Raw genomic sequence first — 57,671 nt, 5'->3', positions numbered from 1 at the left:
TGCCTTCCAGACGGTTCCGAGTGGCGGTGGTAACGCTGGTGTTATAAATAATCAGTTCTGACATGGCCGCACTGGCACCGGGATAATAACCAATCTCATTATGCCCCAGAACAGCCACTCCCTGTGGGGTAATATCCGTATCGGTATCCGGTGTGGAAGCATCCACCAGGCCATTGACAAACAAGGTATATTCGACCCCTCGGACTCGTTGCCAGGAAACCAGTTGACCCGTACCATCACTGGGAATGGTATAAGAACCTGTCCGCACAGTTTGATTGGTTCCATCATTCCGGCGTGTCACAATCCCAAATTTCCCGGAAGCCTTCATTAACCCCACAATTGGATTACTGTTGCCGGCGGGGTTACGATCCAGGAAGTTCGCAGTATCAACGCTGCCATAGTCGGCCAGTATAGTGGAATACCACCACCCACCGGTTCCCGCCATGAGATTTGCACCCGCCCCCAGCAAAATCCGGCTTCCTATGTTACGCATGGCAGGTCGCCCATTAATGGTATCCAAAACCCCGGCATTCACAATGCGAGGCTGGTTGGCCGCGGTGGGCTGGGTCAGGTGCCGGTTGTTCCCGCTTTGATCGTACCAGATGGAGACAAAACAACTGCCAGCCCCGCAAAACTTGTACAAGTTTGCAAGATCCAGATTTCCTTTGGGGTCAAAACCAATAATCTGGGTGGTGTTATCACTGCTACGACGCACCTGAATGGCTTTATCATCATCAGTCGTTCCGGTATTGTCAGTAATTAATCTACGCAAGCCGTAAGCGGCGGTGGCACTGGGTACGGTTACCAGCGGTGGGGTATACCCCGGATCAGCCAGAGTCAGGTCATAATATCGGGCTTCATCGTTCTCCAGCATTTGCCGGTTGGCGGTGGTTAAACTAGTAGGGTATTGAATCCATTCCCCCACAGCTCCTTTAAAATAGCCGTAGGGCGCATGAACTGGCGGCGGGCCGCCGACATGGACAGGAAGCGCTAAATCGGCCCGGGGAGAGGTGAACCCCACATCCACCAGTTTACTATTGATAAAGAGAAAAGGCTGCTTGTTGATGTAGTTGTACGATACGACTAGGCCATCGTTGCTATTGGGGCTTATGACCGAATTTGCAAGACAGGGCATGTAACTATTGCCATGCTCATAGACACCCGCCCCATTTTCCCCCAGCGAGATTCCTGTCCCCGCGTTGACGGCCCCCGCATTGGGAGGGCTCAGCAAATACTTTTGACCACCAGTCCCAGACGTACCGCTAGTGGCTTTGCTTTGTAAAGTGATGCTGGCCCCGGCGTCCACCTGAGCCACCACCAGATTAAAAGAACTGTTGGCTGTATTGTTGGTGGCTCCAAGCATGGTATCATCCACGCCATCAAATCGAAGGGCCACCCGGCCATTGATCATCTCCAGCGCGCCCGCATTCACAATGCGGGGTTGGGCGGCCAGGGTGGTCTGGGTGGCGTGACGGCCATTGCCGCTCTGGTCATACCAGGCGGTTACAAAGCAACTATCCGTCTTGCAAAAGCTCAGCAGGGCGGGCGCATCCAAATCGCCATTGGGCAAAAAGCCTATGTTGGTGGTGGCATCATCGCTACTGCGCCTGACGATAATGGCGTTGCCCGTGTAGGCAGTGTTGATTTTCCTTAAACTATAAGCCCGAACTGCGCCAGTCACCCGATCCAGCGGTTTGGGGTAAGTGGTCAGACCATCATTCAGGAAAGTCATCAAGGCGGGTATGTCCAAATCGCCGTTGGGTAAAAAGCCAATGTCCGTTTCGGCATTGTCTCTGCCCCGTCGTACCCGAATGGCCCGGGTAATAGCGGCGCTGCTGGTTAATCGACGCAAGCCGTAAGCGGCGGTGGCACCTGTAATGTTGTTGAACGCCATTGGGTAAGCGTCCCGCGTCAGGGTCAATAACTGGCTGACGCTGGACTGGCTGCTCCCCACTGTGGCCGTTACCATAACCAGCAGGGTATTGCCATTCACATAACTAACCCGGCTGGTGTAAGAACCAACAGAGCGGGTCGCTCCAGCCGGACTGTCGGGACTCTGGGGCATGAGAACGTAAGCCGGGGCGCTGGTAGAGTTGAAAGAAAGGCCAGCGGAAATGGTTTGCCCGCCATTGTAGTAAGCCTGAAGCTGGCCGGTCACCGCCCTCAATCCACTTTTGGCCAGTTCTTCCGCCGCCAGACGGTTCTGGCTGGCGCTGCCCATGACAATGGCTGATAAAGGGCCACTCATTAATTGCAAAGAGGCGCCAATGGCCATGGTGGTGCCCAAAAACACCATGAGCATGGCCAGCCCGTATCCCTTACCCCTCACGGGAAAGCGACCGGCAACTTTCAACAATTGCGTCCACTGAAATCCGGCTTTACCAGCTTTGCCTGTTTTAGACCCTATTGTAGACATAGGATTGGCACCAATCGGCTTTTCGAGTTACTTCGAGTTACATTATTCAACATTCAACCAACGCGTTTTACCTGTAACGGATATAACTATTTTAAACACTCTTTCATGGATCATCGTTCTGTTTGCCAAAAACTTTAACCCGATTTTCATCATTTCCTAAAATCCGATTTTATCCGCAGACCCTGCTCTCCGGGCGGTGATTTCAGCCCCCACAAAGAAAATCAGCGCCGAATAATAAAGCCATGTCACCAGAATGATCAGGGCTCCCAGCGCTCCGTAAACCGGGTTAAACTGGTGCAAGTGGTTGATGTACAGACTGAACAGCTCTGACACGCTGACCCAGGCTATCAGAAAAAAAACAGCGCCCGGCAGGCTGACCCGCCAGCGAAACCCGCCCGTTTTGGGGCGCAGAATCAGGGCGTACGTCAGAGTGGTGATGGCGGTAATGCCGCAGCCCAACACCAGCCAGCGACTGATACGCAACAGGGTCACGGCGCTGAAGGGCAAGTGGAAGCGGCCATGCAGCCAGGAAATCAGGGCATCGCCAAACATAATGAGATAAATCGCCACCACCAGCATCAGGCCCAGGAGTAACACCAGCACAATGGATACCATCGGCGTGTACCAGAAGGGAAAGCCTTTTTCCGGAATCCCGTAGGCACGTCTCAGACCCTTGACAATGACACCGCCACTCCCGGATGCCGACCACAACGTAATCATCATCCCCGCCAGCGTCAGTCCAGTGGTGCTACCCCGAATGGTGGCGTCAAGCAGATGAAGCAACAGACTGCCGGTGTGCGCCGGGGCCAGTTCATCGATAAAGTCCACGCTCAGAGCGTAAAAAACACTGGTCTGCCCCAACAGACCGAACAGGGATATCAGGAAAAACGTGGCCGGGATAAGGGATTGAATCATGTTAAAGGCCACCTCGGCGGCAAGCCCCTGACAATCATCCGCACTGACTTTCTGAAACAAGCCCCTGAGCCAGGCCCAAAACGGATATTTCCGTGCCTGTTCTTCAGTCATAGCCGAACTTCCCGATGAACCAGCGCTTGACCACCTGGATCAGGACAAAATAGGCGGCCAGAATACCCACCAGCCAGGCAAAATAATGAGCGGGTAGCGTTACGAACCCGAAAAACGGGGCCAGCGGAGAATGCGGCAAGTAAATGCCAACGGCAATGATGAGACCAGTCATCACCAGCAATTGTGGAGCGGCCCAGCTTTGCAGGAATGGAATGCTGGCGGTGCGGATGAAATGCACGATCAGCACTTGCGACAGCAATCCTTCAATGAACCAGCCGGTATGGAACAGTGCCTGCCGAGGTTCCGTATTGGCCTGAAAGACAAACCACATCACGGCAAAAAGAACGTAATCAAAAATAGAACTCACCGGACCGAAGGTCAGCATGAATCGCTCCACATTGGGGACTTCCCAGCGATGGGGCCGGGCCAGAAACGCTTCATCCACCCGATCAAAGGGGATGGCCGTCTGCGAAATATCGTACAACAGGTTCTGGGCCAGGATCTGGATGGGCATCATGGGCAAAAACGGCAACAGAAAACTGGCCCCCACCATGCTGAACACATTGCCGAAATTGGAGCTGGTGGTCATGCGAATGTACTTGATAATGTTGCCAAACACCTTGCGCCCCTCAATCACCCCGTCTTTCAGAACCAGCAGGCTTTGCTCCAGCAGAATCATATCGGCTGATTCCCGGGCGATATCCACCGCGTTTGCCACGGAAACACCCACATCGGCCCGGTGCAAGGCGGGAGAGTCGTTGATACCGTCGCCCAGAAAACCCACCACATGGCCTTTTTGCTGAATCGCCTGAATCACCCGCTCTTTATGTTCAGGGGTCAGCTTGGCAAAAATGGTGGTGTGTTCCGCTTGCTCGGCCAGTTGCTCAGGACTCAGCGATTCAATATCCCGCCCCAGCAGGATGCCCTGAATGGGCAAGCCCACCACGGTGCAGATTTTGCGGGTGACCCACTCGTTGTCGCCGGTCAGTATTTTAAGGGTGACTCCCAGCTGACTTAACGCCGAAATGGCCTGCGCTGTGCTTTCCTTGGGCGGATCCAGAAACGCGATGTATCCCAGCAAGGTCAACGCCTGCTCATCTTCAACCGTGTACGCTTTTTGTGGCACATCCATATTTTTGCAAGCCACGGCAATCGTCCGAAAACCCTCCTCACCCAGCTTTTGGATGTCCTTGTGGATTTGCGCCCGAATTGCCGGGGTAATGGGATATTCTCGATCCTTATCGTGAATGCGCACGCAGACACTCAGCATTTCCTCAATGGCCCCCTTGCAGATCAGCGTATGCTTGCCCTCCCGGGCAATGACCACGGAAAGGCGGCGACGCTCAAAGTCAAAGGGAATCTCATCCACCTTCACGTAATCACTTTCAATGTTGAGGGCGTCATCTTGCTCGGCATGGGCCATGATGGCGTCATCCAAAAGATTCTTCAGGCCTGATTCAAAATAGCTGTTGAGATACGCCGCTTTCAGAACCTCGATACTTTCCTGGCCGTGCAGGTCCAGATGCCGATAAAGAATGACCTTGTTCTGCGTCAGGGTACCGGTCTTGTCAGTGCATAGCACGTCAATAGCGCCCAAATTCTGGATGGAGGCCAGCCGTTTGACGATCACTTTTTGCCTCGACAAAGCGATGGCCCCTCGCGACAGGTTGGTGATGAGGATCATGGGAAGCATCTCCGGTGTCAGCCCCACGCCAACCGCCAGGGCGAAGAGCAAGGCGGTTAGCCAGTCGTGCTTGGTCAGCCCGTTAATCAGAAAAATCACCAGCACCATGGCGGTAATAAAGCGAATCAGCAGCCAGCTCAGCTTGTTGATCCCCTGATCAAAGCTCGTGGGCGGTTCATCTTCCACAATTTTCGCTGCCAGATTGCCAAAGTAGGTCTGATCGCCGGTTGCCAGCGCCACGGCCACAGCCATGCCGCTGACCACACTGGTGCCCATAAAGCAGAGATTGCCCAGATCAATCAGGCTACCGGCTGTATGGCCATCCGGTTCCGCTTTCTTCTCCACCGGAAAGGCTTCCCCACTGAGCGCGGACTGGTTAATATGCAAATCCCGGGCTTCAATCAACCGTACATCGGCAGGAATGAGATCCCCCGGGCCCAGGGTAATAATATCGCCCGGAACCAGATTGTTCAGGGGGATTTCCTGCGAAGCGCCCTGCGTATCCTCCCCGGAATGACGCCTGCGCACATTAACCCGACTGGTAACAAGCGCTTGCAGTTCTTCCGCCGCCCGATTGGATCGGGATTCCTGAATAAAGCGCAAGAGGACGCTCAGCAATACCATAATGGCAATCATAATGGCGGACGATCGATTACCGCTAACGTAGGAGAGAAGGCCAAGCACCATTAACAGGTAATTAAAGGGGCTATTGAACAGCATCATCAAGCGAATCAGCCAGGGATGACGCTGTTCTCGAGTGATCTCGTTCAGTCCGTATTCAGACAGTCGCGCCTGAGCTTCGGCGTCCGTCAAGCCAATGGTCTCGGTTTTCAGCTTCTTCAGAACCGCGGCGACTGACATGCAGGCCAATGCCCGGAAATAGGCCAGACGATGCTCGGGATTGTTCGTTGCTGTCTGCTTTTCGGATTTCTGGCTGTTCATTGGCAGCGGACTCCTTTGGTCAGCATCCCCACCAGAATACGCCGAATCATACCATCCGCATCGGATTAAAGGACAAGGTTGACATTAACCCTGAGCCAGACTATGCACACCATAGGAAGATTGAGTACAAACCGGCCGTGGGTCTCAGTCACCACATACAAAAAGCCCTTCGACATATTGGTCGAAGGTGCTAAATGTAAAAATAATTACCCCCAGGGGAATTCGAATCCCCGTCGCCTCCGTGAAAGGGAGGTGTCCTAGGCCTCTAGACGATGGGGGCGTGTAGAAGCGAGTTCATATAAGATACTGAAATGGTATCCCAGAGTCAAGCGATTTTGCTCTGTATTTTTCAGAATCTATCGCCCAATTCAAAGTGTTTTTAACTTCTTTTAACGACCCTCTGGGCGAACGATCTTCCTTGCAAGTCTTCTCAAGCTCCCAATCCCCCAAAAGCCACTAACATTAGTTCTAGTCGCCTGTAACCCATCCTGATGCCACCCAATCTTGGATCATCGCCCCAAGCCAAGCAACCCAAAATCGCTCCCCGAACAGGATCCCCCGACAGATCTACCTCTCTTGCGAATGAACCACCGATTTAATCGGCCAACGTATCGCTGATTGACAAGCTGACCTTACCAGCCTCCCGGCTCACCAACTCCAGCGTCAAGTCATACCTCCCTGCCACCAGTTGAGTGTCCTGAATGACACAGGTAATAACCTGATTCAGGAAAAAAGTGGCCGGATTGTCCTCATGAATGGTGGTGGCGGCCACCGATTCCCCATTGATAACCAGTACCAGATGCTCGGCGGCATAAACCTGATCATTCAGCTTGATGGACTGCACCAGCGAGATTTGTCCCGGCCCCAGGTTATTGATGATGTCAAAGCCGACACCCTCCGGCACCCGACGCAAACTCCCGGCCTTGTACATGCGCTTTAAAATAAAGTTGGGGATTACAGTCATACTTCTAGTTTAGTAGTCAATCGGCTCGGTGTAAAGCCTTCTGCAAGGTGGCATACGGATACAAGGCCACCTGATGGGGCTGTAGCGACAAGCGGGTCTTATCGATGGGCGGATCGAAATTGATCAAAACCAATGCCAGCAAATTCTGCTCATCAGCGCCTTGCTTTAAAACACCAGTGGGCAAATAAAACACTTCTTGCCGACGACAATCCCGCCAGTACCGGCCGATTAGCACATTGTTCAGATAAATATTGATGCGCTCAAAGTCCACATCCTGCAATTTGAGTCCCCATGCGGTCTCACAGCCCTGATCATCCGGTAGCATAAAGTGGGTTTGCATCAAGACGATCGGGCTGACCTCAAACCCTTCCAGCGTGGCCAAAGCGTTCTCGGTCGATGATGAGGCACTCCGACTAAAGGTCTCTTGCCGAATATGGCAGAACGGCTGCTGTGATACCCCATCCACCGATAGGCTGAGCAAGCCCTGCGGCAATTGGGCGTCATCATGAAACCCCTTGGGATGCCCCAACCCATTGACGAAGATCAAAAGTTCGTTGTCCTGATTGGGCCGCCAGAGAGACTCTGGCACGGGAATTTCCACAGGTTCGGCATGGGCCATACCGTGAATGACCACCAGCTGATGCCCATGCCCGATACGCTGCCCATTGAAATAAACGGCCCAAATATGACGGGCGTCGAGGGTCAGGGTTTCGGGTCGTTGACGGCCCAGTGGCACCCAATACCAGGCGGAGCCTTCATAAATGCCGTTGCTGTCAAAGTCCAGCCCGTGAGGACTGACGGGCACAAAGCCCGGCTTGAGTGTCTCGAATTCAGTCAGCTCCGGGGCTTCATTGAAAATGTGCCAGTCCCGCAAGGCAGGTACGGGCAACGGAGGAGCCGCCTCAAGCACATGGGCCTGTAGAGCCCGGGCGGTTGGATCGGTACTCCAGAACCGGGTTTTCCCCAGTAGCAAGCCATATTGGCGATCCGGCAGTCGGGCCTCCGGGCCAAACACCAGATGACCCTCCGGTTCCACCCAGAAGGTATCCACCAGATCCTTACTCAGGAAAATCAGGGTCAATGCGCCAATCTGGACTTGGCAAGCCTCCTGATCCCGCATTTCCCGGCAGTACAGGGTCACGGCTTCTGGCTCCTGACTCAGGATCTCCACCCCGTTTGGCAAAGAGTCGCCCTCCACGGTCAAGGGCTGCGAGTGACCGTTCTGGCTGAGTGTGACCGTGGCCGCCCGATCGCCCTTGAGGATCAGCAGCGATTCGTTCTGGTGAAGGGCTTCCACCGTACTGAAAGCCAGTCGGTATCCGCAGCGCAAGGGAACCTGATGGGGCAGAATTTGCGCCTCAAAGGCATTGACCGTAACCGGGTATGCTTCTGCCACGGTCAGGGTGGCGGGCTCGTAGGTCAGGTTGCGTAAAAACAGCCAGCGGGCCTGTGTGTCTCCCACCACGGAGCGACAGGCGTAGAAGCACTCCCGGTGGGACAGGGGCAGCGGAAAATCCACCTCCCGCTCGGTGGCGCTCAGATCAAAACTCTCCAGAAAGTAGTTGAGGGCCTTGCTCTCGAACAAGCGCTCAGTGTTCAGGCCCGTCTCCGAAATGGGGGCCCCGAAATCGTAAGAGGTGTAAGTCTCGATGCTGCCGGTATAATCCCAGTTGGTACCCCCAATGGCCTTGTAATGGTTAAAAATGGTGAGCCCCTGCCCCAACAGGCTTTTGGTGGACAGGGCAATATGCTCCCGACCCAGGGTTTCCGTGATTTCCTGATACTTGTAGCCTCTCCAGGTGCCAAACCAGCCCGCCTGAAGCTCGGCGGCCATCAGCGGGCGATTCTGGCAAAAGGGGCGTAAATTATCTTCCACGTGATCCAGCACCTGAAACACCTCGGGCATCTCCCGCCAGTCGGTTTCAAACTGGGTTACGGAGTAATTGTCGAAGGCATAAATATCCACAATGTCTTCGTACAGGCCCGCCACGTACAAGTCATTATGAAACAGGGGCACGGTCACACCCAGTTGGCGGCTGAGATCGTACAAGGCCCGCATGTAATCCGGCTCCACTTCCAGCGTGGCGTACTCGTTCTCAATTTGCATCAGTATGACGTTGGGGGCCGCGTTGATAAACGGTATGATCTGCCGCCACCATTCGGTGACGTAGGCCATATATTCCTCCGACCACTCAAAGGCCCCTTCCCGTCGATTTCTCAGGGGCAAGTGCCGCTTGGCCAGCAGCCAGCCGGGGAAGCCCCCGCCAGAGTATTCCGCGTTAATGTACGGGCCCGGCCGGGCAATGACGAATAATCCCAATTCCTGCGTGATTTTGAGTAGTTCCTGCACATCCCGAATGCCGGTGAAATCGTACACCCCTTGGGCCGGGCTGTGGTAATTCCAGCAGAAATACAAATCCACGGCGTTATAGCCTGCCGCCTTCAGCTTGAAGAGCCGATCCTGCCAAAGCGCCTGACTGGGCAGGCGAAAGTAATGCATGGCCCCGCTGCGTATAAAGGTACGCTGGCCGTCAATGATCAGCGAATACTTGTCATAGCGAATCTGTAATCCCAATTGTCGCCTCCCGAATGGTTTGCCCTGAAAACGTGTGGAAGGGTTCCGGTGTCAAGGGCTTCGCTGCAATGGACGGTGTCTGTCAAACGATAGAGCGATTTGATGTAAAACCGGCGTGGTAATAATGCCTGCGTGAAACACACAGCGTCATAGAACCGCCTCTCATCATCATAAGGTATGATAGGGGTACAAGCACAGACCCCAATTGGTTGACTTTTCAATCCGGTATATTTGAGAGGCTTGCAGTGACTCCTTTCGGCCATAAGCGGTATCGATTCGGGCGATTTCTGGTCGCCCTCCTGCTGCTGGTGACCGTGGCTGGCTGCGGGGGAACTGCCCAGCAGTCCAGACACCCGGGGGCTTCCATTTTTCGTATGAATCTGGGTACCGAACCGCCCGATTTAGACCCGGCCAAGACCGATGATCTGACCTCCTTTACCGTCCTGCTGCCCCTGATGAAGGGCCTCACCCAACTGGATGCCCACATGAAGCCACAGCCCGCCATGGCCCAGTCCTGGGAGGTCAGCCCGGATGGCTTGCGCTACACCTTCCACCTGCGGCAAAACGCCCGCTGGAGTGACGGCAAACCCGTGACCGCCGATGATTTTCTGTTCGCCTGGCAGCGGGCCCTGACCCCGGCCACCGGGGCCCCCTACGTGTTTTTTCTGTATGAGCTGAAAAACGGCAAGGCTTACTACGAGGGTAAAATCAAGGATTTTGCCCAGGTGGGGGTGCATGCCCGGGATGCCCATACCCTGATTGTGGATCTGGAGCGCCCCACCCCGTTTTTTCTGGATTTGGCGGCGGCCCCGGTCATGTTGCCCCTGCGGCGGGACGTGGTCACTCGTTACGGGGAACGCTTTACCGAGGCCCGACACTTTTTAAGCAACGGGGCCTACCGCATGGCCGACTGGACGCACGAGGAAAAGATCCGGTTGGTGCCCAACCCGCATTTTTATGAGTCGGCGCCAGCCAAACGCCCCCAAGTGGCGGGCATTGACATGTACATGATTAACGACGCCAACACCAGCGTGGTGATGTACGAGAACAACGAACTGGATTTTATCGAGACCACCACCAGTATTCCCTCCTTCGATGTGCGCCGTTTGCGCAAGAGTCCCGACTGCGAAAGCACGGTGCTGCACCGCATCAATTACTTTGGCTTCAATGTTCAAAAGCCGCCGTTCAACAACCCCAAAGTTCGGCAGGCCTTTGCCTACGCCTTGGATCGCAGTTATTACCCCCGCCTGATGCAAAGCGGGCAGCGTCCCATGACCTCCTGGATCACGCCGGGGCTGGTGGGCTATAACCCCCACATGGGCTTGAGTTACAACCCGCAAAAAGCCAGACAATTGCTGGCCGAGGCGGGCTATCCCGATGGCAAGGGCTTTCCCACGGTGCATTTAAGTTTTCAGACCCTCTATGACATCCAGAAAGAAGCGGAAATCGCCCAGTATTTGTGGAAAAAAAACCTGAACGTGGATGTGCGGCTGGATAACATGGAGTGGAAAGTGTTGCTGAGCAAGCTGGATGAAGATCCGCCGCAACTCTTCCGGCTGGGCTGGTTTGTGGATTACCCGGACGCCGACAGCTTTATGAACGTGTTTTTGTCTGATAGCGGTAACAACCACACCCGCTGGAAAAACAGCCGTTACGATGCCCTGGTGCAGCAGGCCGTGACCACCTTAAACCCTCAGCAGCGGCAACGATTGTATGATCAGGCCCAGCGCTTGTTACTGGAGCTGGATACGGCCATTATTCCGGTTTACGCCACCGAAAAAACCTATCTGGTCAAGCCACGCTTTCAGGGGCTTACCATTAATTCGCTGAACTTGCCGGATTTTGACCAGTTGCGCCTGAAGCCTTGACCGCCTGAACCCGCTTTAACTGAGGCAAGGCTGCCTTAGTTAAAAATCAGTTAAAAATTTCTGTCCACAGAGTCACGCTTTCGAGATTGCCGCTTGGTCCTATGGCACCTGGGCCAGTCGGCCCCATCAGAATCGGGCCAATACCACCGTTACAGGCGCTGGGGCCGTAGCACACCGTCACTGATATAATATCGTCCCCAAAGGTGTTGGGGCCAGCCGGGCCGTTCCAGTCAATGCCCACCGACTCTGCACTGGGCAGTGGAGGGCCGTTTATACTGGTAAGCACCGCTCCATTCGGCAACACAAAGGCGGAAGCATTCCCGGGATCCGAATAGGGTGCGCCAACTTCCAGACACCCTTCCAAACCGGGATTGGTGGCACATTCCTTCACGTAATTCAGGTTGTTTCTAAAAAACTGTCTCTGTAAAGCTGGCGTGGCCACGTTAGCGCTGAGATCCATCCTGGCCTTTGTATTGAGCTCATACAATGTGGCGATGCATTCCTTGAAAATGGCTTTTTTGCGGGCATCCTGCTGGGTGCTGAGGATTTTGGGGATGGAAAAGGTGGCGATTTCCGCCAGAATGAGCAAACTGATCAACAATTCCGCCAGGGTAAAACCTGTCGGGGCGGCCTGGTTTTGGGCCACTGGCCAAAGGTATCTCAGCAGGCGCATGTTCCGAAACTTTCTCTCTGTAATGACCCAATAACGGGCGTTTGGACGGACGATTCAGGAATGAGATCTGGATGGATAATTCTATCGCCTCAAATTCGCCAGTCTCTGCCAAGGGTTTACCTATAGGATATCATCGGCAGAGTTTCAAGAAACTCAATGCAATGCTTTATATTTCTTTACGTTTCGCTCGGCAGGAGTTTTCGGGCACGTGCATGGGTGCTTTGGCCGGACAAGTCGGGAATAGACCGATTAGGCCCAACAGGCCCATGGCCAAAGAAGCGGCCCAATTGCTCAGACCGCTTCTTTTGGAGGCTAATAGATACAGTGCTAGATTAGTAATAGCCGTAGGTCTGCTGACCGGTAGCATTAGCGCCCGAGCTGCCCGACTGGCTGTACAGGTAAGCGCCGCCCAGTGCGGCAGCCCCCACGGCCAGCGTGGTTTTTGGGTTTCTTAAAATTGCATTCCCAATACCGCCTAGTTTTTGAGCGCCTGCCTTACCCGCGACTTCACCGTATCCGGGTTTAAACCGTAACTCACCCGTTTTCTTGCTTTTAATAACGCCATCTTTACCTTTTTTGAAAACGTCTTTGAGCATTTTTAAACCCTTGGAAGCATTCCCAACCATCATTGGCATATCGTATTCCCCCTTATTATTGTTAACCCACTGTCCCCTACTGTCGCCGTGATTCCAAAGCCTCCGGCCCAAGCCGGTCGCTGAATGCGTGTGGCGAATGGTGTGTCATCCCTTATGCTTGTATAAAAACATTTAAACCAAATTTGAATTGAAATCATTACAATTTATTTACAAAATCCCTCCCCAGCCAAAGCCGGAGAGGGATTCGCGTGACGGGTGAGGGGTCAGGCTTCTTCCAGATATTCGTAAACATCGCCTTTGTAGTTCCGCAGCACGGTTTTGCCGGGCTCTCGGGACACAATATAATCCGGCGACACGGGGATCTTGCCACCACCGCCGGGGGCGTCCACCACGTAGGTGGGAATGGCGTACCCGGTGGTATGCCCCCGCAGGTGTTCCATAATTTCCAGCCCCTTGGCAATGCTGGTACGGAAGTGCGCGGTCCCCTGCACCGGATCGCATTGGTAAATATAATAGGGGCGTACCCGCAGCTTCAGCAGTTTTTGCATCAGGGTTTTCATCACGGCCGGATCATCGTTCACCCCTTTCAGCAAGACGGTCTGGCTGAAGGTGGGAATGCCCGCGTCGGCCAGCTTGTTGCAGGCCGCTTCCACTTCCGGGGTGATTTCATCGGGGTGTAAAAAATGGATGCTCATAAAAAAGGGATGGTACTTTTTCAGGCGATCGACCAGTTCATCGGTGATTCGTTGGGGCAACACCACCGGAATTTTGGTGCCAAGCCGCACAATTTCAATACTGGGAATGGCCCGCAAATTCTGAATGATGCCTTCCAGCTTGTCATCACTCATCACCAGCGGATCGCCACCGGAAATAAGCACATCCCGCACTTCGGGGTGCTTACGCAAGTATTCGTAAGCGGCGGAAAAATCCACTTCGTGCTTACCACTGCCCACCAGCCGACTGCGGGTACAGTAGCGACAGTATACGGAGCAGGTCTCGTTGACCAGAAAAAGCACCCGATCCGGGTAACGATGCACCAGACCCGGGGCCACCATGCTGCCGTCCTCTCCGCAGGGGTCCACCATTTCGGCGGCAGTGGTTGTAAACTCGGCCATGCGGGGAATCACGGTCTTGCGAATCGCATCTTGCGGATCGTGGGGATTGATTAAATCAAGATAGTAAGGGGTGATGGCAAAGGGCAAATTTTTACCGGCGGCCTGAAAGGCTTTTTCTTCTTCAGTCGTTACCGGAATGAATTGCTTCAGCGCTTCGAGGCTGGTCACGCGGTTGCGGAACTGCCATTTCCAATCGTGCCACTCCGGTTGTAATTTTTCCACGGCAAAGTTTTTCAAAAGGGGCAGACTCAGGTTGAACGCCGGTGGATCCAGGTGATTGGTCAGCATTTGGGCCATGATGATTTTTCCCTTCAATTAATGAGCAAGCATTTCAAATTGGAGTGATTCAAACTTTTCTTACGTCGTTTCCGGGCACTTTCGGATGGAGGGAGAGTTGGCGGGCTTGCCGCAAAGCAGTGTCATGATAGCCAAAGCCTTGGGTTGAGCAAACCCGCCAATGTCTTCCAATGTCTCACGGGCAGCAGGGCACTTGCCGGATTCCTGAAGCCGTTTTTAAAGCCGCTTTTCTTCAAAATCGTAAACGTCAAACCAGTGATATACCACTTTGCCCGGGGGCACCACTTCGGCAATGTAATCTTCCATAAACAGTTGCAGGTTATCGGGCAACTCTTTAATGGTGCTGTAGCGATGCTGATTGTTCCACTTCACCACGTCCAAACGCTCCTTCTGCCTGGCGTGCTGCTTTATCCATTCGCCCACGGCGGCATCGGAAGCGCCGGTGGCCACAAAGGCTTTGAACTCATCGGCGTCAATGCCCGCAAAGTCGAAAAACATTCTATCCAGCGGGCAATTGAAGTGGTATTCGCCGTTGGTGCCATTCAGCACGGCCCGGCACTTGTCCAGCATTCTTCCAGCAATCACGTATCCGCCCAAAGTCTCCCGGGGACTACGCGGGTAGTCCTTGCGCAAATCCTTGGCCAATGTTTTGAGTTGCTCAGAAACAGTCGTCGTACTCATGAGGTGGGTGTCCTTTCAAGTCTGACTGATGGATCACTGGGTTTTGGTCGATCTCTTTTCAAATCTCATTACTTAGAGTAATCTGGTTACTATAAGTAACTGCATTGCAGTATAAACCCACAAGTTCCTTTAGAAAAGTAGGCACTTCAAAGTAACTGGTTTTACTTTCAGCACGCTTTCCTGCACCGCTCAGTTTATGGTGAATGATGCCCCCATGCCCCAGCGACCGTTAAAACCCATCCTGCCCCCCAGTCCGTCGGGTTGCCCCATGGACTCTTTACTCCGCCTGATTATGGGTCAGTGGACCTGCTACATTTTGTGGGTGCTTTGCTCGCAAGGGCCGCAGCGTTTTGGTACGCTTAAGCGCAACATTCCGGGCTTATCCGCCAAGGTCCTTACGGAGCGGCTTCGCCTGCTGGAGGATGCCCGTATCTTGTATCGGGAGCATGTGCCCAGTATCCCGCCCCAGGTGACTTATGGACTGACCGATCGGGGTAAGGAATTGTTAACGGCTATGGATGAACTGTTCAAAATCGCCAAACGCTGGCAGGATGAAGACGCTGAAGATCCTGTTGCTGATTACGACAGGTATAACGGTTAAAATCGGTTGGCCTTCCGGGGCCGTAATAGTATGATAAAGCCATGATCAAATTGGTAGCGCTGGATCTGGACGGCACCGTCGTCAACGATCAGCTCAAAATCAGCGAATCCCTGTTGAGGCTTTTAAAGCACCTGATCACCGAAACTTCGGTGCGGGTGGTCATTGCCACAGGGCGGATGTTCAGTTCGGCCTTGCCCTTTGCCCGGCAAATCGGGGTAGTGGAGCCGCTGGTAACCTACCAGGGGGCCATGGTGCGAGATATCGCCGATGGCCATGCCTTGCGCTCTCATACGCCCATTGCTTTGCCCTTGGCTCAAGAGGTCATGCGAACACTGGTGACCGATGGCTACCACATTAACCTGTACATGGACGATCGGCTGTGGACGCATCCCACCAACCACCATGCCGGTTACTATCAAAAGGCCGCCGGGGTGGAACCTATTTTCACCGAGGATCTGCTGGGCAGCATGACCCAGGACCCCACCAAGATTATGGTTATTGACGATGAACGGCTGGATATTTTATTGGCCCATCTCAGCGTCCATTTTGCAGGGCGCCTGTCCTTCTGTCGCTCTCGTTCAAACTTTTGCGAAATTATCGATGTGTCCGCCTCCAAATGGAACGCTTTAAAAACGCTGGCCGAAGAATGGGGCATTGAGCCGCATGAAATTATGGCCATCGGCGATCAGGGCAACGATCTGTCTATGATTGAGCATGCCGGCGTTGGGGTGGCCATGGGCAACGCCCCGGATTATGTGAAAGAGAAGGCCAATTTTGTGACCCGCACCATCCACGAGGATGGGGTGGCCGAGGCCATTGAGAAGTTTGTGTTGGGCCACTTGCCCTTGCGGGCCTAACGATGACCGGAATGGGCACGGTACTTCCCTTTAAAATTGGGCAGGGCTACGATTTGCATCGGCTGGTGGCCGGTCAAAAACTGATGATTGGGGGGATTCAGGTGGAGTCCCCCGTGGGGTGTGAGGCCCATTCCGACGGGGATGTTGTTTTGCATGCCCTGATTGATGCCTTACTGGGGGCCTGTGCGCTGGGGGATATCGGTGATCACTTCCCCCCGTCTGATGATCAATACAAGGGCATGGACAGCAGCGCCTTTGTGGCTAAAACTCTGCCCTTGGTAACGGCCACTGGCTACAGACCGGGTAACGTGGATGTCACTATTTTTCTGGAGAAGCCCAAGCTGGGACCTTACAAGGCAGACATCCGGGAAAAGCTGGCCGAGTTGCTGGATTTGGCGGTCGATTGCGTGAGCGTGAAGGCCAAAACCGCCGAGAAGTTTCCGCCCGTGGGCACCCAAGAGGCCATTGCCGCCAGTGTTACGGCTCTCTTGTATCTCTCCACATAGCTTACTCAATTCAATTCTTTTTCAGGGGACCTTGCCCTCTGTTACCCCCACTGGGGGGGAGAGCTTGCCGCTCGTTCTGTGCCCCCTCCAGCAGCCCTCCCCGGCTAAAAAGATTTGGCAGGTTCCGTTTACACCACGTTTCTAACTGTTTAAGTACAGCGAGTTAAAAAACTTGAGCTTGGCAACGTTGCCAAAAAAAATTCCACAACTTGTTTGAGCGGCACGCAGTTTTAGAAACGTGGTGTAAACGGAACCTGCCAGAGATTTTCATGGGCCGACATCAAAAAAATGCAAAGTCATCCCATTGGCTATTTGTCATTCCCACCTACGTGCGAATGGCAAACAGAAGGGCCAGCAATGATCCTGCCGCTTTATAACATTGGAATCAATCTTAAACCAAGGCGGGGGGCTGTTTGGCAGAGGATTGCTTTTTTCGGGAGAGATAGGCCAGCATGAAAGCGCCTAGGGCGATGCCCCCCAGACTCACCCACTGAGAGGCGCTAATGTGTAATTCCTGACTCCACACCAGTTGATCGCCTCGCACAAACTCCAGCGCAAAACGCACTATGCCCGCCAGAATAAAGAACCACCAGGTGGTAAAACCCTCAAACGGTTTTTTACGATCCAGCTTGATCAAAACGAAGGTGACCAGCACCATCAGCACTGTTTCGTACAGCGGGGCCGGATGCACGGCCAAGCCGTGGGTTTCGTGTTGCAAGGGGTAATGGATGGCCAAGGGCAAGTCGCACGGGGCTCCATAACAGCAGCCCGCCAGCAGGCAGCCGATCCGTCCGATGGCCAAACCCAAAGCGGCCGCCGGGGCTACAATATCGGCAAAGCGCAACAGGGGGATTTTTCTCAGGCGGGTGTAAATGGCCATGGCTAAAAAAGCCCCAATGACACCGCCATACCAAACTAATCCCCCCTTACTGAGGATGGAGCCCAGCGGATCGCTGAAAAACTGGGCTGGAAACCAGATGAAATAAAACAGTCTGGCCCCGCCAATACCAGCGATAATAAACCAGATGAGGGCTTCCGTATAATCATCCACCCGATCCCCGGCCTGTTTGGCCCTTTGGGCGATGAAAGCGAACCCCACCAAAAAGGCCAAGGCCACCAATACTCCGTAGGCATAGATTTTGATACCAGATAATTCAAATAACAGCGGGCACATGGGTCATTTCCAGCCTTGGGGTTACATAACTCTAGGAGGTGAGCATCCCTTCCCGATACGTTTGTAACTGTCCGAGTACAGCGAGTTCAACTTGACGCGATGCATCTTTGCCAGGAGCAACTCCATTGGTTTGTCTGAGCTGCACGCAGTTTTAGAAACGGGTCGGGAAGGGATGCTCACCTTCTAGTATCATAAGGGAATATGAATCAGGACTCAAATCAGGCCGTTTATTTTCAGTGTCAGCTGTGCGGGGAGTGTTGCAGTAGCTGGAACATCCCCATTGAGGCGGAAAAAGCGGAAGCCTTGCTGCAAAAGCCCTGGGTACAGGAAAGGCTGCAGGAAACTGGACGCCAATTACAGCGCCAGTCCGAAAGCATGTACCGCATTCCGCTCACCGATGAGAACGTGTGCGTATTTTTAGGCGCGGATCGACGTTGTCTGGTGGAAGTCCATGAAGGACTGGCGCTGAAGCCGCATGAGTGCCAGCGCTTCCCCTTTGCCACGGTCAAGGCCCCCAATGGCGCCACCATTCACGATACCTCGGCGGCTTGCAAGTCGGTTTCGGAAAAATTGCTGCTGGCCTTCCGGCCCATTCAGCCCCGGCCAGTGGATCAGACTCGAGGGCAGACACCGGTTGAGACACAGAGGCAGGCACCGGAGCAGGCTTCAGGGCCGGCACACACAAGCCTTGCGGCTCCCTCTCTGCCAGAAGGCCAGTCGGAATGCAGATTGGACCGTACGCCGGAAGAATGGCTGGCCGATGTGCAAACCATGCCCGCCCGGGTGTGGCAAACCCTGTTTCGGCAAACGGATTGGGAATCGCTACAGAGGCTGCGGGCCGAGTGGAAGGACTGGTTTCAGTCGGAGGACTGCACGGCGGATCAAGCCCTGTCACGGGTGCAGGCCAGCTTAACCGCTCAGCGATCGAATACCGGGCGACCGACTTCCACCCGTATGCCATGGGGTTGGGCGGGTCGGCAACAGACGCTACTAGTGTACTTTTTACGCAAGCCCTATCAAAGTTTCAGCCTGTTTCAACTGCTCAGCGGGGAACTGTACCATGATCCCCGCCTGTTTGGAGAGCCCTTGCCCCTGAAGGATATGGGCCGGGTTCGCTGGTCGCCTGAGGGCGAGCGCCTGCTGAAAGCCTTTGTCTACAACCTCCTCACCCGGAATCGCTTACTGGCCTCGGGAGGCTCGGCGCAAGCGCTGGTGGCCATGGCGGGGGTAGCGATTGGGCTGGCGCGCTGGTACGCCCGGTCTCTGGCCGTGCTGCAACATGCGGAAGCAACCACACCCTCGGGTGTGGCGACGGCCATTCGGCTGGTGGAGCGCTATTACACCGGACATCAACCCCGATTTTTTCAGTTTTTCCAGTCCCGACTGCGAGGATGGCTGGTACTACGCTGGTTGTACCTGTTCTGAAAAGTGAAATGCCAGACAGGCCACCCCAAGCGGAGGGGGTTCCGTCACCTGCCCGATCTTTTTGAAATGGGATTCAAGATTTTCTGAAATCGCCGATTCCATAGAGAATCGCAATATTTTGCGCACACTTTAAAGTAGCGTTCACCCAATTGGGGGCTTAGACTGCCATGCCAACCGCGCCTGTTTTTTCCGTGTCACCCTTGTCCCGCATACAGGTGGCCTGCTCACTCCTCATCTTCTTGAGTCTGGCGGTGTCCGATGGCCTGGCTCCCGCCTTTTCCCAGACCCGCTACAGCTTAACCGCCCTACTGCACTGCACCCGGGAGGACAGCATTTTAAAGGCCTTTCAGCTGATGACCGAAGGGCCAGCGGAACCGTCGCTGCGCCAGATCGTCAGCAAACCGGTGCGGGTAGTGTTTAAGGACATGCGTCTGCTGAACAAAAGCCTGAAGAATTATGACGCCCTGAGCTGGATGAGCAATCAGGGGGATCAGGTGATTTTTGTGAATGAAAAACACCGTCAGGCGCCGCCGGAGGCCTTGGCCGCCCTGATTGCCCACGAGGCCTTGCACGATGACGCCGAAAATTCCCTGAGCGAAGAGGTGGAAAGCTGGCGATTTGAGGCCACTGTATGGATGGCCCTGAAAGCCAAAAATCCGGCGCTGGCCCAACTGGCCGAAGGCACGCATCCCCTGGTGGATCGGGAAAACCGGCTGGAAAAAGAGTTAAAGGCGGGAACGCTGGAAGCCTTCGTGCGCTCCAGTCCGGGGTATAAAGGCTTGCCGGAAACCTCCCCCGGGTTTGGCGAGCGCAAGGCCATGCGCTGATCGTCCTTGGGCGTTCGGGGGAGTCCTTTGCCTGAGGGAGGCCCTTGCCGGTTTGGGACGCTAAACTGAAGCAGTGCCCACAGCCAGCAACGAGGGTGGCCCCTATGTATTTTGAATCCAATTGTCAGGCCTTGTTATCCACCCATGCCCAGCATGCGGCGACGGTGGACCAGTTGCGGGCCGTATCGCCCATCACCGAGTTTGAGCTGAACCCCTGTCCGGATGGCGGCTACACCCTGTTGTACCGGGGGGTGGCCTTGCATGATCCTCAGGGCCCACTGAGTGAGGCGGAGGCGGTCATTGCCCAACAGGCCACCCTGGTGGCGGATCGGGTGCATGTGGTGCTGGGTCTGGGGTTGGGGTACCTGCTGGAGGCCCTGAGTGAAAAAAGCCCCGGTCAGATGGTGGTGTATGAGCCGGATGCGGCCTTGCTGCGCTTTGTACTGGAAAACGTGGATCTGGCCCATTTGCTGTCGCTGCCCCGGGTGGCCCTGTTCTGCGATCAGCAGGACTTTTTGCTGTACTTGCGTAAAAAACTTTACAGTCAATACAAGCTGGATATTTTAACCCTGCGGGGAAGTGCCGCTTTATTGGCTCAGGAAATTCAGCCGCTGATGGAGCAGATTACCCGCATGGAACTGTTTCGGGTGCAGGACTTTAAAACGGGCCAGCACTTCCACCAGAAATGGATTCAGCAATTCTTTGGCAACGCCCCGAATTTTGCCGCCATGCCCACTCTGGATGACTTGGTGGATTCTTTTACAGACAAGCCCGCCCTGGTCATATCCCGGGGGCCGTCTCTGGATGCGGCCCTACCCTGGGTTCGGGCTTTGGCTGATGCCGTGGTGCTGATTGCCGTAGGCGGGGCTTTGCATCGTTTACACGATCACGGCATTACCCCGGATTTCGCCTTGTTTTACGACGCCAACGGCATGAAGGAGCAGGTGCATGGCTTGCCAGACGCCTACCTGGAGCAGATCACCTTTGTTATGAGCCCCTTTACCCAGCCCGCTGTGTTTGACATGCCCAGCCGGGGCAAGCTGTTGATGCTGGCTCAAAATAACATGCAGTTTGTGGATTTTCTGGATGAGGCCTTGCAGCGCAAGCATTGCCGTTTGGGCGGCGGGGGTACCGTGTCGATCATTGGCTTCCAGATGGCCCAACGGATGGGCTGTAATCCCATTGCGCTGGTCGGGCAGGATCTGGCCTTTCCTCACAATCAGGTGTACGCCGGTGGCGTCGCTATGCGCCTGAACGAGAAGGGGCAGCTGGATCTGGAAGCCTCCGAGAGCTTGTACACCGCCCCTTACGACCTGACCACCGTGCCGGGGCAGGATGGCAAGCCACTGCCCACCTTGCAGTCCTACCAGAGTTTCTTGATTCATCTGGAAGAGATGGCCGCCTTGAACGCCAAAAGCGAACGACCTGCGCAACTGTGGAACGCCTCCCTGGGCGGCGCGCATATCGAAGGCTTCCCGCTGCTGGACTTACAGCGCTGGGTGGGTCAGTGGCCCTGCTGGAAGCAGCCCCACGCCCTGTCCCAGCCACCGGCATGGACGGCGGAAGCGCAACAGGGTCGGGCCAAGTCCCTGAACAAAGCGATTCAGGATTTGCAGGTGGAACTGATCGGTCACATCCGCTTTTTAAAAGAGCAGGGACGATTGGCGGGCCGCAATCAATCCGATTTGCGGAAGCTGGCCAACCTGACCCTGGGGGTGAATCAGGCCATTTACACCCGATTTTCGGAAGCCCCCTTTGCCGCCTATTTGCTGATTCATGAAATGCGAGCGTATCGGGAGCAGTTTCAGGAAACTTTAACGCTACCGGATGGCCCCTTGAAGGCCCAGAAGGTGATTAAAACCTTTTGCCAGTCGGCGGCCAGCTTTCTGGAGGAACAGATTTTGCCCACAGTCCGTCAGGCATCCGAACTGTGCCTGTCCAGAGCCCGAGGGAATGACGCCCCGGCGGACCCGGCGGACCCGGCGGACGATGGCATCGTGGATTGGCCCGCTCAGGTGTCATAGTCCTCAATACTCATGGGAGGGCGGGACATGTAGGGGGTTCTGCCGTGAGCCCTTTCCAGGCGGTGGTGTGCCCACTGCTGCTCCAGCGCGGTCAGGCTGGCTTGCAACACGTCCGCATCGCTTTGAAACTGGCCCATGGTTTTCAAACGGCTGAATTGCCGATACAGGTTGGCGGGTAAAATCAGGTGAGCGGATTCCGGTTCCATAGCCATCTCCCTTTTTGTGGTGGGATTTACTGCCCGAACTGGGGAGCGATCGTTATCGGTGGGTGGTGGAGGCAGCGGACGGGGGATTATCGAGGTCAATGTCCAGAAAGTCCATCCAGCCGCATTGCTGGCAGCAACGCTGAATGCGGTTCTCCAGTTTTACCAGCAGCGCGGAATCACACAGGACCTCAATGTCCTGCGTGACCACAGACAGTTTCCCGCAGTTCGGACAGCGTGTGTGACGAATTTCCATAACAATGAACCCTTAATCATCCCAATCTGGAATTATATCGGTTGATACAGGGCGCGCCTATTGCCAGAACAGGCAATGTTTATCATGCGGTCAAAGCGGCATCGATTTCCTTTTGCATTTTCAGGCGGATCTTGGCTGCCCGTGCAAGGGTGATGGGGTTTGTATTACAGTAGGCGTTCATCATCATCAAGGGGAGGTGTTTTCCATTGGCTTTCCTGATTGTGGGTGGTTTAACCCTGCTGATTTCCCTGCTCACCCTGTTTTCCGGTTTTGGGCTGGGCACCCTGCTGCTGCCGGTGTTTCTGGTGTTTTTTGATCCGCCCATCGCCATTGCCGCCACGGCCATCGTACATTTGGCCAACAACCTGCTAAAGGCCCTGTTGTTTGCCAGACACGCCCATGCCGGGGTGTTGCTGAGGTTCTCGGTGCCTGCCGTTCTGGCCGCCTTTGGAGGCGCTTTTCTGCTTCAGTACCTGAATGCGCTCCCCCCGTTGTTCCAATACCTCTGGCAAGCGCAGTGGTTTCAGGTAACGCCGATTCGGTTCACCATCGGCTTGCTGATGATTGTCTTTGCCAGTCTGGAGTTAAGCCCCAAATTCAGAGCGTTGACCCTGTCCCGGCAGTGGGTTCCCCTGGGTGGGGCGTTGTCCGGTTTTTTTGGCGGTTTGACCGGCCATCAGGGGGCGTTTCGTTCGGCCTTTTTAATTCGACTCGGTCTGGACAAGCAGGCTTTCATCGGGACAACAGTGCTGGCCGCGGTTCTGGTGGATGTGGCCCGCATTGGGGTGTATGGGTTTACCCTGACTCAGGGGCATCAGGCGCTGCTCCAGACTCCAGCCCAGTGGCAGTTGCTGCTTTGGGCCATGGCTTGCGCTTTTTTGGGCACCTGGCTGGGCAGTCGCTGGCTGCAAAAAGTGACCTTGTCCTGGATGCAGACGGTTGTGGGCATTTTACTGGTGGCTTACGGCCTGTTGCTGGGCGCAGGCCTGATTTAAGGCGAGCAGAGCCGTGCATTGGGTTTTGAGGAAAACACAATAATTTTTGGATATGGGGAACCGGGTGTTTAGAAATAGTAAGACTGGTCCATTTGTATTAGTACTTCCCTACGATTTAGCACGTCTCTACCGTCAGACTTCTCTATCGTCAGAGCTTTCCTAACCAGAACTTTCCTACCCGATTTTGCTGTTGACACCGTTGATTGTCGTGTTCCCCTGAACGATGGAATCTTAGAGCAAGATGACCCATGTTCGTTTTTACGAGAAAAACCCCACGGTCAAAGAGGCCGTGACTTCTCTATTCGGGTTTTCCGGGGATATCCGCTCGATTCTGGCCAAGGGGATGTGTTCAATCGCTGAAAGTGACTTCAATGCCCACATTCGCATTAACGACCTAAAAAGTCTGGGCAAGGACAAGGCTTTGGCCCTGTATAAGTCCCGGGCCAGACGCCGTGACTATGATCTGGACCCGTACCTGTCCAAAGCGATGAACTATTTAATGATTCTGGAGCCTTCGGATCAGTTTTTTCTGGCCGTGAAAGTGAACGATATGATCCGGGTGGTGCGAGAGTTTATGGACTTATGCCAGGTCTACTCGCAAAAAATCCAGCTAACCATCGTGGAACGATTGACCGGAACCTACGTGCAGGGCGGATTGCACGAGGCTCAGGATTTGCTTTCAATCATCCACGGGAAATTCCATAAATACTTTTCCGGCATGAAAAAGACGCCCCCGGCCACCCCACAACCCACCTCCCGGGCGACGCAGGCAGGATTTGGGGACAAAACAGCCAGCCCGTATGCCACGGAGGCCATCACCGATCAGGATACCGGCATGCGCATTTGCCTGGAAAATTAGCCGCCCCCCTTTACTTCTGGAGCACGAGCCTGTGAAGAGACGGGCCGACTGCGGTGTTCGCGGATCGGAAGGAGGGAGAGAGGACTGGCCGGAAAGAGGACTGGTCAGTGAGAATCCGGATTTACGACACTTGGCGGGGTGACAATGGCGGCTTTTGTAAGAAAATAATCCAATGACCGTCATGATGTTGATCAGAGGATTTTGACATGAGCATTGCCACTCAAGCCAAGCTAAAGCCGGGCGTGGTTTCCGGAAAGGATTATCAGACCCTGGTAGAGGCCTGTAAGGCTGGAAAATACATTCTGCCTGCCGTCAACGTGGTAGGAACCAACAGCATTAACGCTGTGCTGGAGGCGGCCCGGAAAAATAAATCCGATGTCATCATCCAGCTGTCCAACGGCGGGGCGGAGTTCTACGCCGGTAAAGGCTTCCCGGACTCCTTTCAGGCCAAAGTCCTGGGGGCGGTCTCCGCGGCTCAGCATGTTCACCTGATGGCCCAACACTACGGGGTTTGTGTGGTCCTGCATACCGATCACGCCAATAAAAAGCTGATTCCCTGGGTGGAAGCCCTGCTAACCCACGGGGAAGCCCACTATCAACAAACCGGACGCCCCCTGTTCACCTCTCACATGCTGGATTTGTCCGAAGAGACGCTGGAGTTCAACCTGTCGGAATCCGCCCGGATTTTAAAGCGGGCGGCGGCCATTGATATGAGCATCGAAATTGAACTGGGCATTACCGGTGGCGAAGAGGACGGCATTGGCTCTGAGCATGACGACTTGGATAATCCCAACCTCTACACCCAGCCGCAAGATGTGCTGCAAGCCTACGAGCGTTTGTCGCCCCTCGGGTTCTTCTCCATCGCCGCTTCTTTCGGGAACGTGCATGGGGTTTACGCACCCGGCAACGTCAAACTGCGCCCGGAAATCCTGAAAAATTCGCAGGCTCTGGTGGAATCCACGCACAAAACCGGGCCCAATCCTTTGAACTTGGTGTTTCACGGTGGTTCCGGGTCGGAACAGGCCAAAATTGAGGAAACCCTGAACTACGGGGTGTTCAAAATGAATATTGATACCGACTTGCAGTTCGCCTTTGCCCATGAAGTGGGCAAGTACGTGATGGCCAACCCCAAAGCGTTTCAGTATCAGATTGACCCGGACACCCATACCCCTTACAAGAAAGCCTACGATCCCCGCAAGTGGCTGCGCACAGGGGAAGAGGGCGTTATTGCCCGTTTGGATGAGGCGTTCCGGGACTTGAAATCCGCTGGCAAATCCATCGCGGAGTAAGTGCCCCCCTGAACCTTTCATTGCGTCTGGTTTTTTTAATGAAGAAGAGCAGTGGCCTTGTTGAAGAGCGCCACTGTTCTTTTTTGCGTCTCAGATTTACATTTCAGAGGCGCTTACCCGGTCTCTGGTTCCGGTTGCAGGATGGGCGCGCCACACTGTACACAGTGATAGCTTCCAGCCGGGATATAGGCCCCACAGCACTGACAAGTCATGTTAGCCCTCCCATGGTTTGTGTATGGATTATGTCTCGGCCATAATCTGGAAACCTGAAGACCAGAATCCGCATCTCAAGGCGATTTACTGAAAATGCTTTCCCCGGGCTTTAAAAAGTCAAATCTCAAAAGAAAAAGGCCATTTTATGGATATTTCCGGTTTTTATACAACGTTAAGCCCCTTGGAGAAAGCCTACTGGGCACAGCTGGAGGCCCTGTTCAAACGGGTTGACGCCCGCAAGCCCGAAAAAGGGATTATAGCGCTGATTTTCAGGGCCCGGGCGCTGGCGGATCAACAAAATATTCCGCTGGAACAGGCTTTGGCGGATACTTTGGAAGGCGCTACCCAGCGAACCGAGCGACGGATAGCCCTTTTACAGCAATGCGCGATGAAGTCAGACTCGGCTTTTTAGTGGGGGCGGGCAGGGCAAATACACATCCAATTTTAGGAAATGATCCCTTCACAACACGTTTGTAACTGTATGGAGGACAGCGAGTTAAAAATTCAGGTTGGCATCTTTGCCCAAAGCACCATAGGTTTGTCTGAGCTGCACGCAGTTTTAATAATGTGTTGTGAAGGCAGCCTTGCCTAATATTATTGAGACAATAAAAGTTGATGCTTGTTGTCCCCAAGTCTTTTTCATATACTAAAACGCAAGAAAGAAAACTTTCTGACTGTCGGGCGCATAACTCAGCGGTAGAGTGCCACCTTCACACGGTGGAAGTCGTAGGTTCAAGTCCTACTGCGCCCACCACTTTATTACACTAAACAAATAAAACCTCCAACCATGCAATAAAAGCCCCGCCAATAGGGCTTTTTTCTGTTTTCAGGGACGCCACCGTTTTGACACAATCGTTTTGAAACGAGAGAACGCCCCTGAAAGGCCTCCCGTTCCAAAATGCTGGGTAATATCACTGCACTGTTCGGAATGTCTGGTTGGGTCGCAGGCGTGGGTTGGTCGGGCCTTGCTCAACGACCGGGTACACTCTCTGTTTCTCGGGAGATTCCTTTCCAAATCAGCATCCAATCCTCCTCGCTGTTCGGGAGGATTGACGACTCCCCGCCAGGTTGCGGTTTAGCTGGATAAGGGCTGCCCACCATAGGCCAGACCGCTTTCGTTGGTCAGGGTGCTTCGCAATTCCAGTAATTCCGGGAAAAAGCGGGTTTTAACCCCTTTTTGCAGCACCTGAGTGGCCAGACCCTTTAAGGACTGCGATTCGGTGCCAATGGTTCTGGCCACCAGCGCCAAGTGATGGGCCCGCCATTTGTGGAAGAGATCGTCAAAGTCCATCAACGCCTCGGCCAGCGTGTGCAATTCCAGATGATTGTGATAATCCGTGTAAATCTGGCGAACGCTGATCTGGTGGCGAGTCAGCAACTGTTCAAAAGCCTCTCCCAGTTTCGGGGCCATTTCCAGCAGCCAGTTGAAGCCAGGCGACTCCATGCCGCTGCCTTGCCCCAGTACCTGTCGGATTTTTCCGTATTCCACAATACTGATATGGCTGCCGATTAAGTCCACCTGCTGAATCAGAAGCCGCTGACAATCGTGTACCAGCCGCAAGCTCCTCAAAGCAGCCCACAGGCTGTCTTCGTTCATGGCCTCTATCAGCGCTTTTAACTCTTTCAGCATCAGTTTCATCCAAAGCTCGGAAGCCTGATGGGTTACCTGAAACAGGAGTTCATCGGGGCTGACTGTTTCAGCCGGTGTTTTTTGCAGGTTGAGCAACTCCAGGGTGCGCAGATACTTCTCATAGTCGGTTTTCCCTTCCCCAATGGGAAAGCCGGGGATGTAATACCGTCCCGTCACATCCGGGTGGGGATTGGAGGCGCTGGACTTCCCCGTTGACTCACTATTCAAAGACTCACCCACGGCGCACAGTTCCTTAATAGAATAAAATGGAATGAATCCAATTATGCGATAAAAACGGCCTTGCTTCAAAGGCTGGTATTTCAGGGTTTTGCTGAAGTCCAGAGACTCAGGGCTTTCGGGCACACCCCTTGCTGATGCGGGCCTCTACCTCGCTGGCCTTGGGTGACCCCAGACTTTTTAATTTCTCAAGCTGGGCTTTGGCCCGGGGCAAGTTACCCTGATTGCAGTATTCAATGCCCAATGCCACCCGGGAGTTGTCCAGATTCGGGTTGAGTTCCAGTGATTTTTCATATTCAGCAATGGCTAAATCGTGCTGGTTGGAGGATTGATACGCCCAAGCCAGGGTAGCGTGCGGGTAAGGGTTTTTGGGATCCAGATCAATAGCCCGCTTGGCCTGCTCCTGAGCGTCTGACCAGCGCTTCTTTTCCGCGTAGACCCAGGCCAGATTGGCATGGGCTCCGGCATTGCCCGGCTCCAGGGCTACAGCGCTGATGAGATGGCTTTGGGCCTCGTCCCACATCTTCTGCTCGGCATAGGCCCAGCCAATTTGCACATGGCCCTGAACGTTGCGGGCGTCCGCGGCCAGAACGGTCTTGAATTCTTCAGTGGCTCCGGCCCAGTCACCGGCTTTGGCCTTGCTGTTGCCCGCGTCCAGATGGCTTTTGATGAACTTTGCATCCGCCTTGCCCGGCTCGGAACTGGACGATCCGTCTGCGCTTTGAGAGGCAGGTTGTCCTTTGGGCAGGAAGGGCAGTTTTTCCAGAAGTTCACAACCGCTCAAACTGGCACTGACAAAAAGGGTAAAAAGGGCCAGAAGGTATACGTGGCGCTTTTGACTTGCTTGCTTAAATGACATTTTGGTCGACACTCCCAGAGCATTTGTGGAAACAGGCCAAATTGGCAGGGCCAATGAACCTGACTCCAGATCACTCCTTTTATTGTAGGGACTTTCTCCGCTTTTGCGCACCGGGCGCTCTAAAGTTCCTTTTTTCGACGGAGAACCATCAGGCGTTCGATACCACGGCGGTTGCTGGCGGGCTGACGTTCCTCCACGGAAATAATGTCAAAGCTATCGCAAAAAAGAGCTTGAACCGCCTCCAGCGTGGTGCTGAACGGTGGCCCATCGGCTTCCTCATGCTCCCAGAAAATGCCGATCAGATAGCCCTCCGGCTTGAGCAGGCGGGTGACGGTTTGCAGGTAGTCGGGGCGCTGTTTGGGTAAAATGGCGCAAAAACAGGTATGCTCCAGCACATAATCAAACTGATGGGCAAAGGGGGTGTCTGCCTGCCCCAGCGTAAAAATATCCCTCTGGTGAAAATCAGCCCATTGGCCATAGCGCTGCCGGGCCTCCTGCACGGCGCTGCTGGCGTAATCGAAGCCGCTAACCTGAAAGGCGTTCTGCCCAAACAGGGCCGCATCGTGACCACGCCCGGCACCCAAAACGGCCATAGCGCCCGGTTTTAAGAATGCCGGTGGCGCCTTGATCAGTGCCACAAAATGCGGAGAAGGGCCCGCCAAATCCCACCCTGTGTTCTGGGTGATGTAGCGATTTTCCCAAAAATGAACATCCAGCATACTGAAACGGATCCCGTACTTCTGTCCGTGCGGCCTGACCGGGGCCAGCCCGGCAACGGACTGACATCAGGATTAGTATATCACCGCCGGAAGCCTGAAAACAGAGCTTGAAGAGGGGGCCTGTAGCCTGATTGTCTCTAGTTTGAGCTTGAGTTGGCAGGGCTGATATGCGGCTCTGGTTTTTCTTGCAGGAACTGGTAAGTGGCCGAAACAAAGTGAACCAGCGCCAGACAAAACGCGCCGGTCGCCACCGGGGGGATGGGCAGCAGCATAACGCCACCCAGGCTGTAGCCCAAGGTCCACATCATGTTTTTACGGGGCTGGCCAAACAACTTGTGAATGATCATGGGCGGTTTGGGCGACTGCGTTTGGCGGCCTGTCTGTCCGGTTGAGGCAGTCTGTGGGCGTTTTCCCTGAAAGTGGACAGATCGGTTTGTGGGCCTGATCCAATCCAGTGTATCAACCGCTATTGGCCCCTGGTTTTGCCTGTGAGCAACCGGGGCACCGCTATTTTTTACAGGCAGTTGAGGACGAACGATTTCAATCCGGGTCATGGTGGAAATCTGCAAATTTTATGTTGTAAATGAAGCCACTTGAAAGGCTTGAATAGAAAGCCCTTGCTTGAACCCTTTTAAACTACACCAAACAAACGTCTCTGGCAAAACCCTTGTCCTCAGGATGTTACAAAGGTTCAAATCGGTTTTGGGGAAGAAGACTCGGATGGCCCTGTATTTCCGGAGATCTCTGGCTTATTGGATCCTGCTCTTGAGAAAAGCGGCCAATGCGATGTCTATCAAGCCTGTCCCCACCAGCACGGTTCCTATCCACAGGGGATCGAGACCGATCGCCTGCAGCAGCGCTCTGGCCTGCGCCTGAAAGATCAGTATCCCGCTCCCCAGAACCAATGGCACAAGAGAGGCCATCAAAAGCAGGGCGTAAGCTGGCATCTTTTTCTCGGGCACAGGTGGGTCTCCTTGATTCAGTGAGGGATAAGGCAGCCTTGCCCAATTCATGATCAAGAACCCGCATCAGGAATCTGGCTTCAGGGATTTGGGCTCAGGGTCTTAAGCATCAGCGCGGAAAAGTCCTGCAAAATGCTGATATCGTCCTGCCGGGATTCTGTAGGGTTCTGCAGCGGTAAGGGCATGGTGACGGTGACAATCTTCCAGCCAGAGGGTGGTTTTCCAAAGCGGGATTGCAGTACCGCCTGATACCATTGCCACCGACTGGCCGTAATGCCGCTATCCCACTGGTACCAGAGCGCTTCGTAATACTGCCTTCCCTCATACTCATACTGCAGGACCGGAATGGCGTAAACCCGCTGATTCAGGGTCAGCTTTAACTGCGCCACCTGTTTGGGCTGAAGCCCCTGCCCCACCAAACATCCCCAAAAGTTATGAATATATTCAGGAGAGTCACTTTGCAGCACGGTCAGCAACACCCGTTGATTGGGGCGGTGATAGGCCCGATTGATAATTTGCGCCCCTGCCAGCGATTTTTTTTCGGCCTCCGATAGAGCCAGCTCCGAACCCTGCCAGTCTGCCAGATGATGGGGAACGCTCAGAGTCGTTGGCGTCGGGTGGTTCAGTGGCACGTTCACCACCCAGTGAAACACGATGACGCAAAGGAACAGACACGCCGTGATTCCGGTAATCAGCCTGTTTTTTGCGGAAGAGGCGGGATGCGCTTTGTCCGGATTCGGTTCTTCCCCTTTGACCGGGAACCGGGCTTTGAGCCAATGGCCACTTTCCCAGATGAGATAGAACCCAAGGGGTAGCAGCACATAATCCAGATTGGTATGGATGGCCAGCGCCTGATCGGCGGAGGCGAAGTAGGCAACCAGCGCGGTCAGGCATAGCCTTACACTATTCAGAAACAGGGCCAGAATCAGGGAAATGGGGATGAGTAAAGCCAATTCCAGCTTTTGAAGCCCTTCAAAAAGATGTTTGAGCAGCCCCGCGAAAATAAACCCGACCCAGCTCTGCAGGCCACTGCAATCAGCGGTGATTTCAAAAGTTTCTCCCTTAATGTACATCATATTCTGATGGTAGGTGAGTGGTATAAACAAGGCGGAAAATTGGGTGGCCAGCCAGGTTGAAGCCAGTTGCAACGGAAGGCTGATGGCTGTGTGGATTTCCGCGTTGACCACGGGCAGCAGAAACGCTGAAAACAGAAAGTACGGCAAACAGTGCAGGAAACGCTGAAATCCAAGCAATGTCCAGCCTGAAAAAGCCAGTATTCCCAAATAGCTCATCCAGTACAACGATTTAATATGCAGAAAGTCAAACAGGGCGTGCACCAAAAGAACCCCGCTTAACAAAGCCAGGCCTATCCAGCTTGTGTTCAGAAGGGGTGACCCGGTGAGGGCTTTTTTGAGTGCCTCACGCTTGAAGCTGTTCAAGAGGGCAAACAGCAATACAATAGCGCCTCCCAGCTGAATTAAATTGTGATCCAGCGGGCGTTGCCAGAGTGTTTCCAGCCAGCTTGTCAACACGGGCAGACTGAGAAGTACCAGCAAGACAGCCAGTAACAAACCGTCCAGAGTTAATTTTTTTCGTAAATCAGAAATTTTCACCGGGTAAATGCTCCGGAGGCTCTTCTCAGGGGGATGAGCGCGTTTTAAATAGTTCGAACAGGGTAAGATTTATCGGAAATCCTGCAAAAAGATTGACATTTATAAAAACATGGATCAACATTCAAATGAGGGACTCTTATTTCTCTGTGGGTAAAATAAGTATGAGAGGCATTGCTGTGAATCAATTTTTCAGAATCGCTGGTTTGCTGTGTACGGTAACCGTCCTGTTGCTCAGCGCCGTTACCCTCACTGCGGAGGCGGCTCCCGGGAATGGAAACGGAAATGCCAACGGACATGGTAATGGGAATGGCCCCAAAAAAACGCCGGGTCTGGCCCTGGTCGCGGTTGCCGCTTTGTCATCCGCCAGCTATATGGGTTACAAGCGGCTGAAAAAGTAAACAGGCCCGCTTAAGCCATTCACGTCCTGCCAAACGCGTTTTGGCCCGCTTTTGGCACTGTTTGCCAGTTTCCAGTCTCGGGCTGAAAGGCTGGAAAAAAAACTAAAACGCTGAAAAGTGAAAATAATGAACTGGCAGGATAAATCTTCGAACGTTTGGATTTTTACCCGATTCGGCCCCGCTTGGGTGGTTGTTCGCGAGGCTGTACCCCATTCAGGGGACTGTGAGCGGGACGCCAATAACTCCTGTATTTAAAGGATAAAGTCTGTCCTGGCTTGAGACTAATATGAACATGACCGGTTGGGATCGGTGATTGACCGAACAACGTTCTTTAGCCTGCCGGGGCTACGGCGCGTTTTTCCCAAGCGAAGGGTTCAAGAACGGTCATTTGGGAGAGCTGGACAGCCATGGACTCCATTTTTCTGGTCTTAAAGCGCCATCGCTGGCTGGCAACGGCTATATTCTGTTTTTCGTTTCTGACGGTCGTGCTGATTCACTTTTTGAGCGCCCCCGTGTATGAGGTGAAATCCAGCGTTTATATTCAGCGAAAAATTCCAAACCAGTATCAGGCTTACGAGTATGATGACACCCTGGATCATATCCGGATTTTAAAGTCCAATCTGGTGCTTGATAAAGTGGTGAGTCGGCTGAGAAAAGAGTTTCCCAAGCGGGAGGACGTGGCCCAGGACCTGTTGCTGAGACGTTTGAGAGCCGACAGCAACGTGAGTACGGAGCTGAGTCAGGTTACCAAGGTTATTGATCTGTATTTTCAGGATACTTCGGCTCACTTTGCCAAAAAAGTGCTGGATCATACCCTCAAATCTTACGAGGAGGCGTTGGCGCACATTGCTCAGGAAACCCGCCTGAAGGGGATCGACTTCCTGAAGGTGCGACTGGCAGAAGTGCAGAGAAATCGTCACCAGTTGGCCGAAAACCTGAAACAGGTGGAAGCTGCCAGCGGCACCACCGATATTGATCTAAAAAACTCGGAGTTGGTTAAGTTAAAAAGCAATTTTACACAGTTGCTGGGCACTACCAGTGCTGAAATTCTGGCCACTGAAAAGCAGATCAAACACCTGGAAAGAATATTGGGATTGTCTCCCGCACAGGTACAGCGCCTGGTCAGTATTAAAAGTGATCCCAAGCTGGAAATCTGGCAGAAGCAACTGGCCATGGAAAAGGGAGAACTGGCAAAACTGAAATCCGCCTTTACAGACAGCTATCCGGTGGTACTGGAGAAAGAAGATCTGATTCAACGTCTGGAGCGTTTGATTGGTCAGCGCATCCAGTCCAGTTACAGCCAGAACATTCATCCTGCCGCACTGGTGGGAGAGGACAAGGCCTTCAGTGATTTGGACGTTACGTTTGGCAAGCAGCTCATCGAGCTGACGACGCAGCGGGCAGCCCTGCTTCAGCAAAAATCCTATTACGAGAGTTTTTTGTCTCAGCTGGATAGTGGCTTTAAAGCGGTCGCTTTTGAGAAAAAGGACATGGATGACTTGCGCTTGGCTCTGAACGCCTTGAAAAGCGAAGAGGAAAAGCTACAGGATAAAATTCAGGAAACCATACTGGAGCAAGCCAGCCTACTGAATTTGGGTGCCTTTGTGGTTTTGACGCCACCCATCGAGCCGGAACAGGGCGATGCCGTATTTCCCATTTCCTTGAAAACCACTTTAATACTGGGGGGGATGGCCAGTCTGGTTCTGGCGCTGTCCAGTGTGGCCATCGCTGAATTTCTGGATCCTCGTATTCCGTTGCTGGAAAGACCGGGCCTCTCACTGGGCAGTTTTTCCGGCAGATTGCCCCGTACCACCGAAACTTTGTATGAGGAGCTTGCGGCCCTTGGTCAGGGTATCGCCCTTCAGATTCGCAAGCGAGGGATTCAAACCCTGTTGTTTATTTCCCTGTTTGACAATGCGGACTCTCGTTGCGCCTTGCCCATTTATGTGGATGGCTCCGGTAAAAAGCCCGAGATGTTCTGGCACCCTGGCAATCTGGCCAGTGTATTGAGCGGGCTGTACGCCTTTAAGCATCCGGAGCTGAAGGTTTTATATTTCACGCAACGGGCCGCAGAACTGGATGGCTTTGCACTCTTCAATCCCTTCCGCAATAAGCGACTGGTTCTCAAACTGGGACGCCTGGAATTGTATCGCTCCTGTACCCAGGAGAATCTTTACCAGTTACTCGCTGAAACTGTGGATGAAGATATTCTGGATCCCGGCTTCCTGAAAAACCTGCAAGCACAGCAGGGCTTTCACCTGATTTTCCTGCACCCGTGGATGTCCGCTACCGGTGGCAATCCTGTCGCTGGTCAGCCTGCGGCAATCGAACGACAGAATAGGGTTGCCCTGATCGAGGATATCGCTGATGGCGTCATTCTGGGGATTTCAAAGTCCGCCAGCGATGTCCGGGAATTGAAGTTTCTGGAGTCGTCGATTCAGCCGGAGCAGATTGTCGGGAACGTTGTTTTCCCTTAAAAAATTCCCCCAAAAGCCGTTTCCTGAACAGAGCTGGAAAATATCGTATGTCGTTGATTCTCAAACAGAATGTCCCAAAATCCCTAGCCGCCTTGTCTGTGTGGGGGGCACTGGTGTTGCTCGGCATGCAGAACGCCATGGCCACAGAGCCCGCGAAAGGGCCTCATCAGCAGGCGAATGCGGAGTCCGCGGTTACCCGTTTTTCATTGGAGGAAGCGGAGCGAGATCCGGCGCCGCTTTCCCTGAGTTCCCTGAAAAGCACCTCTTCAGTGGTGCTGACGGACAAGGACTTCTCGGTCTGGTGGACACAGCTCCTGTCTCAAAATGCAAAGTCCGACCCTCAGGCAACGCTGGAAAGCACTCAGCCCGCTTCATCGGCCTCATCTCCAGAAAAAGGCTTTCATCCGGTTTCGCTCAGTCATCAAGAGAATCACCCTTTGGTGGCCAAAGCCGAGTGGCAGGACTATCATTTAAAGCCGGGGGATGTCATTTCCTTGCAGGTGCTGAGTCATCCGGAATTTTCCCTTCGGAACCTTTTAATCGCCCCCGATGGCACCATTGCCTTGCCCTTGTTGGGTAAGGTCAATACCATCAATCACAGTGTAGACAGTTTGACTGCGGTATTGACCAAGGGATTCGCAAGCGCCTTGCGTCATCCCGCAGTGACGGTGTCACTGGACAAAATTGCCCCGCAGCGCATTTATATTCTGGGAGCGGTAAAAAAACCCGGACTGTATCTACTGGATGGGCAGGATAATTCCGCCATCACACCGCTTGGCGTGAATCCGCCCAGACTGGATTACCACCTCAGTTCAGCCCTGGTGAAAGCGGGCGGTTTACTGGCCGATGCGGATTTGGCCCATGTAAGGGTGTTTAACCTGAATAACGCCTCTTGCGTGGAGGCCAACATTGTTGAATTACTGGCTTACGGGGCATTGGCGAACGATGTTGCCCTGGGGCTGGAAGATGTGATCTACGTTCCCCGACTGGAAAACGCTCAGTGGAATCACCCTGAGGTACTGAAACTGCTGGCAAACAGCAATCTGGGGCAGGAGACCTATCCCATTCGGGTCTACGGTTATGTAACGCGTCCGGATGTGTACCAGTTAAGCCCTACCGAGATGAGCTTACAAAGCGTGCTGGCCAAAGCCGGGCTTGATGTTGATAAAGCGGAGCCCCGGCAGGTTATTGTGGCCAGAACCCTGCCCAATCAACAAATGCTGGCTTTAAAAGTGGATGCCACCAGGAAAGATATGATTCTGTTTCCCAATGATTCCGTGATTGTGTCCAAAGGAAACTGGAAGCACTGGATTAAATCCACGTTTGGGGCGGCCTCTGCCATCACCTTGCCCGCGGCCAATATCAAGTACATTCTGGACAATACCAACGTAGTCACGCCATGAGCCATCCCCGTTCGCTGACTCAAACGCAGGCATTTCCGCTGGTTTTGTTTGGAATGTTCGCTGTCGTGATCCTGTTGCTGTGGGCTACTTTTTTTCAATCCGCTTTCCTGATTGACGCCCTTGGCCTCTCTCCCAAAATACACCTTTTGCTTGGCCTGATGCTGCCCGTGGTGCCGTTTTTCTGGTTTTTAAGCTGGAATAACAGTCGACTGTGTCTGGTGATTTATACTTTCCTCATTTTTTTTGGAGACGCTTTTTCGGCGCTATGCGCTCCCGCCCTGATGGCCGCCACGCTGCCCAACTGTATTTATCTGATGCTACGCTGGCGAAGTACCCGCTTGCGTTTTTTGGTCGCGCCCTTACTGCTGCTGGGACTGATCTACTTTTTTACGGCCATCGCCATGGGTTCAGTTGAAATACCCGTCCAACTTACCAATCGCATGCAATTCGATCCGGGATTTCCGGCGCTCTCGTTGGGCGGGGCATCTTCCCTGCTGGGCTTTACCATTGTCTATCCGCTGATTTATATTCCCTGTTTACTTTACGATCTTTACGTCAATCATCCCCTATTTTTAAAGCGTTTTCTGTTGTGCCTGAGTGTGGTGTTCAATGGCATTCTGTTGTATGGCGTGTGCCAGTTTATACAAGCAGGGGGGATGATACGGGTCTCCTCCATTATGCGTTTACCCACGCGACTGGGACCGTTTATCGTGGTGTTCCTCACCTTTATTTGCACCCAGCTGGTTTTGTCTAAAGGAAAATGGAAGCTCTACTGGCTTTCCACCGTCCTTCTGGGACTGGTGGTTTTGGCTATGACACAAACCCGCATTGCCATTGTGGCGCTGGGTCTGGTGGTGATGATGGCAGCTTTATCGCTGCTGATGACTCAAAGCTGGCGGCAGCTTAAAAATTTTACGGTGGGATGCCTGCTGGTTTTAGTGCCGTTAGCGCTGTTTTTGTGCGCAACGCCCGAATTGGGAAATCGGTTTACACCGGGTCAAATTGAGTCGGGCAACCATAGCCGGGAAAAAATTATTCAGGATTATCAAGCGGGCATCAATCTCGAGAACGTGACGCGCTTTCAAACCGTTACCCGATTTTTGTTTGGGTATGGCATGTTCCGGGAACGTCAACTGGCTCACTTTAACCTGCACGACACCCTGGCCTGTGCCTTATCGGTCTTTGGCCTGATCGGTACCGTTCTGTACTACACCCCCTACCTGTTGATAACCGCTGTCTTGTTGTTCAAGACGCTGCGCACGCAACAATTGTCCCACAATGTTCGCTACGCCATGGCTTGCTCCGGTTTTCTGGTGTTTTTCCTGACCGGGGCATTTCATAACAAGCTCTATTCTCCCATTGAAACTGCTTATGTCTGGTTGATGGCAGGCTTTGTGCTGGATCAGGATTTGCCGCTTCTATTGGCAGGGAGAAAAGCGTGAAGTCCAGAGTGAAGCCCGAAGTGAAGGCCCAAAAAGTTATCCTGCTGGCCCATGAGCATTTATACGGCGGGGGTACAAAGCAGACGTTTCTGTTGGCGGAAGCACTGGTTGCCAAGGGTGTGCAAACGGTGTTGATCTCCAACGCGGAAAAGACCTGGCTAGGACAGACGATTGCGCAAAACGGCTTACCTGTGAAAACGTATTACTCTCCTCTCATCGATCGGGCTATTCGGCCCTGGCAGGAACTTCAGGTGCTTTTTTTCATCATCAAGGTTTTTCTCAAGGAAAAGCCGGATGTGGTACTGGCCTCAGGGGTCAAGTTGATTGGGTTGAGTGGTGTGGCAAGCTGGTTGTGCAGGGTTCCGGGTCGGTTTGCCATTATTCGGGGAGAGGGGGCGCCACCGGGCTCTCGCACACTCAAAATGATTTACCTCATGCATCGAGGGTTGGCCCTGCTGGGCGTCCGTTACATCACGGTGTCCGAATATATTCGGCGGCAGATGATGAATGGGGGCATTTGTCGCCCGGATCGGATTCACACCATTCACGATGGCATTCCGATTGCGGAATTTGCCAACCGCTCAGCGTCTCTAACCTCCGATACCGCTCCCTTTGCGGAAGCGCGACCACCCGGTGCTTTTAAAATTGGCATGGTGGGCCGCTTGGTGCCGGGCAAGCGCTACGATTATTTCATTCAGTTGATGACCGCCTTATGCCGGGAATTTCCGCACGTTTACGGGGTCTTGATCGGGGAAGGCCCGGATCGCCCCCATCTGGAGCGCCTGATTCAAGCCTCGGGTTTTACGGATCGCATTGGGATGGCGGGTTATTGCGCCGATATGCCCAAAGTTTATGGCGATCTGGATTTCACGGTTTTATTTACCGATTATGAGGGGTGTCCCAACTCGGTTTTGGAAAGCATGGCCGCTGGTGTGCCTGTGCTGGCTTCGGACGTTTGCGGGATGGGTGAAATACTGGAGTCAGGGTGCAACGGATTTCTGGTGAAGCATGGCGATGTGGAGGGCGCTACCGCCCTGGTGAGGAAGGTTATAGAAAATCCGGCGTATTGCCAGTCAATGAGCCAGAACGCCCGCGATTCTGTTTCTCGTCATTTCGACGCCAGTCAAAAGCTGCAGGCGCTTGCTTCCTATCTGCTGGGCTCCAATTCGTCCTGAATTTGAAATTGGCTTAAAGTTTTCCCTGCCCTCGCCGATATGAACCAAAGTAGAGTCAAGAAAGTGCTTGTTGGGTGTTAAAGTATGACGAAGTCTGAACGTTCGGGTATGAACTGCCTTGTCACTGGCGGGGCAGGTTTTGTCGGTTCACATCTGGTGGATGCCCTGGTGTCGGAGGGGCATCGGGTGAGTGTGTTTGATAATCTATCGACAGGTAAACGCCATAACATTCTACAGCACGGCGGAAAGGTTGAGTTCATTCAGGGTGATATTCGCGACATGCCCGCTTTAACGCAAGCCTGCCGGGATCAGGATATCATTTTTCACAAGGCGGCCATTGCCTCCGTGTCTGAGTCGGTTCGGGATCCGCAAAGTACTTATGAGGTGAATATTCTGGGGACGGGCAACGTGTTTGAGGCGGCAGGACAAGCCGGGGTCAAGCATCTGGTGTTTGCCTCCAGTGCCGCTGTGTATGGGCCGGTGGAGTATCCGGAGTGCCACGAAGGCTTACTGCCGCAACCAGCCTCCCAATACGGGCTCAGTAAACTGGTTGGGGAACAGTATGGTCAGTTTTATTCCAGGTTTAATCACATGCAGGTGACCTGCTTGCGGTACTTTAATATTTACGGAGCCCGGCAGAGTCAGAGTTCTGACTATGCGGGCGTTATTTCGTTATTCATTGGCAACTTGCTCTCAAACCGGAATTTAACTGTGTTTGGGAACGGGAAGCAGACCCGCGATTTTGTCAATGTGGCCGACGTGGTGCAAGCCAACCTGAAGGCGCTAGCGAATACCGGACAGTACCCGTTTGAGGTTCTGAATATCGGAAGCGGTCAAAAGCGCTCTCTGCTGGATTTGATTGAATGCTTAAGGGCGCTGGGGTTCCAGAATTTTGAAGTGGCGCATCGACCGGAGCGTCGGGGCGACTTGCGGCACTCTTTATCCAGTATCGAGAAGGCCAGGACGCTGCTTGGGTTTTGCCCGAGCGTCGCCTTTAAAGACGGACTGGCGGAGGTGGTGGAGTACATCCGGTGTCAAAAGGGATCCTGCGGGGATACTTTGCAGGCCGGTGAGCCTTTGGTGAACTATACGGACAAGGCGTGCAACGCATAAGGCCAATCGAGGAGTTTGTTTTTTTGATGGAACCGTCATCATTTCCCAGGCAATCTTCCCTTCCTGAGCCAGAAGCGGCCTCGGAGCGCTTTTTGCTGGAATACATGCCGTTTACCCCCTCTGTGGAGTATCGTCGGTGGTATGGTTTCAAGCGCGTGTTCGATGTGATCCTTGCCAGCCTGGGACTGGTTTTTTTTGCCCCCCTTTTTGTGCTGATTGCCCTGGCCATTAAACTGACCTCGCCGGGGCCGGTCTTATTTCGTCAGGAGCGATTGTCGATTTATGAAAAGCCGTTTACCCTGATCAAGTTTCGTACCATGGTGGATCAGGCGGAAGCTAAAACAGGCCCCACCTGGGTGCAGGAGGGAGATGCGCGAATTACGGCAATTGGGCGCTTTTTACGGAAAACGCACGTGGATGAATTGCCCCAGCTCTGGAATATTCTGTTGGGCGAAATGTCATTGATAGGCCCACGCCCGGAGCGTCCTGTTTTTGTAAAGCGGTTCCGTGATGAGGATGTTCAGAATTACAGTTGCAGGCACTTTTTCAGGCCCGGAATCACCGGCTACGCTCAAATGAAAAACCCGAATCCCACGGTGGATCAGATCCAGGAAAAAACAGACGCGGATCTCTGGTACATTACCAATTGGAGCGTCAAGCTGGAGCTTTGGCTGATGCGTCAAACCGCTGTCTACTTTTTTCGATCACTCCGAAAACTGATTTCAAGATCGTCCAGCCCTGCCAGTCATCCGGCTAGTCATTAACGAACATGCTTATTCACCTGAAACGCTTCACACAATTTCAAGCGTCAATTTATCGGAAACTGCCGCCGGGTAGCTGGCAAAAGTTAGCGTCCCTGTCCCGGCAGGGCGGCTCTAAAATCGCTCTCTTGCAGATTCTGGTGGTAGGGCTGACTTTTTTAAAAGAAATTGTGATGACGGCCTTTCTGGGGCTGGCTCAATTCATGGACGCCTACACGCTGGTTAATAATATCCTGATATTTACCAGAAGCTATTTTGAGCAGTTGGGCTACGGCGCGCTGATTCCGGCGGTGGCTCAGTGTGAGTCGGCAGAGTCCAGCCGAAAGCAGGCGCATCCAGTCAACCAGCCAGCTCAGACAGATCAACATGACGCGCCTTTTTCGCCGCAAAGGCTATTAGTCGTCTTGCTCAATTACACCATTCTGTTTACCCTGCTTGTCGGGGGAGCCATTGGCCTGCTTCATCAACCCATTGCACAACTGATAGCGCCAAGCTGGTCCGGTGAGAAGTTACAGCACCTGCTACTGCTGACCTGGCTGGTTCTGCCGTCCTGCTTTATGTTTCAGGTGGCTGAAATGTTTCGGGTACTCTGCATTCAGGAAAAACGGTTTGCACTCTACCAGCTTCCCCGAATCACCAGCCTGTTGCTATTTATTGTCAGCTTTGTGCTTTTATTGAAGATGATGGGACCAATGGGGCTGGTAATCGCATTGCCCCTTTCCCAACTGGTGGAATTGTTGATGTACTGTGTGGGGTTGAAAATCCGGCCCCGGTGGGTTTGGCGCACGGAAGGGTCAGCGTCTTTCCTGCAAAAAATAATACCGGTCAGCCTGACCTGGGGTGTTTTCTCACTGACGGCCCTGGTGGACAACTACTTTTTGAGTTTTTTGCCCACCGGCGAGCCCAGCGCCTTTCGATACGCTTACGTAAGTGTTCTGATCGCGGGAAGTCTTACGGTCGTCAATTTGCAAATGGTCAAACTGGCAGACCTGAATCAGGCCTGCTCCGAGCAGGATCTGGAAAAGGCGCTTGCCATCCTGAAAGGCGCCAGTGTCCAAATCCTGTTGTGGAGTTTACCCCTGATTGTGGGCTCGGTGGTGTTTGCCCCCTGGTTGATCAAAGTCGTGTACGAACGGGGAGCGTTCACCGCTCACAATACAATGCTGGTGTCGCAGTGTTATCAGATTCTGATTGTGATGGTTCCCTACACGGCGCTCTGGCGTTTGATGAGCAGTTGCTTCTATAACCTCAACCTGATTCGCCCCTTGCTTTTGATTGGCGTGGTTTTGTTAGCGCTGCGCATTGGCATGGACTGGCTGGGGCTTCAGCTGATGGGCCTGCACGGCCTGTCCTGGATGGTGCTGATGAATTCCTATTTATTATTAATGGCACTGGGCCTGTTTTTACTTGCGGTGAGAAACAGGCTCAAGACAGAAGGCGCACCCTGAGCGACCTTCAGCGTGATTTAATCCAATGGACAGGGTGACTTACTGCCCAATAATCAAATCGCCGTGAGAGTCCTTTAAATATTCCGCGGGCTTGGCGTTTTGGGTCAGTTTTTGACGAAGCGCTTTATTGAACGCAGTGGCCTGCTTGGGACCACCCTCCGTAAAGGCATCGGCCAGCTTCTGAAGCGTCTCTTTTTCTGGCGGCACGTTCAAGGACTGATGAATTTCAAAGTAGGAGAAAACGCTATCCATCAGGTTTAAGACGTGCTTTGTCATTTTGGCCTGATCACTCTCGGGTAATATATAGACGTGGTTGACCGCCTTGTGGGTGGCGGGGTTTTTGTCATAATTACGTCGTTTTTTCTGGGACTGGTGGAGCCCAAGGATTTTTTCGCTGCCCAACGATTTGAGGTTGTTCATTAACTGGGAAACCTTGTATTCTTTTTCCGCGATTTTGACCACACAATCGCCAATAATGGTCTGGACTTCATTTGGCAATGAGCCTAAAAAATGGATGGCTTTGGCCATATCCGGCTTTTTATCGTGCCAACGCTCTTGCTTCTTTGTCATTAATCATCAAGCTCCCAACGACATTCCCAAAGCCCCAGCATAGCAGTCCTCAGGCTTTTGAAAATCCTCTATCGGCAGGAGTGCAATCCGATAGCAGACTCGGGCCCACAGGATATGAGCTGTCTCGTTGCGGTTTCTGCTATAAATTAGCGCGACTTTTTCTCGACAAAGCCGTTAACGACTTTCCCCAGAAACTGACTGCCGGGATACACCACAATTTTTCCGTAGCCACTGTCAAACTGCACTTGCCCACTGACGGTACTGCCATTGCGGAGTTCCAGCACATTCACAACCGGTTTGTTTTCCGCTTTCTTTTTACTGCTAAGGGCAGCGGTTTTTGGGGCAGAGGAGGAGAGTACCGAGGGATCCCAGCCCGGACCATATACGGTGGGTGCTTCCGGGTTGGTGGCCTGATAGGCCTGATAACTCACTGGGCCTTCCCCGGAGACTTTGCGGCCATTAACATAGATGGTTTGCTCCGGAGTAATCACCGTGGTCTGGCTCATGGCGCCTTTGACGGTAAAGCCGTTGATGGCGGAAAGACCGGTGGGGCCCACCCGCACGGTGGAACTGTTATTACCGCCGATGATGATGCCTGAGCCCATCGTTTGATTTCTCTCGGAAAAGAGGATGTCTGAGGCCTTGCTGTCATCCAGCGTCGCCAGGTGCCCCCCCAGTGCAATGAGGCCCTTGACTTCCGAATGTTCAAGGGCTACTTCGTTTCCGGCGCTGACACGCTGGGAAACGGTGGCATCGTGGAGGATAACGTTGCGTCCGGCGGCAATGCCCTGATTCACCGTGCTGTGGGTAATTTCAGCGTCATGTCCGGCTGCAATGTTCTGCACTTGAGAGCATTCATTGAGGGCGATGCTGTTTCCCGCGGAAATATTCCCCCCAATGGCGCAGTTGTTACAGGTAAGATTACGCCCTGCGGCCAGTTTCCCCTCCACCTGGACAGCGCTGAGCATCAAGTCTCGCCCCACAGAGGCTGAGCTTATGGTCTGGGTGGCCAGTTGCAGATCAGTGGCACTGGCATAGTGGCTATTTCTAGCCTCTGAGACAGGCACGCACACACACGAGATGGCCAGGGTGAACAGCAGGGGGAGCAGGAGGCCGGAACCTTTTTTACGCGTCTCTTTTTTCCGCATCTGTTTATTCATCACGGGCATAATGTTCTCCTGGTGTGTTGGCTTGCAAGCGAAGCTCAAAGCGGGTGTGCCTGAGTTTTGTTTCAAGCTAACACAACCAACCGGATTTTGCACCGCCGGGCCGTGTTGATCTGCCCTCATGGCCATCCTGAGCGCACTCGTGAACGCAATTAATCATGCCTGATCGCGCTGGACTCACAGGGGCAGATTTTCCCAGTGCATGGGCTTGGGTGATTGTGACGACGGACTGTTCTGGGTTTGGGCCTCTTGCCACTTGTTTTGCCGGTTCAGCTGTTCGGACTCTTTCAGCCATTGAGTCACCTGGGCGTCTGTGCATTGGGGAAAGCGCTCATACCAAGCGCTAACCGCATCAAAACTATCGGGCTTTTCCAGGCAAACGAGATCATCCACTTCGTAACGGAGCTGGCTCAACAGGGGGCGGGTTCCAACCGGTACCGCCAGAACGATCTTGGCCGGACCCAGAGCCTTCAGCGCCTTGAGGGCGGCCCGGGCCGTAGCCCCGGTGGCCAGCCCGTCATCCACGATGATGGCGGTTTTTCCGTTAAGACCGGGGAAGGGGCGATTGCCCCGGTACTGGCGTAGTCGGCGGTTTAACTCGGTTCTGGCCTGGTCAATTCTGGACTGAAGCGCGTTGGGTTGTAGCCCCAGCATGACCAGAACATCCCGGTTCAGAATCAGGACATCTTCAGGGCCAACCGCCCCTGCCGCCAGTTCTTCGTGGCCCGGGGCCCCAATTTTACGAACCACCAGCACATCCATTGGTTTTCGCAGGCGACGGGCCACTTCGATGGCCACCTCGACCCCGCCTCTGGGCAGGGCAAAAATCAGGCAGTTTTCCCGCTCATAGGGAAGCAATGCCTCCGCCAATTGACGCCCGGCATCCGCACGATCTTTGAACACCATAGAAACCACCTTTCCTGCCAAATTGATCCGGGAGCATCATAGCAATTCATGGTGGGTGCGCCATTCCACAGATCGGCAATAATCCGGTGGTGTTGGATGCTTGGCTTGTATCGGGCTAGCCTTCCAGTTTCAGGAGCAGGCTGGCCACCTGGGCTCCCAGATTTTCAATGGCGGCCTGTTGCCTGTCATCTTTCAGGTGACCCTCCGGGGTAAACGCCTCGTGGGCTTTGGAGACAGCCACCTGTTCCGGCAACACCAGCACCCCGATATTTTCCAGAATGGAACGAACGGGGATTAACCCCCGCAAGCCCCCCAGCGCACCGGGGGAAGCACTCATCAGGGCGCAAACCTTGCCTTTAAAGCAGGCCAGCGGGGCTTCTCCCTGCACAGGGCGAGAGGCCCAGTCAATGGCGTTTTTCAGCACCGCCGTGATAGAACTGTTATATTCCGGGCAGGCGATGAGCAGGCCCTGGTGGGCCAGAAGCAGATCCTTGAATTGTCGGGCGTTGGGCGGCAAACCTTCGGCCTGTTCCCAGTCTTCGTCAAACAGGGGCATGGGAATCGTCTTCAAATCCAAGTAAGTGACCTGGGCACCGGCTTTTTCAGCGCCCAATCCGGCGATTTTAACCAGCTTTTTATTGTAGGAATCTGCGCGGGTGCTTCCGGCGAAAATCAGGATACGCGGTTTGGCGCTCATTGGCTGGGTCTCCCTTTTTGAATTTTAAAGACATTTAAAAAAACATCCGGACGGTTTATTAAAGCACACTGCTTGCCACCAGCGGCTGGCAACCCCACTCCCCCGGTGAGGTTCTTGCTGTTACTTTTCATCAAATTATATTGATTCATCAATTTTTATTTATGATGAGCGTGTTTACAATTGATGAGAGACAGGAGTAAGGACTGTGGCCAGAACTACAGTATGGGTATGGTTAAAGCAATTGACCGCAGAGGCCATGGCTCAGCACTTAGAGAGGCCCTTGACCCGTCGCCAGTTTTTGAAGGGTTTATCGGGTACAGCGCTCACGCTGGGGGGGGCCACTTTGGGGTTGGCGCAGGCCCGGAAAAACGAACTTCCCGTGAAAGGAGCCCTGTCGCTTGCCGAAAGTGGGCTGGGCAGGCCTCGAGTGATCATTGTGGGCGGCGGCCTGGCCGGTTTGGTCAGCGCCTATCGCCTGACGCAGCTGGGCGTTCCCTGTGAAATTTACGAGGCCAGTCACCGGGTGGGCGGGCGTGTATTCACGCGCCGTAATATTGACGGGGAAGGCCTGTTTGTAGAGCTGGGCGGTGAGCTGGTAGATACCAACCATGAGGCCCTGATTGGCTTGTGTACCGCCTTAAACGTCTCTTTGGAGCGCTTTCCTTCTCCCGGTGAGAATATTCAGCCTGCTTTGTTTATGAATGGTTCAGAGGTCAGGACGGAACAGGATGTCATTCAGGCCTTCCAGCCGTTAGCTAAGGCGTTAGCCCAAGATTTGGAGCGCATTTTTCCCGATGGGGAAGTGCGCATCCCCACTTATCGGGAGCCTTGTGGGGCTGAGTGGCTGGATCAGATGTCGCTAGAGGCTTATCTGGACGCTCTGAAAGAAGTGCCTGAATGGCTTAGAAAGGTGATTAAAGCGGCCTATGTGGGTGAATACGGCCTTGACCCGCACGAACAGTCCGCCTTGAACTTACTGTTGCTGATTGACCCCGAAACCAGCGAAGGGTTCCGCATGTTTGGGGAAAGTGATGAGGCCATGCGCATTCAGGGTGGCAACAGCACGCTGGTGGATGCCCTTTACGCTGCTATCCGGGACCGGGTTCCGGTTCACTTCGGGTGTAAGCTCAGTCATGTGAATGACAATGGACAATCACTCACCCTGACTTTCCACCAGCGGCGTCGAAAGCGCAACATCAATGCCGGGCAAGTCATTCTGGCCACTCCCTTTTCGGTGCTTCGACAAATTGGGGGGCTTAACACTCTGGGCTTATCCCCACGCAAGCTCAGGGCCATTCGCGAGTGGGGTTACGGCACCAACAGCAAGCAAATGCTGATGTTTAACAGTCGTTTCTGGCTAAACCCCGCAGCCCCGTTCCCGGCCAACACCGGGGAGTTGTTTACAGACTGGCCAAGCCAGTGCTATTGGGAAACCAGCAGGCTGCAAGCGGGGAAAAATGGTATTCTGACCAATTTTCTGGGCGGCGGGGCTGGCTTGTCCGCCAATGGCAGCCAATGGCGCCAGTCTCTGGCCGATCTGGAACAACTCTTCAAGGGGCAGGCGACCCAGGCGTTCACAGGCCAGCAGATTCTGATGAACTGGTCCCGTCATCCCTGGGCCAAAGCCAGTTACAGTTGCCCTCGTCCCGGCCAGTACACCAGCTTGATGGGGGCGGCAGGCGAACCAGAACTGAATGACAGTCTGTTCTTCGCCGGTGAACACTGCAGCGTGGACTGGGCCGGCTTTATGAACGGGGCAGTGGAAAGCGGCTTGCTGGCTGCCGAAGGGGTTGTGGGCTCTCGGAAGAGCCATGAGTCCCGGGAACGCTTTGGAGAAATCTCTGGATAAACGGGGCAGGCCTTCCATAAAGCCCAGAGGGCGTTGCTCTGGCGGGTCCTCCATCTTGGGCCGCTGTCGGTGAACGGGTCCACTGGCCACTGCTTGATTTTGGGACAATGCTTGATTTTGGGTTTTCAGGGAACTAAAATGCTGAAACTATTCTACTTTGCTCATCCCCCTCAGGAGAATTCATTTTTATGCGTGAAGCAGTCCACCCCCAATATAACAAGGTTAAAGCCACCTGTGTGTGTGGAAACACCATCGACACAGGCTCCGTGCTGTCTGAAATCCGTTTGGACGTTTGCAGCGCTTGCCATCCCTTCTTTACCGGTACCCAGAAAATCATGGATACCGAGGGTCGGGTTGAGAAGTTCAAAAAGCGCTACGCCAAATCCGAACAGAAGTAGTCTTAAAACGCAATCGGCCCAACCTGCGTGCAGGTCAAGTCGGTTGCGTTTTAGTTTTCAGCCGGGCTTTGAAGCCCACAACCACAGAAAGAGCTTGAGCTTTACACGTTATGAAAGGACTTGAAAGTTTATTGGAGAAGCTGAAAGAGGTGGAAGTCACCTACCATCAGCTTGGGGATATGTTGTCGGACCCCGCCGTGTTGTCCAACTCCAACAAGCTCCAGGACATTTCAAAAAAACGGGCCGCTTTGGAAGATACCATCGAGGTTTTCGACGAGTGGAAGCAGAGTAACGCTGATTTGGCAGACTCCAAAGAGTTGCTCAAGGGCGAAACCGACACCGAAATGCGGGAGTTCTTACAGGGCGAAATTCAGCGTCTGGAAGGACATCTGGAAGCCCTGGCGCATCGCCTGCAGATTTTATTGCTACCCAAAGACCCCAATGATGATAAAGACATTATGCTGGAGGTTCGGGCTGGTACCGGGGGCGATGAGGCCAATATCTTTGTCGGCGATTTGATGCGCATGTACTTGCGTTACGCCAGCACCATGGGCTGGCAGGCCAGTGTTCTGAGCAAGTCCGAAAATGAAATCGGCGGTTTTAGCGAAGTGATCATCGGTATTAAGGGGCAAAACGTTTATAGCGCCCTGAAATACGAGTCCGGTGTCCACCGGGTGCAGCGGGTGCCGGTTACCGAGTCTCAGGGGCGGGTGCATACCAGTGCCGCAACAGTGGCCGTCATGCCGGAAGTGGAAGACATCAGCATTGAAATTCGTCCGGAAGATATCGAGATTATTACCGCCCGCAGTGGTGGCGCTGGTGGACAGAACGTGAACAAGGTAGAAACCGCCGTTCGCTTGTTCCACAAGCCTTCAGGCCTTCAGATTCACATGACCGAAGAGCGTAGTCAGCTACAAAACCGGGAAAAAGCACTGGCTTTGCTGAAGGTGAAGTTATTTGATCTGGAGCAGCAGAAGCAGCAGAAAGAAATCACCGATTTACGGCGTTCCCAGGTGGGTAGCGGAGACCGCAGTGAGCGCATTCGCACTTACAACTACCCTCAGGATCGTTTGACGGACCACCGCATTGGGCAAAACTTTTCCCTGAGTCCCATCATAGACGGGGATTTGAGCGAATTGCTGAATCAGTTGGCTTTGGCCGACCAGCAAGCTAAAATGGAAAAACTGGCAGAGACGTCGGTTTCCTGAGCGGAGCAGTCCTCTGTCAAATCGTTCCGTTCGGGGACTTTTTGCCTGGAACGCCAATTACTCGGGGAATGTACTGCATGAAATCTTCAGTCCAGCTAACCAGCGATCGCATTCAGGACACGTTATACGCTTTTATGCGCAGTCAGATTCTGTTTACGGCCATTGATCTGGACGTGTTTAGTTCTATTGCCCGGGGCGATAATCAGCTGGAAACCTTGCAGGCTCGTCTGGGTTTGAATGAGCGCGGCCTGCGCTTGCTGCTGAATGGTCTGGTAGGCATTGGGTTTTTAAAAGTGGCTGCCGGTGGGGTATACAGCCTGCCAGAGGATGTGGCTCACTTTCTGGTAAAGCCTGAAGCCACCTACATTGGCGGGATGGTGCATCATTGCAAGTGGTTGTATGAGAATTGGTCGATGTTGACCGACGCGGTCAGTTCGGGGCAGCCGGTGGGAGGGGCCCAGAGTCTGGCCCAACTGGAGATTTACTTCTCGGAACTGGTGAAAGGCCTGTATGTGTCCAACTATCCCACGGCCCAAAAACTGGCTGAGATTTTAGAGATTGGCTCTGCCTACCGTAACCTTGAAGTTCTGGATGTGGCCGGTGGATCTGCGGTCTGGTCGATTGCCCTGCTGGAAAAAGACGCTGGCAGTCAGGCGACGGTTCTTGATTTTCCTTCGGTCACCCACGTGGCGGAGAGTTACGTGGAACAGCACGGCTTGAGCGACCGGTTCCGCTACTGGCCAGGTGACTTGGAAGCCATGGATCTGAACGGGGCCCGTTTTGACATTGTGGTAATGGCCCATATTTGTCACATGCTAGGGCCCACGGCCAGCCAAAAGGCTTTTCAGAGGCTGAAAAAGGTACTGAAGCCGGGTGGGCGTCTGGTGGTGGTTGACTTTGTACCGGATGATCAGCGCTCCCAAAAGGGGTGGCCACTGATTTTTGGGGTTAATATGCTGATTACCACCCCGGAAGGTGACGTTTTTACAGGTGATGAGTACACGCAGTGGCTTCAGGCCGCTGGCTTCGAGAGCATTACCCTGCAGGACATCGATTCTGACGTGACTGTGGTCATTGCTCAGGTGTAACGTGCTGTAACGTTCAGAAGGCTTTCGTTTTACCGGTTGAATCTCAGGGGCAAGGGTGTTATATTTTCCTCAGTTTCCAAGCCGGTGTGGCGAAATGGTAGACGCAGTCGACTCAAAATCGACCGCCGCGAGGCATGTCAGTTCGACTCTGACCACCGGCACCACTTAACTTTAAGCCCCTGACCCTTTGCAAGAATACAGACTGTTCAGTTCTTGAAAAAACTCAGGGGCTTTATGGTTCAAGTATCTGTCTGGCGACTCAGTCATTGATCTGCGTGCTGAAATCCCCTCCTTTATGAAATAATAAATGGGAACAATCAAGGCGGGCTGGACAATGTCTGAAGGCTGGGTGCTTTACGATGCGAATTGTCGCTTGTGTCTGGACTTGAACCAGCGGTTTCAGCCACTTTTGAACCGGTATGGCTTTGAAACGCTGCCCCTGCAAACGGGCTGGGTCAAAGAGAAAATGGGCTTCAGCGCCGATCATGAGCTGACTGCCGATGAGCTGAAGGAAATGCGGGTTTTAACGCCTTCAGGCAAATTTTATGGTGGCAGCGAGGCGTTAATCTATATTTCCCGGTTTATCTGGTGGGGCAGGCCATTCTACTGGATGTCCTTTCTGCCCGGCGCACGCTGGGTGGTTGGCAAGATTTACCAGTTTATCGCCCGTAACCGACATTGTTACGGAAAAGTGTGCGCCCTCAATGACGGCAGGTAGTGCCTTTCTTCTGGATAGGGCTTATTCCTTCGGCGGACTGTGGCCTGCCTTATAAAGGAATAAAGTCCCCGCGACAATCCCGCAACAGGCGGCGGGCAAAAACAGCGCAGGCAGCATGAATCCACCTGCCGCCAGACAAACAGCGGCCGCAAGCAGTACGCCTGCTATCCTGTTTTTCGTGCTTTTTTCACTCATTAGGGCGGCGGGAATGACGTTGGTGTTTAAAACACGGGCGTTTTGCTCGCGGTCATGTGCCGAGATGCTCAAGATCTCTACAACGTCCCCGTTCGGCTTCACCACGGTGGCCCAGGGCTTGTAGTGCCAGGACCTGGCCCCGTTCTCAGGCTCGGTTTCAGTTGCCCCAAAGCGAAGCGGTACGTTTGTCGTGTGAGTCCTGACTGTCGAATGAACCCGCATTCCGTTTGTTAATCTCTTCTTGTTTGATTCTTCTCTTGTTTGACGCTTCTCTTGCCTGTCTCTTCTCTTATTTATTTGCTTGAAGCCGTCTCAAGTTACTTTGGCCAATTGTACTAAACCGAAATTGTGGCCTTTTGTGCCTCTTTATTTGACCAAGTTTCATTACAAATGTAGTTGCAATTAAAGGTTGCTCAGTCAAGGCGAATTGCCCTATAGTAAGCATTACTTGTCAATTCGCTAAATGACTATGGCTTCAAATCATCACGCTGATAATGGTCACCATTCTTCCGCGGGCGAGCATCTTAGTCCTTTTCAGCGACTTCGGGCTCTCCTCAGGGAAGATAAAAAAGACCTCCTCATTCTAGTGCTTTACACCATGTTGGCGGGCCTACTCACGCTGACTGTGCCACTAACCGCTCAGGCTCTGGTGAACACCATTGCGGCAGGGGTTTTCATGCAGCCGCTGGTGGTGCTGACGACATTGCTGTTTGTGGGCATGCTGTTCATCGGCCTGCTCAGGATTTCCCAGTTTTTTCTGGTTGAGGTCCTGCAACAGCGTGTGTTTGCCCGGGTGGCCCTGCGGCTGGCGGGGCAGGTTCCTTTTGTTCAGCACAAGGCCCTGATGACAGACTACCCGCCCGAGTTGATGAACCGCTTCTTTGATACGATTCAGACCCAGAAAGCCATGGCCAAGCTGCTCATGGACGGGCCAGCCGCGCTTTTGCAGATTTTTGTGGGCCTGATACTGATGGCGGTTTACAGCCCCATATTGCTGGGTTTTGACTTCTTTATCATTTTCTTCCTCCTTTTTATGGCCTTTGTACTGGGCCGCAATGGCGTGAACACCAGCATTGATGAGTCCGTCCAAAAGTACCGGGTGGCTGGTTGGCTGCAAGAACTGGCCCGTTGTCAGGTCAGCTTTAAAGTGGATGGCCTTCCGGGCTACTTATTCAAAAAAGCGGATGAGCAGGTGGTGGACTACATTAACGCGCGTCGTTCTCATTTTCGGATACTGTTTCGTCAGGTGGCGGCCAATTACTTTTTTCAGGCCGTGGCCAGCGCAGGCATTCTGGGGATTGGCGGCTGGTTGGTCATCAACCGTCAATTAACCCTGGGCCAGTTGGTGGCCTCGGAATTGGTTGTGCTTATCCTGATTTCGGCAATGGATAAACTGGTGATGATGTTTCAGGACTGGTACGACCTGCTGACCTCGGTGGAGAAAATTGGCCACCTGACTGATTTGCCGCTGGAGCGGGAAGGCGGGCTCGTCCTGCCTCGTCAGGAAGGCGGGGCCCAGGTTATTTGCCAGGATGTCTACTTTGATTACAGCCAGCCTGAGACCAAAATTCTGAAGGGCCTGAGTCTATCCCTGCAGCCAGGAGAGGTGGTCTGTCTGGTGGGAGCCAGTGGCGTTGGTAAATCCACTCTGGCCGAAATATTATGCGGCTTGCTGGAGCCCAAGTCGGGCGTGGTTCGCATCGGCGGATTTGATGTCCGCTCCCTGGATTTACACAGTTTGCGTCAGGCGGTGGCTTTGGTCGGAGATAGCAACGAGATTTTTGACGGCACCGTGGAAGAGAACATTGCGGTGGGCCGTCCTCACGTACGGACCGAGGACATTCATTGGGCCCTGGGTATCACACAGCTGACGGATGAAATTATGGCTTTGCCCAACGGACTGCAAACCAGCCTGATCAGTGCCGGAAGGAATCTCTCCAGGGGGCAAATGCAACGATTGATGATTGCCCGGGCTATTGTGGATCACCCCAATTTGCTGATTCTGGATGAAGCGTTTATTGGTATTGATGAATGCACCAAGTTGAAGATTCTGGATGCCCTACTGGACCCGGCCAACCCGTGGACAGTGATCGGGATTTCCCATGACGCCGATGTGGTTATTCGGGCGGATCATATTCTGGTGATGGTTGATGGCGTAATTGCCGAATCGGCTTCTCTGAACGCCCTGTCCCTGCAGCCCAACAGTTGCTTTTCGGCACTGTTTCCCAAATTGGTTTCCAGTCAGGGGGGGCAATAACCATGCGCACCGGCTTTATGAATTCCCAATCCCAGCAGCAACTGGTTTCGCCTCGCTTTTTTAGCTGGTTGGTTATGTGGACTTCCATCATGTTGTTGTTGGGGGTGATAGCCCTTATTTTTGTGCCCTGGCAGCAAACCGTGATTGGAAAAGGCAAAGTCACCGTTTTTTCCCCAATGCAGCGCCCTCAGGGCGTTGAAGCCCAAATTTCAGGGCGGTTAAAGCAATGGCATGTAATGGAGGGGCAAACTGTTCAGGCGGGGCAGTTGATTGCCGATTTGGCCGATATTGACCCCAAGTTTCTGGACGTCAATCAAATCCAGACACTAGAAGCGCAGCGGGCCGCCCTGGAGGCTCGCAAGTCCGCCGCGGAGACTCGTGTTGTGGCTTTACAGCGCCAGATGAGCGCGCTGGGGCAGTCACGGCAGTCGGCCATACCGGGAGCCGGTGAAAAAATCGGTCAGAATCAGGATCGCATTCTGGCGGCCCAGCAAGGCCTGACCGCGGCCCGACAAAACCTGGATACGGCGCTATTTAATTACAGCCGAGTCAGGGAGCTTTATCAGAAAGGCTTGCGTTCCAAGCGGGATTTTGAACTGGCCGAGCTGGACAGGGTTCGGGCTCAAACCGGGGTGGAACAGGCTGAAGCCCAGCTTCGGGTTTCTCAGCGAGATGTGAAGGTGGCCCAGTTTGATCAGGGCAAAGTTTCGGGAGACACAGCGGCAGCTCTGGCCAATGTGGCGGTGTCCATGGCTTCGGCTCAGGAAACCATCGCCTCCACGGTCAGCGATATTGCCAAGCTGAATGTTGATATCCAGAACCTGCGGCAACGTACCGGGCAACGTCAGATCAAGGCCCCCGTAACGGGCAAGGTGGTCCGCCTGTTGCAAGTGGGGACCGGAGAAACGGTCTCCGAGGGCGAGGTTCTGGCGGTGGTGGTTCCGGATACCAAGGATCAGGCCGTTGAACTGTATGTTTCCGACTGGGATGTGCCGCTGGTTTCGGAAGGGCGGCTGGTGCGGCTGCAATTTGCGGGCTGGCCGGCAATCCAGTTTTCGGGCTGGCCCATGATCGCCACTGGAACCTTTGGGGGCAGGGTTGCAGTGGTGGATGCCGTTGATGATGGCAGAGGGCGTTATCGCATTCTGGTCAAGCCGGATCTCAAGTCCATTGCCGCAGGAAAAGATGAACCTTGGCCCTCGGGTAACTACTTACGCCCGGGTACCGAAGCAACCGGCTGGATTTTGCTGGATCGGGTTCCTCTGGGTTATGAACTGTGGCGTCAATTCAACGCTTTCCCTCCTACCTTGAAGGAAAAACCCGCCGATGCGGATAAGGATGGGGACTATACTGGCGAGTCCGAGAAAGAAAAACCGGTCAAACGGAAAGCGAAAAAATGAAATTTTTTCCGCTCAGCTTGATGGTTTCGTGGTTCTGCCTGTTGTTTCCGGCGGTAGTTCTGGCTGAGCCCTTGCTGGAAGTAGAGCTGAAAGAGCTGAAGGCGGAGAAACAGCAGACCAGGGATCGGGAATTTACAGTGGAAAAGGTCCTGGATCAGGTGCGTCAAAACCATCCCAAACTGTTCAGCGCCGATTTGGAGCGCCGCATTGCCGGGGCGAAGTTGCTGGAAAAGCAAGGGGCCTTTGATCCGGGGATTTCTCTAGAGACCGACTATTTGCGCTATAACGATTTCAGCAAGCGGGGCAAGGTCAGTAAAACGTTTGACAATGACTTGTCGTTTAACTGGCTTACCCGCTCGGGTCTAAAGGTAACCACCGGCGGGCGCTATAACACGGGTGATGTGAAGCCTCCCCTCTATCCGACCGGGGATTCGGGGGAGTATTACATTGGCGCCAAGTTACCACTCCTGCGAGGCTTTCGGATAAACGACAAGGTGGCCGCCGAGATGCAGGCCGAAATTGGAATTCCGCTGGCGGATGCCACCTACACGGAAACCCGACTTTCCATTTTGCTGCAAGCCGCTTATGCCTACTGGAACTGGGCAGTCTCCGATCGCAAGGTCACCGTGGCCAAGAATATCCTTAATCTGGCGGAAGTCCGTTGCAAGGCCATCGAGGAGCGGGTTCGACAGGGTGACTTGCCAAGGATTGACGCCGTGGAGGCTTGCCAGGAGGTACAACGGCGTCAGGGCTCCCTGTATAAATCCACCCGGGAGTTTGAAAAAAATGTGTTCAAGTTGTCCCGCTATTTGTGGGAGCCAGGTGGGAACCCCAGTCCACTGCCCAAGGCCTCGGAAATACCCGTGCAGTTACCCGAGCCACTGCCTTTCAGTGATGACGACTGGATGGAAGGCCGCAAGGCGGCCCTTGAAAAACGGCCTGAGCTGAAGGCATTAAACCTTCAGAAGGAAATCACCGAGGTGGATTTGAAGTTTGCCAAAAACCAGCGCCTTCCGATTGTGGATTTGTTTGCCACCCCTGGTTACGATACCGGAGGCTCGTCCATCGGCCCAAGTATCAAGGCCGGTGTCATTTTAACGGTGCCGCTACGGCAGCGCACCGCAAGGGGCTTGATTGCGGCAGCCCAGTTCAAAATCCAGAAACTGGATTTAGAGCAGCGGCTTTTATTGCAACAGGTTTTACTGGAAGTGGATGATGCCGTTTCGGCCATTAACGCCGCCTATCAACAGTATATGGCGGCACGGCGGGAGTATGATTTGGCCCGTGAGCTGGAGCAGGGCGAGCGGGATCGGTTTGATTACGGGGACAGTACTATATTTCTGGTCAACCAGCGTGAGCGTTTGACTTTTGAGGCAGCCGTGAAGCTGCTGGATCTAGAGGCCGAGTATCATCAGGCCAAGGTGAATTTTCAGGCTGTGACTGCCCAGCTCTAAGGCCTCCCAAGCTAGATTCGGCTGCTGGGCTTGCGATTCTTCTGTTTTGCTGGAACGAAAACCTCAAGGGGGAAGGGTGTGACCTGTCCCGTGCTTCCAAAATCGGCCCCACGCAGTGCCAATCCACCGTGGGGCAGGCTGGTATAATTGCCTTCTAAGCTATGGGTGGCCTTGATTTCGTCAAAGCGCTTCTGTGACGGCTGTTGAAGTGCTACGGCTCGTAAAAGGAATTTTAATATTTGTTCAAAAAAACTAAAGTTTCCAATTGTAGAGCCGAGACCCAACAGACAGGAGAAAGAATATGGAGAAGAACTGTAAATTTTAAGTGACAGGCTAACATTGCGGTAAAAACTTATGACAAATACCAAGACGAACACTGGATATCGTGGCCCCCGTCATCCGGGCCAGGGCACACTGGAATACACCATGATGGGTGTGCTTGTGCTGGTTATCTGTGTGGGTGGTCTGGAAATACTGACTGGCAGCTTGAGTAGCGCTTGGCAAATACTACATACTGAAATGCAACAAAAGCAGGTCTCCGAGGTTGCCATCACAGACCCCAAGTTTACGCCATCCGGCTCTCCCACCGGTGCTGGACTGAAATTTGTCACCTTGAAGGGCACCGTCATTACCCTGCCCAGTACTGTCAACAATATGGAAAAATCCATAGAGACATTAGGGGCTAATGGTACTACGGCAGTCTTGGTGAAAAGTCTGGAGGAATTAATCAAGCAGTTGGTTGAAAACAGGGAGCTTAATCGAACACAGTCACAAAGTCTGATTTACCTTGCAAACAGCGGTCATGCGCTGGCAAAAATGCACAAACTGACTGAAGATGCCATTGCCAACACAAGCACGATTGAAGAATACCGGTTTGTGATCGAGAGTATTCCAGCCCTCGTTGATTTAACCGAAGAGGGTTATCATATGCATAATATTGGTTGCTATTATCCGCATGAGCTGGATCCCTTGCAGCCAAATGCCGAGCTTCAGCTTTTCGGTGTAACCGGTGACTTTTTGAGGGCCTACCAGAAGGCTGTGAGCAGTGGGGCGTTGGATGATCCTGCGGTTCGCTTGGTGGTAGAGGCTCTGACCCGAAAGATCAGCAATTTAAGCACTGTGGCAAGTCATACTTTTGAATCGCTCGCCCATAACGAAATCTCACACAGCGAAGTGAGTGGGTTTATTGCTGAAAATATTGCCAAAACCCATGACAGCTCGGCCCAGATCTGTACGACCGGAAATGGTCAGGACAGTGGAACGCAGTGTGCCAGTGGTGGATAAATTGCGATCTTGTCCCGATCAGTCAGTTTAATTTTGGTGAGGGCAGCCTCAACTTAATTTTTTGTTATTAAACGCTCAAGTTTTCAGTTTCCGGGTCGACAGTATTAAATACAGAAGAACAGCAGCTTTAAAAGTTTTCCAATTTATAAATTAAAAAATGATCAATGGAAAAATAAAT

51 protein-coding genes and 3 tRNA genes (1 of these 54 running past the window's edge) are annotated in these 57,671 nt (G+C 53.5%); 30 read left to right on the top strand and 24 right to left on the bottom strand.

Translation table 11 applies throughout. The features are described from left to right. The 6 genes from DF283_RS07835 to DF283_RS07810 form a co-directional block, all read right to left on the bottom strand. A protein-coding gene (locus DF283_RS07835; protein ID WP_303674200.1) for an arabinofuranosidase catalytic domain-containing protein crosses the window boundary here: on the bottom strand, positions 1-2,302 show its 5' portion. The gene continues 677 nt to the left of window position 1, outside the view; only the first 2,302 of its 2,979 coding nucleotides appear in the window; it begins with the start codon at positions 2,300-2,302; the stop codon falls past the left edge of the window. Between the two features lie 270 nt (positions 2,303-2,572). Continuing rightward, positions 2,573-3,442, bottom strand: coding sequence for a YihY/virulence factor BrkB family protein (locus tag DF283_RS07830; protein WP_303674199.1), 870 nt, complete (start codon positions 3,440-3,442; stop codon positions 2,573-2,575). After that, positions 3,435-6,068: a magnesium-translocating P-type ATPase gene (gene mgtA / locus DF283_RS07825; RefSeq protein ID WP_303674198.1), complete on the bottom strand. Its 2,634-nt coding sequence runs from the start codon at positions 6,066-6,068 to the stop codon at positions 3,435-3,437. The genes DF283_RS07830 and mgtA overlap by 8 nt, the downstream gene beginning before the upstream one ends. 207 nt (positions 6,069-6,275) lie before the next feature. Continuing rightward, positions 6,276-6,348 (bottom strand) — tRNA-Glu (locus DF283_RS07820). Between the two features lie 315 nt (positions 6,349-6,663). Further along, positions 6,664-7,032 carry a hypothetical protein gene (locus DF283_RS07815; RefSeq protein ID WP_303674197.1) on the bottom strand — a complete coding sequence of 123 codons (369 nt, stop codon included), beginning with the start codon at positions 7,030-7,032 and terminating at the stop codon, positions 6,664-6,666. Positions 7,033-7,048: 16 nt separating this feature from the next. Further along, complete coding sequence (locus tag DF283_RS07810) at positions 7,049-9,607, bottom strand: beta-galactosidase (protein WP_303674195.1); 2,559 nt, start codon at positions 9,605-9,607, stop codon at positions 7,049-7,051. A gap of 245 nt (positions 9,608-9,852) precedes the next feature. Between DF283_RS07810 and DF283_RS07805 the strand changes: the two genes are divergently transcribed. Continuing rightward, a complete protein-coding gene (locus tag DF283_RS07805) occupies positions 9,853-11,475 on the top strand; it encodes a peptide ABC transporter substrate-binding protein (RefSeq protein WP_303674194.1) in 1,623 nt (540 codons plus the stop codon). Positions 11,476-11,521: 46 nt separating this feature from the next. Here the strand turns inward: DF283_RS07805 and DF283_RS07800 are convergent, their stop codons facing one another. The 4 genes from DF283_RS07800 to DF283_RS07785 form a co-directional block, all read right to left on the bottom strand. Next, the gene (locus tag DF283_RS07800) at positions 11,522-12,148 is read right to left on the bottom strand and encodes a type II secretion system protein (protein WP_303674193.1); all 627 of its coding nucleotides are present in this window, start codon (positions 12,146-12,148) and stop codon (positions 11,522-11,524) included. Between the two features lie 332 nt (positions 12,149-12,480). Then, positions 12,481-12,783, bottom strand: coding sequence for a hypothetical protein (locus DF283_RS07795; RefSeq protein WP_303674192.1), 303 nt, complete (start codon positions 12,781-12,783; stop codon positions 12,481-12,483). Positions 12,784-13,007: 224 nt separating this feature from the next. Next, on the bottom strand, positions 13,008-14,156 hold the full coding sequence (locus DF283_RS07790; RefSeq protein ID WP_303674190.1) for a KamA family radical SAM protein: 1,149 nt from the start codon (positions 14,154-14,156) through the stop codon (positions 13,008-13,010). A 216-nt stretch (positions 14,157-14,372) separates the two neighbouring features. Further along, on the bottom strand, positions 14,373-14,837 hold the full coding sequence (locus DF283_RS07785; RefSeq protein WP_303674188.1) for a DUF5069 domain-containing protein: 465 nt from the start codon (positions 14,835-14,837) through the stop codon (positions 14,373-14,375). Positions 14,838-15,051: 214 nt separating this feature from the next. On the opposite strand from DF283_RS07785, the gene DF283_RS07780 reads away from it, so the two are divergent. The 3 genes from DF283_RS07780 to ispF are packed head-to-tail and all read left to right on the top strand — an operon-like array spanning position 15,052 to position 16,801. Continuing rightward, complete coding sequence (locus tag DF283_RS07780) at positions 15,052-15,438, top strand: winged helix-turn-helix transcriptional regulator (protein ID WP_303674187.1); 387 nt, start codon at positions 15,052-15,054, stop codon at positions 15,436-15,438. 41 nt (positions 15,439-15,479) lie between these two features. Beyond that, positions 15,480-16,295 carry a Cof-type HAD-IIB family hydrolase gene (locus DF283_RS07775; protein WP_303674185.1) on the top strand — a complete coding sequence of 272 codons (816 nt, stop codon included), beginning with the start codon at positions 15,480-15,482 and terminating at the stop codon, positions 16,293-16,295. Between the two features lie 11 nt (positions 16,296-16,306). Further along, complete coding sequence (ispF, locus tag DF283_RS07770) at positions 16,307-16,801, top strand: 2-C-methyl-D-erythritol 2,4-cyclodiphosphate synthase (protein ID WP_303674183.1); 495 nt, start codon at positions 16,307-16,309, stop codon at positions 16,799-16,801. Positions 16,802-17,192: 391 nt separating this feature from the next. Here ispF and lgt read toward each other — a convergent pair whose 3' ends face one another. Then, the gene (gene lgt, locus DF283_RS07765) at positions 17,193-17,975 is read right to left on the bottom strand and encodes a prolipoprotein diacylglyceryl transferase (RefSeq protein ID WP_303674182.1); all 783 of its coding nucleotides are present in this window, start codon (positions 17,973-17,975) and stop codon (positions 17,193-17,195) included. A gap of 201 nt (positions 17,976-18,176) precedes the next feature. Between lgt and DF283_RS07760 the strand changes: the two genes are divergently transcribed. The 3 genes from DF283_RS07760 to DF283_RS07750 all read left to right on the top strand — a co-directional run bounded on the left by DF283_RS07760 (position 18,177) and on the right by DF283_RS07750 (position 22,251). Then, complete coding sequence (locus DF283_RS07760) at positions 18,177-19,400, top strand: YkgJ family cysteine cluster protein (protein WP_303674180.1); 1,224 nt, start codon at positions 18,177-18,179, stop codon at positions 19,398-19,400. Between the two features lie 167 nt (positions 19,401-19,567). Continuing rightward, positions 19,568-20,227 (top strand): hypothetical protein, encoded by a 660-nt coding sequence (locus DF283_RS07755; protein ID WP_303674179.1) that lies wholly within the window; start codon positions 19,568-19,570, stop codon positions 20,225-20,227. Between the two features lie 104 nt (positions 20,228-20,331). Further along, complete coding sequence (locus DF283_RS07750; RefSeq protein WP_303674178.1) at positions 20,332-22,251, top strand: motility associated factor glycosyltransferase family protein; 1,920 nt, start codon at positions 20,332-20,334, stop codon at positions 22,249-22,251. Here DF283_RS07750 and DF283_RS07745 read toward each other — a convergent pair. Together DF283_RS07745 and DF283_RS07740 are read right to left on the bottom strand one after the other, a co-directional pair. Beyond that, complete coding sequence (locus DF283_RS07745; protein ID WP_303674177.1) at positions 22,239-22,457, bottom strand: hypothetical protein; 219 nt, start codon at positions 22,455-22,457, stop codon at positions 22,239-22,241. The two genes, DF283_RS07750 and DF283_RS07745, sit on opposite strands and share 13 nt — an antisense overlap. 52 nt (positions 22,458-22,509) lie before the next feature. Next, positions 22,510-22,710: a hypothetical protein gene (locus tag DF283_RS07740; protein WP_303674176.1), complete on the bottom strand. Its 201-nt coding sequence runs from the start codon at positions 22,708-22,710 to the stop codon at positions 22,510-22,512. 206 nt (positions 22,711-22,916) lie between these two features. Here DF283_RS07740 and DF283_RS07735 point away from each other — a divergent pair, with 206 nt between their 5' ends. The 5 genes from DF283_RS07735 to DF283_RS07715 all read left to right on the top strand — a co-directional run bounded on the left by DF283_RS07735 (position 22,917) and on the right by DF283_RS07715 (position 26,820). Next, positions 22,917-23,705, top strand: coding sequence for a sulfite exporter TauE/SafE family protein (locus tag DF283_RS07735; protein WP_303674175.1), 789 nt, complete (start codon positions 22,917-22,919; stop codon positions 23,703-23,705). Between the two features lie 241 nt (positions 23,706-23,946). After that, positions 23,947-24,564 (top strand): hypothetical protein, encoded by a 618-nt coding sequence (locus tag DF283_RS07730; RefSeq protein WP_303674173.1) that lies wholly within the window; start codon positions 23,947-23,949, stop codon positions 24,562-24,564. A gap of 206 nt (positions 24,565-24,770) precedes the next feature. Next, positions 24,771-25,853 (top strand): class II fructose-bisphosphate aldolase, encoded by a 1,083-nt coding sequence (gene fbaA, locus DF283_RS07725; RefSeq protein WP_303674172.1) that lies wholly within the window; start codon positions 24,771-24,773, stop codon positions 25,851-25,853. Between the two features lie 358 nt (positions 25,854-26,211). Beyond that, positions 26,212-26,478 (top strand): hypothetical protein, encoded by a 267-nt coding sequence (locus tag DF283_RS07720; RefSeq protein WP_303674171.1) that lies wholly within the window; start codon positions 26,212-26,214, stop codon positions 26,476-26,478. Between the two features lie 267 nt (positions 26,479-26,745). Further along, positions 26,746-26,820 (top strand) — tRNA-Val (locus tag DF283_RS07715). Positions 26,821-27,141: 321 nt separating this feature from the next. Here DF283_RS07715 and DF283_RS07710 read toward each other — a convergent pair. The 6 genes from DF283_RS07710 to DF283_RS07685 form a co-directional block, all read right to left on the bottom strand. After that, on the bottom strand, positions 27,142-27,936 hold the full coding sequence (locus tag DF283_RS07710) for a tryptophan 2,3-dioxygenase family protein (RefSeq protein WP_303674169.1): 795 nt from the start codon (positions 27,934-27,936) through the stop codon (positions 27,142-27,144). 106 nt (positions 27,937-28,042) lie between these two features. Beyond that, positions 28,043-28,792 (bottom strand): tetratricopeptide repeat protein, encoded by a 750-nt coding sequence (locus DF283_RS07705; RefSeq protein WP_303674168.1) that lies wholly within the window; start codon positions 28,790-28,792, stop codon positions 28,043-28,045. 119 nt (positions 28,793-28,911) lie between these two features. Beyond that, positions 28,912-29,511, bottom strand: a complete 600-nt coding sequence (locus tag DF283_RS07700) for a methyltransferase (protein WP_303674167.1) — start codon at positions 29,509-29,511, stop codon at positions 28,912-28,914. A gap of 137 nt (positions 29,512-29,648) precedes the next feature. Beyond that, the gene (locus tag DF283_RS07695) at positions 29,649-29,858 is read right to left on the bottom strand and encodes a hypothetical protein (RefSeq protein ID WP_303674166.1); all 210 of its coding nucleotides are present in this window, start codon (positions 29,856-29,858) and stop codon (positions 29,649-29,651) included. Positions 29,859-30,260: 402 nt separating this feature from the next. Then, positions 30,261-30,473, bottom strand: a complete 213-nt coding sequence (locus DF283_RS07690) for a hypothetical protein (RefSeq protein ID WP_303674165.1) — start codon at positions 30,471-30,473, stop codon at positions 30,261-30,263. Between the two features lie 80 nt (positions 30,474-30,553). Next, positions 30,554-32,086: an exosortase/archaeosortase family protein gene (locus tag DF283_RS07685; RefSeq protein WP_303674164.1), complete on the bottom strand. Its 1,533-nt coding sequence runs from the start codon at positions 32,084-32,086 to the stop codon at positions 30,554-30,556. A 161-nt stretch (positions 32,087-32,247) separates the two neighbouring features. Between DF283_RS07685 and DF283_RS07680 the strand changes: the two genes are divergently transcribed. The 8 genes from DF283_RS07680 to DF283_RS07645 all read left to right on the top strand — a co-directional run bounded on the left by DF283_RS07680 (position 32,248) and on the right by DF283_RS07645 (position 42,303). Beyond that, entirely contained in the window at positions 32,248-32,484 is a 237-nt protein-coding gene (locus DF283_RS07680; RefSeq protein WP_303674162.1) for a hypothetical protein, read from the top strand. A gap of 407 nt (positions 32,485-32,891) precedes the next feature. Beyond that, positions 32,892-34,961: a GumC family protein gene (locus DF283_RS07675; RefSeq protein WP_303674161.1), complete on the top strand. Its 2,070-nt coding sequence runs from the start codon at positions 32,892-32,894 to the stop codon at positions 34,959-34,961. Positions 34,962-35,008: 47 nt separating this feature from the next. Then, the gene (locus DF283_RS07670) at positions 35,009-36,364 is read left to right on the top strand and encodes a polysaccharide biosynthesis/export family protein (protein ID WP_303674159.1); all 1,356 of its coding nucleotides are present in this window, start codon (positions 35,009-35,011) and stop codon (positions 36,362-36,364) included. A gap of 53 nt (positions 36,365-36,417) precedes the next feature. After that, positions 36,418-37,806, top strand: coding sequence for a hypothetical protein (locus tag DF283_RS07665; protein WP_303674158.1), 1,389 nt, complete (start codon positions 36,418-36,420; stop codon positions 37,804-37,806). Beyond that, positions 37,803-38,981: a glycosyltransferase gene (locus tag DF283_RS07660; RefSeq protein ID WP_303674156.1), complete on the top strand. Its 1,179-nt coding sequence runs from the start codon at positions 37,803-37,805 to the stop codon at positions 38,979-38,981. Before DF283_RS07665 ends, DF283_RS07660 begins: the two co-directional genes overlap by 4 nt. A gap of 84 nt (positions 38,982-39,065) precedes the next feature. Beyond that, positions 39,066-40,094, top strand: a complete 1,029-nt coding sequence (locus DF283_RS07655) for an NAD-dependent epimerase/dehydratase family protein (protein ID WP_303674155.1) — start codon at positions 39,066-39,068, stop codon at positions 40,092-40,094. Between the two features lie 26 nt (positions 40,095-40,120). Beyond that, the gene (locus DF283_RS07650; RefSeq protein WP_303674154.1) at positions 40,121-40,858 is read left to right on the top strand and encodes a sugar transferase; all 738 of its coding nucleotides are present in this window, start codon (positions 40,121-40,123) and stop codon (positions 40,856-40,858) included. 5 nt (positions 40,859-40,863) lie between these two features. Then, positions 40,864-42,303 (top strand): lipid II flippase MurJ, encoded by a 1,440-nt coding sequence (locus DF283_RS07645; protein ID WP_303674153.1) that lies wholly within the window; start codon positions 40,864-40,866, stop codon positions 42,301-42,303. 39 nt (positions 42,304-42,342) lie between these two features. On the opposite strand, the gene DF283_RS07640 is transcribed toward DF283_RS07645, so the two are convergent. From DF283_RS07640 to DF283_RS07625, 4 genes are all read right to left on the bottom strand, one after another. Next, positions 42,343-42,873 carry a hypothetical protein gene (locus tag DF283_RS07640; protein ID WP_303674152.1) on the bottom strand — a complete coding sequence of 177 codons (531 nt, stop codon included), beginning with the start codon at positions 42,871-42,873 and terminating at the stop codon, positions 42,343-42,345. A 146-nt stretch (positions 42,874-43,019) separates the two neighbouring features. Continuing rightward, positions 43,020-44,036 carry a hypothetical protein gene (locus DF283_RS07635; RefSeq protein ID WP_303674151.1) on the bottom strand — a complete coding sequence of 339 codons (1,017 nt, stop codon included), beginning with the start codon at positions 44,034-44,036 and terminating at the stop codon, positions 43,020-43,022. A gap of 180 nt (positions 44,037-44,216) precedes the next feature. Beyond that, on the bottom strand, positions 44,217-44,945 hold the full coding sequence (locus tag DF283_RS07630) for a phosphoribosyltransferase (RefSeq protein WP_303674150.1): 729 nt from the start codon (positions 44,943-44,945) through the stop codon (positions 44,217-44,219). A gap of 115 nt (positions 44,946-45,060) precedes the next feature. Further along, positions 45,061-45,642 (bottom strand): NADPH-dependent FMN reductase, encoded by a 582-nt coding sequence (locus DF283_RS07625; protein ID WP_303674149.1) that lies wholly within the window; start codon positions 45,640-45,642, stop codon positions 45,061-45,063. Positions 45,643-45,847: 205 nt separating this feature from the next. On the opposite strand from DF283_RS07625, the gene DF283_RS07620 reads away from it, so the two are divergent. From DF283_RS07620 to DF283_RS07595, 6 genes are all read left to right on the top strand, one after another. After that, on the top strand, positions 45,848-47,491 hold the full coding sequence (locus DF283_RS07620; RefSeq protein WP_303674148.1) for a flavin monoamine oxidase family protein: 1,644 nt from the start codon (positions 45,848-45,850) through the stop codon (positions 47,489-47,491). A 188-nt stretch (positions 47,492-47,679) separates the two neighbouring features. Next, the gene (gene rpmE, locus DF283_RS07615) at positions 47,680-47,889 is read left to right on the top strand and encodes a 50S ribosomal protein L31 (RefSeq protein WP_303674147.1); all 210 of its coding nucleotides are present in this window, start codon (positions 47,680-47,682) and stop codon (positions 47,887-47,889) included. A gap of 110 nt (positions 47,890-47,999) precedes the next feature. Further along, on the top strand, positions 48,000-49,097 hold the full coding sequence (gene prfA, locus DF283_RS07610; protein WP_303674146.1) for a peptide chain release factor 1: 1,098 nt from the start codon (positions 48,000-48,002) through the stop codon (positions 49,095-49,097). 77 nt (positions 49,098-49,174) lie between these two features. Then, positions 49,175-50,185, top strand: coding sequence for a class I SAM-dependent methyltransferase (locus DF283_RS07605; RefSeq protein ID WP_303674145.1), 1,011 nt, complete (start codon positions 49,175-49,177; stop codon positions 50,183-50,185). 80 nt (positions 50,186-50,265) lie between these two features. Continuing rightward, positions 50,266-50,349 (top strand) — tRNA-Leu (locus tag DF283_RS07600). A 170-nt stretch (positions 50,350-50,519) separates the two neighbouring features. Further along, on the top strand, positions 50,520-50,903 hold the full coding sequence (locus tag DF283_RS07595) for a thiol-disulfide oxidoreductase DCC family protein (protein WP_303674144.1): 384 nt from the start codon (positions 50,520-50,522) through the stop codon (positions 50,901-50,903). 21 nt (positions 50,904-50,924) lie between these two features. Here the strand turns inward: DF283_RS07595 and DF283_RS07590 are convergent, their stop codons facing one another. After that, complete coding sequence (locus DF283_RS07590; protein WP_303674143.1) at positions 50,925-51,170, bottom strand: hypothetical protein; 246 nt, start codon at positions 51,168-51,170, stop codon at positions 50,925-50,927. A gap of 514 nt (positions 51,171-51,684) precedes the next feature. Here DF283_RS07590 and DF283_RS07585 point away from each other — a divergent pair. The 4 genes from DF283_RS07585 to DF283_RS07570 all read left to right on the top strand — a co-directional run bounded on the left by DF283_RS07585 (position 51,685) and on the right by DF283_RS07570 (position 57,493). Further along, entirely contained in the window at positions 51,685-53,355 is a 1,671-nt protein-coding gene (locus DF283_RS07585) for a peptidase domain-containing ABC transporter (protein WP_303674141.1), read from the top strand. A 2-nt stretch (positions 53,356-53,357) separates the two neighbouring features. Further along, positions 53,358-54,755, top strand: coding sequence for an HlyD family secretion protein (locus tag DF283_RS07580; protein WP_303674140.1), 1,398 nt, complete (start codon positions 53,358-53,360; stop codon positions 54,753-54,755). Then, positions 54,752-56,209: a TolC family protein gene (locus tag DF283_RS07575; protein WP_303674139.1), complete on the top strand. Its 1,458-nt coding sequence runs from the start codon at positions 54,752-54,754 to the stop codon at positions 56,207-56,209. Before DF283_RS07580 ends, DF283_RS07575 begins: the two co-directional genes overlap by 4 nt. A 354-nt stretch (positions 56,210-56,563) precedes the next feature. Further along, a complete protein-coding gene (locus DF283_RS07570) occupies positions 56,564-57,493 on the top strand; it encodes a hypothetical protein (RefSeq protein ID WP_303674138.1) in 930 nt (309 codons plus the stop codon). The last annotated feature ends 178 nt before the right edge of the window (positions 57,494-57,671 follow it).

The organism is Vampirovibrio chlorellavorus (assembly GCF_003149375.1).
GTDB classification, from domain to species: Bacteria; Cyanobacteriota; Vampirovibrionia; order Vampirovibrionales; family Vampirovibrionaceae; genus Vampirovibrio; species Vampirovibrio chlorellavorus_B.
Note: the sequence above shows the minus strand (reverse complement) of the source record. Positions and strands in the feature narration are given on the sequence as shown.

Bases quoted from the DNA above. Each gene is read 5' to 3' on its own strand.
- DF283_RS07830 (WP_303674199.1), bottom strand. From the start codon at position 3,442: ATGACTGAAGAACAGGCACGGAAATATCCGTTTTGGGCCTGGCTCAGG.
- mgtA (WP_303674198.1), bottom strand. From the start codon at position 6,068: ATGAACAGCCAGAAATCCGAAAAGCAGACAGCAACGAACAATCCCGAG.
- DF283_RS07815 (WP_303674197.1), bottom strand. From the start codon at position 7,032: ATGACTGTAATCCCCAACTTTATTTTAAAGCGCATGTACAAGGCCGGG.
- DF283_RS07800 (WP_303674193.1), bottom strand. From the start codon at position 12,148: ATGCGCCTGCTGAGATACCTTTGGCCAGTGGCCCAAAACCAGGCCGCC.
- DF283_RS07795 (WP_303674192.1), bottom strand. From the start codon at position 12,783: ATGCCAATGATGGTTGGGAATGCTTCCAAGGGTTTAAAAATGCTCAAA.
- DF283_RS07790 (WP_303674190.1), bottom strand. From the start codon at position 14,156: ATGGCCCAAATGCTGACCAATCACCTGGATCCACCGGCGTTCAACCTG.
- DF283_RS07785 (WP_303674188.1), bottom strand. From the start codon at position 14,837: ATGAGTACGACGACTGTTTCTGAGCAACTCAAAACATTGGCCAAGGAT.
- DF283_RS07780 (WP_303674187.1), top strand. From the start codon at position 15,052: ATGCCCCAGCGACCGTTAAAACCCATCCTGCCCCCCAGTCCGTCGGGT.
- DF283_RS07775 (WP_303674185.1), top strand. From the start codon at position 15,480: ATGATCAAATTGGTAGCGCTGGATCTGGACGGCACCGTCGTCAACGAT.
- ispF (WP_303674183.1), top strand. From the start codon at position 16,307: ATGGGCACGGTACTTCCCTTTAAAATTGGGCAGGGCTACGATTTGCAT.
- lgt (WP_303674182.1), bottom strand. From the start codon at position 17,975: ATGTGCCCGCTGTTATTTGAATTATCTGGTATCAAAATCTATGCCTAC.
- DF283_RS07760 (WP_303674180.1), top strand. From the start codon at position 18,177: ATGAATCAGGACTCAAATCAGGCCGTTTATTTTCAGTGTCAGCTGTGC.
- DF283_RS07755 (WP_303674179.1), top strand. From the start codon at position 19,568: ATGCCAACCGCGCCTGTTTTTTCCGTGTCACCCTTGTCCCGCATACAG.
- DF283_RS07750 (WP_303674178.1), top strand. From the start codon at position 20,332: ATGTATTTTGAATCCAATTGTCAGGCCTTGTTATCCACCCATGCCCAG.
- DF283_RS07745 (WP_303674177.1), bottom strand. From the start codon at position 22,457: ATGGAACCGGAATCCGCTCACCTGATTTTACCCGCCAACCTGTATCGG.
- DF283_RS07740 (WP_303674176.1), bottom strand. From the start codon at position 22,710: ATGGAAATTCGTCACACACGCTGTCCGAACTGCGGGAAACTGTCTGTG.
- DF283_RS07730 (WP_303674173.1), top strand. From the start codon at position 23,947: ATGACCCATGTTCGTTTTTACGAGAAAAACCCCACGGTCAAAGAGGCC.
- fbaA (WP_303674172.1), top strand. From the start codon at position 24,771: ATGAGCATTGCCACTCAAGCCAAGCTAAAGCCGGGCGTGGTTTCCGGA.
- DF283_RS07720 (WP_303674171.1), top strand. From the start codon at position 26,212: ATGGATATTTCCGGTTTTTATACAACGTTAAGCCCCTTGGAGAAAGCC.
- DF283_RS07705 (WP_303674168.1), bottom strand. From the start codon at position 28,792: ATGTCATTTAAGCAAGCAAGTCAAAAGCGCCACGTATACCTTCTGGCC.
- DF283_RS07700 (WP_303674167.1), bottom strand. From the start codon at position 29,511: ATGCTGGATGTTCATTTTTGGGAAAATCGCTACATCACCCAGAACACA.
- DF283_RS07695 (WP_303674166.1), bottom strand. From the start codon at position 29,858: ATGATCATTCACAAGTTGTTTGGCCAGCCCCGTAAAAACATGATGTGG.
- DF283_RS07680 (WP_303674162.1), top strand. From the start codon at position 32,248: ATGAGAGGCATTGCTGTGAATCAATTTTTCAGAATCGCTGGTTTGCTG.
- DF283_RS07675 (WP_303674161.1), top strand. From the start codon at position 32,892: ATGGACTCCATTTTTCTGGTCTTAAAGCGCCATCGCTGGCTGGCAACG.
- DF283_RS07670 (WP_303674159.1), top strand. From the start codon at position 35,009: ATGTCGTTGATTCTCAAACAGAATGTCCCAAAATCCCTAGCCGCCTTG.
- DF283_RS07665 (WP_303674158.1), top strand. From the start codon at position 36,418: ATGTTCGCTGTCGTGATCCTGTTGCTGTGGGCTACTTTTTTTCAATCC.
- DF283_RS07655 (WP_303674155.1), top strand. From the start codon at position 39,066: ATGACGAAGTCTGAACGTTCGGGTATGAACTGCCTTGTCACTGGCGGG.
- DF283_RS07650 (WP_303674154.1), top strand. From the start codon at position 40,121: ATGGAACCGTCATCATTTCCCAGGCAATCTTCCCTTCCTGAGCCAGAA.
- DF283_RS07645 (WP_303674153.1), top strand. From the start codon at position 40,864: ATGCTTATTCACCTGAAACGCTTCACACAATTTCAAGCGTCAATTTAT.
- DF283_RS07640 (WP_303674152.1), bottom strand. From the start codon at position 42,873: ATGACAAAGAAGCAAGAGCGTTGGCACGATAAAAAGCCGGATATGGCC.
- DF283_RS07630 (WP_303674150.1), bottom strand. From the start codon at position 44,945: ATGGTGTTCAAAGATCGTGCGGATGCCGGGCGTCAATTGGCGGAGGCA.
- DF283_RS07625 (WP_303674149.1), bottom strand. From the start codon at position 45,642: ATGAGCGCCAAACCGCGTATCCTGATTTTCGCCGGAAGCACCCGCGCA.
- rpmE (WP_303674147.1), top strand. From the start codon at position 47,680: ATGCGTGAAGCAGTCCACCCCCAATATAACAAGGTTAAAGCCACCTGT.
- prfA (WP_303674146.1), top strand. From the start codon at position 48,000: ATGAAAGGACTTGAAAGTTTATTGGAGAAGCTGAAAGAGGTGGAAGTC.
- DF283_RS07605 (WP_303674145.1), top strand. From the start codon at position 49,175: ATGAAATCTTCAGTCCAGCTAACCAGCGATCGCATTCAGGACACGTTA.
- DF283_RS07595 (WP_303674144.1), top strand. From the start codon at position 50,520: ATGTCTGAAGGCTGGGTGCTTTACGATGCGAATTGTCGCTTGTGTCTG.
- DF283_RS07580 (WP_303674140.1), top strand. From the start codon at position 53,358: ATGCGCACCGGCTTTATGAATTCCCAATCCCAGCAGCAACTGGTTTCG.
- DF283_RS07575 (WP_303674139.1), top strand. From the start codon at position 54,752: ATGAAATTTTTTCCGCTCAGCTTGATGGTTTCGTGGTTCTGCCTGTTG.
- DF283_RS07570 (WP_303674138.1), top strand. From the start codon at position 56,564: ATGACAAATACCAAGACGAACACTGGATATCGTGGCCCCCGTCATCCG.